Source organism: Chitinophaga sp. (assembly GCF_035538455.1).
Taxonomy (GTDB): domain Bacteria; phylum Bacteroidota; class Bacteroidia; order Chitinophagales; family Chitinophagaceae; genus Chitinophaga.
Genome location: NZ_DATLKJ010000082.1, coordinates 1 through 57671 on the forward strand (window position 1 = coordinate 1; position 57671 = coordinate 57671).

At 46.7% G+C, this 57671-nt stretch carries 41 protein-coding genes (1 of these 41 running past the window's edge); 23 read left to right on the forward strand and 18 right to left on the reverse strand.

Going from position 1 to position 57671, the window contains the following annotated elements:
* Positions 1 to 339 precede the first annotated feature (339 nt).
* A complete protein-coding gene (locus VM802_RS09180) occupies positions 340 to 867 on the reverse strand; it encodes an ABC transporter ATP-binding protein (protein WP_325529549.1) in 528 nt (175 codons plus the stop codon).
* Between the two features lie 199 nt (positions 868 to 1066).
* On the opposite strand from VM802_RS09180, the gene VM802_RS09185 reads away from it, so the two are divergent.
* From VM802_RS09185 to VM802_RS09230, 10 genes are all read left to right on the forward strand, one after another.
* Positions 1067 to 2065, forward strand: coding sequence for a sensor histidine kinase (locus VM802_RS09185; protein ID WP_325529551.1), 999 nt, complete (start codon positions 1067 to 1069; stop codon positions 2063 to 2065).
* Positions 2058 to 2777 (forward strand): LytR/AlgR family response regulator transcription factor, encoded by a 720-nt coding sequence (locus tag VM802_RS09190; protein ID WP_325529553.1) that lies wholly within the window; start codon positions 2058 to 2060, stop codon positions 2775 to 2777. The genes VM802_RS09185 and VM802_RS09190 overlap by 8 nt, the downstream gene beginning before the upstream one ends.
* Before the next feature lie 475 nt (positions 2778 to 3252).
* Positions 3253 to 3987 carry a M57 family metalloprotease gene (locus VM802_RS09195; protein WP_325529555.1) on the forward strand — a complete coding sequence of 245 codons (735 nt, stop codon included), beginning with the start codon at positions 3253 to 3255 and terminating at the stop codon, positions 3985 to 3987.
* A gap of 641 nt (positions 3988 to 4628) precedes the next feature.
* Positions 4629 to 5363, forward strand: coding sequence for a M57 family metalloprotease (locus VM802_RS09200; protein ID WP_325529557.1), 735 nt, complete (start codon positions 4629 to 4631; stop codon positions 5361 to 5363).
* Positions 5364 to 5584: 221 nt separating this feature from the next.
* Positions 5585 to 6322, forward strand: coding sequence for a M57 family metalloprotease (locus VM802_RS09205; protein ID WP_325529559.1), 738 nt, complete (start codon positions 5585 to 5587; stop codon positions 6320 to 6322).
* Positions 6323 to 6793: 471 nt separating this feature from the next.
* On the forward strand, positions 6794 to 7531 hold the full coding sequence (locus VM802_RS09210) for a M57 family metalloprotease (RefSeq protein ID WP_325529561.1): 738 nt from the start codon (positions 6794 to 6796) through the stop codon (positions 7529 to 7531).
* Between the two features lie 620 nt (positions 7532 to 8151).
* Complete coding sequence (locus tag VM802_RS09215) at positions 8152 to 8889, forward strand: M57 family metalloprotease (protein WP_325529563.1); 738 nt, start codon at positions 8152 to 8154, stop codon at positions 8887 to 8889.
* 253 nt (positions 8890 to 9142) lie between these two features.
* Positions 9143 to 9352: a class I lanthipeptide gene (locus VM802_RS09220; protein WP_325529565.1), complete on the forward strand. Its 210-nt coding sequence runs from the start codon at positions 9143 to 9145 to the stop codon at positions 9350 to 9352.
* Positions 9353 to 9477: 125 nt separating this feature from the next.
* Positions 9478 to 10206, forward strand: coding sequence for a transporter substrate-binding domain-containing protein (locus VM802_RS09225; protein ID WP_325529567.1), 729 nt, complete (start codon positions 9478 to 9480; stop codon positions 10204 to 10206).
* A 109-nt stretch (positions 10207 to 10315) separates the two neighbouring features.
* Positions 10316 to 10645, forward strand: a complete 330-nt coding sequence (locus tag VM802_RS09230; protein WP_524537093.1) for a cold-shock protein — start codon at positions 10316 to 10318, stop codon at positions 10643 to 10645.
* A 43-nt stretch (positions 10646 to 10688) separates the two neighbouring features.
* Here VM802_RS09230 and VM802_RS09235 read toward each other — a convergent pair whose 3' ends face one another.
* The 9 genes from VM802_RS09235 to VM802_RS09275 all read right to left on the reverse strand — a co-directional run bounded on the left by VM802_RS09235 (position 10689) and on the right by VM802_RS09275 (position 26144).
* Positions 10689 to 16559 (reverse strand): non-ribosomal peptide synthetase, encoded by a 5871-nt coding sequence (locus tag VM802_RS09235; RefSeq protein WP_325529569.1) that lies wholly within the window; start codon positions 16557 to 16559, stop codon positions 10689 to 10691.
* Positions 16560 to 16675: 116 nt separating this feature from the next.
* Positions 16676 to 17206 (reverse strand): FcoT family thioesterase, encoded by a 531-nt coding sequence (locus VM802_RS09240; protein WP_325529570.1) that lies wholly within the window; start codon positions 17204 to 17206, stop codon positions 16676 to 16678.
* A 5-nt stretch (positions 17207 to 17211) separates the two neighbouring features.
* Positions 17212 to 18099 (reverse strand): TauD/TfdA dioxygenase family protein, encoded by an 888-nt coding sequence (locus VM802_RS09245; protein ID WP_325529572.1) that lies wholly within the window; start codon positions 18097 to 18099, stop codon positions 17212 to 17214.
* A 192-nt stretch (positions 18100 to 18291) separates the two neighbouring features.
* Positions 18292 to 19860 carry a long-chain-fatty-acid--CoA ligase gene (locus tag VM802_RS09250; RefSeq protein WP_325529574.1) on the reverse strand — a complete coding sequence of 523 codons (1569 nt, stop codon included), beginning with the start codon at positions 19858 to 19860 and terminating at the stop codon, positions 18292 to 18294.
* Between the two features lie 294 nt (positions 19861 to 20154).
* On the reverse strand, positions 20155 to 20976 hold the full coding sequence (locus VM802_RS09255) for a DJ-1/PfpI family protein (protein ID WP_325529576.1): 822 nt from the start codon (positions 20974 to 20976) through the stop codon (positions 20155 to 20157).
* A gap of 44 nt (positions 20977 to 21020) precedes the next feature.
* Entirely contained in the window at positions 21021 to 23216 is a 2196-nt protein-coding gene (locus VM802_RS09260; RefSeq protein WP_325529578.1) for a TonB-dependent receptor, read from the reverse strand.
* A gap of 174 nt (positions 23217 to 23390) precedes the next feature.
* Positions 23391 to 23786 (reverse strand): hypothetical protein, encoded by a 396-nt coding sequence (locus VM802_RS09265; protein WP_325529580.1) that lies wholly within the window; start codon positions 23784 to 23786, stop codon positions 23391 to 23393.
* Positions 23787 to 23967: 181 nt separating this feature from the next.
* Complete coding sequence (locus VM802_RS09270) at positions 23968 to 25479, reverse strand: aminotransferase class V-fold PLP-dependent enzyme (protein WP_325529582.1); 1512 nt, start codon at positions 25477 to 25479, stop codon at positions 23968 to 23970.
* Positions 25480 to 25481: 2 nt separating this feature from the next.
* Entirely contained in the window at positions 25482 to 26144 is a 663-nt protein-coding gene (locus VM802_RS09275; RefSeq protein ID WP_325529584.1) for a DUF4395 domain-containing protein, read from the reverse strand.
* Positions 26145 to 26342: 198 nt separating this feature from the next.
* Here VM802_RS09275 and VM802_RS09280 point away from each other — a divergent pair, with 198 nt between their 5' ends.
* Together VM802_RS09280 and VM802_RS09285 are read left to right on the forward strand one after the other, a co-directional pair.
* Positions 26343 to 27380, forward strand: a complete 1038-nt coding sequence (locus tag VM802_RS09280; protein ID WP_325529586.1) for a sensor histidine kinase — start codon at positions 26343 to 26345, stop codon at positions 27378 to 27380.
* Positions 27373 to 28050: a LytR/AlgR family response regulator transcription factor gene (locus VM802_RS09285; protein WP_325529588.1), complete on the forward strand. Its 678-nt coding sequence runs from the start codon at positions 27373 to 27375 to the stop codon at positions 28048 to 28050. Before VM802_RS09280 ends, VM802_RS09285 begins: the two co-directional genes overlap by 8 nt.
* Positions 28051 to 28128: 78 nt before the next feature.
* On the opposite strand, the gene VM802_RS09290 is transcribed toward VM802_RS09285, so the two are convergent.
* The 3 genes from VM802_RS09290 to VM802_RS09300 form a co-directional block, all read right to left on the reverse strand.
* Positions 28129 to 30282 (reverse strand): Ig-like domain-containing protein, encoded by a 2154-nt coding sequence (locus VM802_RS09290; protein ID WP_325529590.1) that lies wholly within the window; start codon positions 30280 to 30282, stop codon positions 28129 to 28131.
* Positions 30283 to 30371: 89 nt separating this feature from the next.
* The gene (locus VM802_RS09295) at positions 30372 to 32519 is read right to left on the reverse strand and encodes an Ig-like domain-containing protein (RefSeq protein ID WP_325529592.1); all 2148 of its coding nucleotides are present in this window, start codon (positions 32517 to 32519) and stop codon (positions 30372 to 30374) included.
* Positions 32520 to 32739: 220 nt separating this feature from the next.
* The gene (locus tag VM802_RS09300) at positions 32740 to 34110 is read right to left on the reverse strand and encodes an OmpA family protein (RefSeq protein WP_325529594.1); all 1371 of its coding nucleotides are present in this window, start codon (positions 34108 to 34110) and stop codon (positions 32740 to 32742) included.
* A 339-nt stretch (positions 34111 to 34449) separates the two neighbouring features.
* Here VM802_RS09300 and VM802_RS09305 point away from each other — a divergent pair, with 339 nt between their 5' ends.
* The gene (locus VM802_RS09305) at positions 34450 to 34857 is read left to right on the forward strand and encodes an SRPBCC family protein (protein WP_325529596.1); all 408 of its coding nucleotides are present in this window, start codon (positions 34450 to 34452) and stop codon (positions 34855 to 34857) included.
* Between the two features lie 67 nt (positions 34858 to 34924).
* On the opposite strand, the gene VM802_RS09310 is transcribed toward VM802_RS09305, so the two are convergent.
* The 3 genes from VM802_RS09310 to VM802_RS09320 form a co-directional block, all read right to left on the reverse strand.
* Positions 34925 to 35314 (reverse strand): RidA family protein, encoded by a 390-nt coding sequence (locus VM802_RS09310; RefSeq protein ID WP_325529598.1) that lies wholly within the window; start codon positions 35312 to 35314, stop codon positions 34925 to 34927.
* Positions 35315 to 35417: 103 nt separating this feature from the next.
* Positions 35418 to 35987, reverse strand: coding sequence for a Crp/Fnr family transcriptional regulator (locus tag VM802_RS09315; protein WP_325529600.1), 570 nt, complete (start codon positions 35985 to 35987; stop codon positions 35418 to 35420).
* A 71-nt stretch (positions 35988 to 36058) separates the two neighbouring features.
* Positions 36059 to 37024, reverse strand: coding sequence for an MBL fold metallo-hydrolase (locus VM802_RS09320; RefSeq protein ID WP_325529602.1), 966 nt, complete (start codon positions 37022 to 37024; stop codon positions 36059 to 36061).
* Between the two features lie 192 nt (positions 37025 to 37216).
* On the opposite strand from VM802_RS09320, the gene VM802_RS09325 reads away from it, so the two are divergent.
* The gene (locus VM802_RS09325) at positions 37217 to 37579 is read left to right on the forward strand and encodes a winged helix-turn-helix transcriptional regulator (RefSeq protein ID WP_325529604.1); all 363 of its coding nucleotides are present in this window, start codon (positions 37217 to 37219) and stop codon (positions 37577 to 37579) included.
* Between the two features lie 81 nt (positions 37580 to 37660).
* Here VM802_RS09325 and VM802_RS09330 read toward each other — a convergent pair whose 3' ends face one another.
* Positions 37661 to 38806, reverse strand: coding sequence for an FAD-dependent monooxygenase (locus VM802_RS09330; RefSeq protein WP_325529606.1), 1146 nt, complete (start codon positions 38804 to 38806; stop codon positions 37661 to 37663).
* A 360-nt stretch (positions 38807 to 39166) separates the two neighbouring features.
* On the opposite strand from VM802_RS09330, the gene VM802_RS09335 reads away from it, so the two are divergent.
* The 5 genes from VM802_RS09335 to VM802_RS09355 are packed head-to-tail and all read left to right on the forward strand — an operon-like array spanning position 39167 to position 52365.
* The gene (locus tag VM802_RS09335; protein WP_325529608.1) at positions 39167 to 40327 is read left to right on the forward strand and encodes a Gfo/Idh/MocA family protein; all 1161 of its coding nucleotides are present in this window, start codon (positions 39167 to 39169) and stop codon (positions 40325 to 40327) included.
* A 32-nt stretch (positions 40328 to 40359) separates the two neighbouring features.
* The gene (locus tag VM802_RS09340) at positions 40360 to 40950 is read left to right on the forward strand and encodes a phage tail protein (protein WP_325529611.1); all 591 of its coding nucleotides are present in this window, start codon (positions 40360 to 40362) and stop codon (positions 40948 to 40950) included.
* 23 nt (positions 40951 to 40973) lie between these two features.
* Positions 40974 to 42137, forward strand: a complete 1164-nt coding sequence (locus VM802_RS09345; RefSeq protein ID WP_325529613.1) for an ABC transporter substrate-binding protein — start codon at positions 40974 to 40976, stop codon at positions 42135 to 42137.
* Between the two features lie 9 nt (positions 42138 to 42146).
* On the forward strand, positions 42147 to 51401 hold the full coding sequence (locus tag VM802_RS09350) for an Ig-like domain-containing protein (protein WP_325529615.1): 9255 nt from the start codon (positions 42147 to 42149) through the stop codon (positions 51399 to 51401).
* A gap of 19 nt (positions 51402 to 51420) precedes the next feature.
* Positions 51421 to 52365, forward strand: coding sequence for a PorP/SprF family type IX secretion system membrane protein (locus VM802_RS09355; protein WP_325529617.1), 945 nt, complete (start codon positions 51421 to 51423; stop codon positions 52363 to 52365).
* 164 nt (positions 52366 to 52529) lie between these two features.
* Here VM802_RS09355 and VM802_RS09360 read toward each other — a convergent pair whose 3' ends face one another.
* On the reverse strand, positions 52530 to 53288 hold the full coding sequence (locus tag VM802_RS09360) for a DUF2314 domain-containing protein (RefSeq protein WP_325529619.1): 759 nt from the start codon (positions 53286 to 53288) through the stop codon (positions 52530 to 52532).
* A gap of 274 nt (positions 53289 to 53562) precedes the next feature.
* On the opposite strand from VM802_RS09360, the gene VM802_RS09365 reads away from it, so the two are divergent.
* The 4 genes from VM802_RS09365 to VM802_RS09380 all read left to right on the forward strand — a co-directional run.
* The gene (locus tag VM802_RS09365) at positions 53563 to 54069 is read left to right on the forward strand and encodes a GNAT family N-acetyltransferase (protein ID WP_325529621.1); all 507 of its coding nucleotides are present in this window, start codon (positions 53563 to 53565) and stop codon (positions 54067 to 54069) included.
* A gap of 384 nt (positions 54070 to 54453) precedes the next feature.
* A complete protein-coding gene (locus VM802_RS09370) occupies positions 54454 to 55575 on the forward strand; it encodes a M57 family metalloprotease (RefSeq protein ID WP_325529623.1) in 1122 nt (373 codons plus the stop codon).
* Between the two features lie 89 nt (positions 55576 to 55664).
* Complete coding sequence (locus VM802_RS09375; protein WP_325529625.1) at positions 55665 to 55835, forward strand: class I lanthipeptide; 171 nt, start codon at positions 55665 to 55667, stop codon at positions 55833 to 55835.
* A 192-nt stretch (positions 55836 to 56027) separates the two neighbouring features.
* Positions 56028 to 57671, forward strand: the 5' portion of a protein-coding gene (locus VM802_RS09380) for an alkaline phosphatase D family protein (RefSeq protein ID WP_325529627.1). It continues 108 nt past the right edge of the window; 1644 of the gene's 1752 nt are visible here — the first part of the coding sequence; its start codon is at positions 56028 to 56030; its stop codon lies beyond the right edge, outside the window.

The window sequence follows — 57671 nt, forward strand, 5'->3', positions numbered from 1 at the left end:
TTTGTTGCCTACAGTCAGGCGGAGATAGATGGCGGGTTTGTTGTTTTTGCGGCGGCTTCGGTTCAGCCAGAGTAAAATAGAAAAACTTAAATGACCTTTCCTCATAAAACACCTGTTTTAAGTTAACTAATTTTGTTTCAACTTCACTTATCCTGACATCACTTAACATTAGTCAAACACAATACAGATAAGCACTTCAGGCCAGTAGTGGTTAGCACAATATAGTGATTTAAATGCTAACCGTGATGCTCACTTTCCTATCTTTACTTCTATGTACAAAACTTTACCGATAAAAACAGAAAAGCCTTGTAGATATTGATTCTACAAGGCTTTAATTACTTAAGAGTTTCTATTTTTACTCTTGGTGGTGATCCCGTTGGGATCAAGCCCGTTAACCGGTTCATCGAGTATCAGTAACTCCGGGTTGCCAAGCAATGCGATGGCCAGCCCCAGTCTTTGTTTCATACCCAGGGAGTATTCGCCTGCTCTTTTGGCGGCGTCTTTCTCTGAAAGACCCGACAGCAATAGGGTACGTCTGGCCTCTTTCCGGGGCAGATTACGCAGCATAGCAACATTGTAAACGTTATCCATCCCGCTCAGGTGCAGGTACAAGGAAGGCGTCTCTATCAACGCCCCGATGCGGGAAAGTATCCCCAGCCTGTTGGTGTGCAGTGTGTGACCAAAAAGGTGGATGCTGCTTTTCTCATGTGGGAGCAGGCCAAGCAGCAACCTTATCATAGTGGTCTTGCCTGCGCCATTGGCTCCCAGGAAGCCATAGATACTGCCTTTGGGTACCTGCAGGGAAACATTCTGCAGTACGGAATGGCGCTGATAACTGAAAGACAACCGGTCTGTATGTATCACCATTTTAAACAATTTTAGTGCAAGGTGTTCTTGCCCGGTTGGTTCTTCAAATCAATTCAATCAACAGGAATAATGTCCTGATCAACACTGTGTCAGACGCTGCTAGCCGGTTCGTTGAGAAAAAATGCCTGTTTGTAGAGAAATGCCGGCGGTTGTTGATTAGCAATGGTACGCCTGATGTTTTTATCCCTATTTTTATAATATGAAGAAGTACCTGCCGTTTGTCCTGCATTTTTTATTCTGGATGATGCCAGTAGGCATGATGATCTACTTTTCTGACTTTAGCAGGAAAACCAACATTTATGCAGTGATCTATTTTATTATGCAGATCGGCTGGTTTTATGTTAATCTCCTGGTCTTACTGCCGCGGCTCATGAAACGAAAGAAGATCTGGCTGCTGTTGTTATCCTACATACTCGTCTTTGCACTGGATGCGCTTCTCAGTAATGGTATCAGCTATTTGCTCGGTACCCGCGCACAAATACGCCTGCTGTCGGCCTTTTTTACGTCGCTATTTGTGACCGGGTTCTTCCTGGTGTTCAGCGGATGCTACTATATTTTGAAAAGATGGTTAAGGAGCGAAGCAGAAAGAAAATCCTGGGAGAACGAAAAACTGAAAGCAGAACTCGATTTTCTTAAATCACAAATCAATCCTCATTTTTTATTCAATACACTCAATAACATTTATTCCCTTACCTATACACAGTCGCCGCAGGCCCCGGAAGCGGTAATGCTGTTGTCAGAGATCATGCGCTATATGCTATACGACAGCAGCAGCACGGAAGTACCGCTGGAGAAGGAAGTGGCGCATATCAGGGAGATGATCAGCCTGCATGCGCTGAGGGTAACCGGTAAATTTGCCGTAACTTTCGAAGTAACAGGAGAGGTGACAGAGATGATGATCGCCCCCCTGATACTGGTACCCTTCGTAGAGAATGTTTTCAAACACGGTGTAGTGAATGATCGGGAAGATCCGGTGAAGATATGGCTGCACATGGAGAAAAATGGTATACATTTTTATCTGCGCAACAGAACCGATAAAGGAAACGGACATGATACACGGCCGGGAGGCATCGGAATTAAGAACGTGACGCGCCGGCTGGAACTCCTTTACGGGAAGAGGCAATCGCTATATATCAACAGGCAGCAGGATCATTTCGAAGTGAACCTCTACGTACAATTAAAAAAAAAGAATGAATAGATTCTCCTGCATAATAGTCGATGATGAACCACTGGCAAGACAGCTGGTAGAAGCCTATATCGGAAAAGTACCTTTCCTCGAATTAAAGGGCTCATTCGCCGGCGCCATGGATGCGTTGCTGTTTATGAAGCAGCATCCCGTCCACCTGCTGTTCCTGGATATTCAGATGCCCGACATCAATGGGTTACAACTGTTGAAAAGCCTGCAGCTGGACATAAAAACCATCATCATCACGGCATATGCTGAATACGCCGTAGAAGGGTTTGACCTGGATGTTACCGACTACCTGCTGAAACCCGTGCGCTTCGAACGATTTCTGAAAGCAGTAAATAAATTCCATACGCAAGAAACGGTGGAGAAACCAACAGCTAAAGAAGAACCCAATCCATCTGACAACGTAATTTTTGTAAAGGCAGATTACAAAACAGTAAAGATAAACATACCGGACATCACCTATATAGAAAGCCTGCGGGAGTACATCGCCATACACACGCGCAACAGCAAAACCCTGACATTACAAAGCATGAAACGTATGGAAGAAATACTACCCAAAGACAGGTTCATTCGTATCCATAAATCGTATCTCGTAGCCATCACGCAGATTGATACCGTGATGAAGAACATGCTCCGGATTAACGGAGTGGATCTCCCTATCGGGGAAACTTATCGAGCTGCTTTCCTGGCAATGCTTAATCAGAGGAAGATTAGCTAGGAACGCCTGAGCAATGCTATCACGTACAGTAGTACATATCAGATAATACTTTTACTTTTTAATTCAAAAAAATTCTTTTTTTGAATAGCTTATTGTAATATTGTAGCAGCAGACTGAGATCTAAACATAAACAAAGTGTCCACGCACTGAGAGCCCTTAAGAATAATGAAAATCTGATCGAGCACGTACAGCAAAACAATCTTGTAAATCTATGTTAATGTGAACATTCCCTATAGTATTTAGTCTTATCGGCTGATAAGCATGTCGCACCCGTTCCTTGTGAATAAAGAGTTGCACCGTTATTGGATTCCAAACCAATAAAATCCACCAGCGCACATAAGATGTACAGCGATAGTAATCAGCCTTAAACTTTAAAATATATCAGTAGTGAAGCGAAATAGCAATATTTCCGCTACTGTGCATGTCATCCTGTATATTCCGATTGTTATTTACAATTACCAAAATCAAATTATCAATGAAGAAGAACCTCCAAACACTCGCTTCTATTGTACTGTCTGTAGTACTTTTGGCTTCATGCGGCAAAAGTACGGATGCACCTGTAGCTCCTGAAAAAAAGGATAATGCAGAGAAAGTGCTCACTTTCATTCAGCATCTGGGCTTTTCCCGGAGCAGCATCGTTGATAACGGTGATGCATATATCGTCGATGAGGATATTCGCTTTCCTAAAAATATGGAAGTTCCTGCAGGCAAACCTACCACAGAGCAAAAATGGACAGGGAACAAAGTGTCTGCTGCCAACGCTTCGAATATTCGTATCAAAGTAGATCCCAGCATGACTTCGATGATGTCTGAAATCAATTCTGCTGTTAATCAGTGGAACAACATCGGGGGCGATATAGATCTATATTTTAGCATAGTTGACGATGATTCATATGACATATTAATCAAGGATAGTGATCTGGGTACAACGTGTGGCCTGGGTACTTACCCTTCCGGTGGCAACGCTGGTAATCTCATCCAGATCAACAAAGCACGAATTGCTGGTAACAGCTTTGCAGAACGTCAACGTACGATTACACATGAAATGGGGCATAACATTTCCTTCACGCACACAAATCAACCCGGCGGTTCGCTGATCCCTGGCACACCTGGTACGGATGCAAATTCTCTTATGAATGGAGGTGAATGCGGTGTTGGTGCTACTGTATTATCAAACTATGATAAGATAGCTGCACGGTGGTTGTATTAAAAACTGTCGTCGGGTAACTTGTCGGCAAATGACAAGCAACCATAGTATTATATCCACATTATGAATTGATCGGAATAACAGGTATCCGCTCCGGCTTTCCGGAGCGGATTTTTAGTTTTCCGGCCCCCCGCATATAAGCCTGTTTTTTTACTGACTCCTGATCCATAACGCATAGTGGTATTCATACGCAGCAATACGTGCATTCGTTAGTACTTCAAATAATATTTGTACTTTTTTATTCTAAAAAATTCTTTTTTTTGAATAGCTTATTGTAATATTGTAACAGCAGACTGAAATCTAAACATAAACGAAGTGTCCACGCACTGAGAGCCTAAATAACAATGAAAATCTGATCGAGCACGTGTAGCAAATTAATCTTGTAAATCTATGTTAATGTGAACAATGCCTATGGCATTTAGTCTTATCGGCTGATAAGTATGTCACACGCATTCCTTGTGAATGGAGAGTTGCGCCGTTATTGGATTCCAAACCAATAAAATCCACCGCAGCACATGGGATAGCAATCAGCTTTAAACTTTAAAATATCTCAGTAGTGAAGCGAAATAGCGATATTTCCGCTACTGTACATGTCATCCTGTATATTCCGATTGTTATTTACAATTACCAAAATCAAACTATCAATGAAGAAGAATCTTCAAACACTCGCTTCTATTGTACTGTCAGCACTACTTTTGGCTTCATGCGGCAAAAGTATGGATGCACCTGCAACTCCTGAAAAAAAGGATAATGCAGACAAGGTGCTCACTTTCATTCATAGTCTAGGATTTTCCCAGAACAGCATCGTTGATAACGGTAACGCATATATCGTTGACGAAGATATCTGCTTTCCTAAAGATATGGAAGTCCCTGAGGGCAAACCTTCCACTGAGCAAAAATGGATAGGTAACAAACTGACTGCTGCTAATGCTATGAATATACGCATCAAAGTAGATCCCAGTATGGCTTCTATGATGCCTGAAATCAATTCAGCCATCAACCAGTGGAACAACATCGGGGGGGACATAGCTTTACACTTCAGCATAGTGACAGGTTCACCCTATGACATATTAATCAAGGATAGTGATCTGGGTACAACCTGCGGCTTGGGTGCTTACCCTTCCGGTGGTAAAGCTGGTAATCTCATCCAGATCCACAAAGCACATATTGCTGGTTACGATTTTGCACATCGTCAGCGTACTATCACGCATGAAATGGGGCATACCATTTCCTTCACACATACAAATGAGGCCGGCGGCCAGCTGATTCCCGGCACACCCGTTACTGAGGCAAGTTCACTTATGAATGGACATGAGTGCGGTGTTGGTGTTACTGTATTATCAGACTATGATAAGATAGCCGCACGGTGGTTATATTAAGAACCGTCATAACGCACTTGCTTCGTGAATGGAAAGTTGCACTGTTATTGGATTCCACATACGTAAAATCCACCGGAGCACATAAGATGTACATGCGATAGCAACCAGCTTTAGACTTTAAAGTATCTCAGTAGTGAAGCGAAATAGCCATATTTCCACTATTGGACATGTCATCCTGTATATTCCGATTGTCATTTACAATTACCAAAATCAAATTATCTATGAAGAAGTATCTTCAAACATTCGCCTCTATTGTATTGTCTGCACTACTTTTGGCTTCATGCGGCAAAAGTGCGGATGCACCTGCTGCTCCTGAAAAAAAGGATAATGCAGAGAAAGTGCTCACTTTCATTCAGAACCTGGGCTTTTCCCAGAGCAGCATCGTTGATAACGGTGACGCATATATCGTTGACAACGATATCCGCTTTCCTAAAGATATGGAAGTTCCTGAGGGTAAACCTTCTACAGAGCAAAAATGGACAGGAAACAAAGTGTCTGCTGCCAACGCTTTGAATATTCGTATCAAGGTAGATCCCAGCATGACTTCAATGATGCCTGAAATCAATTCTGCTGTTAACCAGTGGAACAACATTGGCGGTGATATAGCTTTACACTTCAGTGTAGTTACCGGTTCATCCTATGACATATTAATCAAGGATGCCGATCTTGGTGCAACTACCTGCGGACGGGGTACTTACCCTTCTGGTGGTAAGGCTGGTAATCTCATCCAAATCCACAAAGCACATATTGCTGGTAACAGTTTTGCACAACGTCAGCGCACTATTACGCATGAAATGGGGCATAACATTTCATTCACGCACACAAACCAGGCCGGTGGTTCGCTGATCCCCGGCACACCTGCTACTGACGCAAATTCTTTGATGAATGGAGGGCAGTGCAATAGCGGTGCAACTGTATTATCAAACTATGACAAGATAGCCGCACGGTGGTTATATTAAGAACTGTCATGACCACCATCCGGTAACTTGTCTGCAAAAGACAAGCAACCACAGTATTATATCCACTATGAAATGATCGGAATATAACAGGTATCCGCTCCGGCTTGCCGGAGCGGATTTTTATTTTCCCTGCGCATAAGCAGCTTGCTAATAATAACTAACAGCTATCAGTGCTATTCATGCGCAGTGACGCCAAATAATATTTATACTTTTTCATTCAAAAAATTTTTCTTTGAATAGCTTATTGTATTATTGCATCAATAGACCCAATTCTGTACACGAAAGAAAAGTACACTGCCTAAGAGCCTTAATAATAGCGAAAATCCGATCGAACGCGTACGACAAAATAATTTATAAGTCCACTGAATGCCAACAACTTATAGCACCTGATCCTGTCAATTGATGGGAATATCACGCATGTTATCCTGTATATTCTGATCGTTGTCTATAATTACCAAAATCAAATTACCAATGAAAAAGAACCTTAAAACACTCACTTCTATTGTACTGTCAGCATTACTTTTGGCTTCATGCAGCAAAAGCGCTGATGCACCTGTAGCTCCTGAAAAAAAGGATAATGCAGACAAAGTGCTCACTTACATTCAGAGTCTGGGATTTTCTCAGAACAACATCGTTGATAACGGCGATGCATATATCGTTGATGAGGACATCCGCTTCCCTAAAGACATGGAGGTTCCTGTTGGTAAACCTACTGCAGAACAGCGGTGGACAGGTAGCAAACTGACTGCTGCCAACGCGCTGAATATTCGCATTAAGGTAGACCCCAGCATGACTTCCATGATGCCAGAAATAAATTCTGCCATTAACCAATGGAACACTATCGGGGGGGCAATAGCTTTACATATCACTATAGTTACCGGTACATCCTATGACATATTAATCAAGGATACCAATCTTGGTGCAGGTATCTGTGGTCAGGGCACTTTCCCCTCCGGTGGTAAAGCTGGTAATCTTATCCAGATCAACAAATCATACATTGCTGGTAACAGTTTTGCACAGCGTCAGCGTACTATTACGCATGAAATTGGGCATAACATTTCCATTATGCACACAAATCAAACCGGTGGTCTGCTGATCATGGGCACACCTCCTAGTGATCCTCTTTCTATTATGAATGCAGGTCAGTGCGGTAGTGGCGCTACCGTATTATCAAACTTTGACAAAGTAGCCGCACAGTGGTTATATTAAGAAATCTTATGGCCATTATCCGGTAACTTGGTTGCAAAAGACTAGCGACCATAGTATTAATATCCACATTATGAAATGATCGGAATATAACAGGTATCCGCTCCGGTAAGCAGGAGCGGATTTTTATTTTCACGTCGCCTGGTGGTGCTATTCATGCGCAGTATATCCGTATTGGTTAGGTTACCAGATAATATCTATACTTTTTCATTCAAAAAAATTTATTTTTGAATAGCTTATTGTATTATTGCAACAGTAGACCAAAATCTGTACACAAAAGAAAAGTTCACTCCATAAGAACATTAAGAATACTGAAAATCCGATTGAGCGCATACGACAAAATAAATTTATAAGTCCATATTAATGTTAACAATACTTGTAGCACTTGATCTTATCAGCTAATGGAAATATCACGCATGCTCTTTCTCCACGGAGAGCTGTGCTGCTATTGGATTCTATATGAATCAAACCCACCGGAGCATATAAGATATATATGTGAGAGCAACTGGTTTTAAACTTAAAAATATATCAGTAGTGAAGCGAAATAGCAATATCTCCGCTACTGTACATGTTATCCTGTATATTCTGATCGTTATCCACAATCACCCAAAATCAAATTACCAATGAAGAAGAACCTTAAATCACTCGCTTCCATTGTACTGTCAGCACTACTTTTGGCTTCATGTAGCAAAAGCGCTGATGCACCTGTAGCTCCTGAAAAAAAGGATAATGCAGACAAAGTGCTCACTTACATTCAGAGTCTGGGATTTTCTCAGAACAACATCGTTGATAACGGCGATGCATATATCGTTGACGAGGATATCCGCTTCCCTAAAGATATGGAAGTTCCTGGTGGTAAAGCTACTGTAGAGCAGCAATGGACAGGTAGCAAACTGACCGCTGCCAATGCTCTGAATATTCGTATTAAAGTAGATCCCAGCATGACCTCAATGATGCCTGAAATCAATTCCGCCATTAACCAGTGGAATACCATCGGGGGCGCCATTGCTTTACACATCACCATAGTTACCGGTTCATCCTATGACATATTAATCAAGGATACCAATCTTGGCGCAGGTATCTGCGGCCAGGGTACTTTCCCTTCCGGTGGTAAAGCTGGTAACCTGATCCAGATCAACAAATCATATATTACTCCTAACAGCTTTGCACAACGTCAGCGTACTATTACGCATGAAATTGGGCATAACATTTCCATCATGCATACAAACCAAACCGGTGGTATGCAGATCCCCGGCACACCTATTACTGACGCAAATTCTCTGATGAATGCAGGTCAGTGCAATAGCGGTGCAACTGTATTATCAAACTTTGACAAGATTGCCGCACAATGGTTATATTAAGACCAGCCCGGTAACTTGTCGGCAATTGACAAACAACCATAGTATTACATCCGCATTCTGAGATGATCTGAATATAACAGGTATCCGCTCCGGCCCGCCGGAGCGGATTTTTATTTTCCCGGACTGGAAAACTTGGCGGTCCGGCAACCCCCGGCATAGTAGCGGGTTGCCGCTAATCCATTGGGCTGGCTAACTGGTTTTGTTTAAATTCAGTTACCTGTACGTCTTTTGTTAATCTAAATAAGCCTCACTTATGAAAAAGAAAAACATCCAATTGCACCAAAAACTACTGCTCGGTAAAACAACCATCGCAGACCTTACTATCCGCAATCTGCAGCTGCTCAATGGCGGCGCCGGTGTTGTAACCAGATCCTGTGAACCAGCCACGGTACAGATCACTGTTTGTATAGATATCACCAGCCCCGGACCCACAGCTCCCTGCCAGCAGTACCAATGTCCGTAAGACTTAGACTGACCGTACAACAAGCCAATGAAAAGTGCATCCCTCATGTTGAGGACCTCTTTTCATTGGCAAATAACTTTTTTTTCTTCCTGCTGATTGGTTATTTTTCTGCAAAGAAATTTAATATGAGAAAGCAGTGGCTGATAGTTATTCATCTTCTCTTCTTGCAGACAGGCATGTTATTAAGCTGTAAAGGGCCAAATCAGGTGGCGCAGGGAAACGTATTGTATGTAGGTACTCCCGGTGATTATCCCCCCTTAACTTCTTACGATACGGCCACAAAAAAATTCAGCGGACGGGACATTGACCTGGCCATTGTATTAGGAAAGTATCTTCACCGGAATGTTGTGTTCATAAAAACAAGCTGGCCAACACTCCAGGCAGATCTGTCTGCTGGTAAATTTGATATAGCTATAGGCGGTATCTCTGTCAACACCGAAAGACAAAAACATTTCCTGTTTTCAGATCATATCATTGAAGATCGAAAGGTAGCCCTTATGAGAACAGGCGATAGCGCAAAATTTACTGATCTGCAACACATAGATGTAAAGGGCGTCAGAATTATTGAGAACAGGGGTGGAACAAACGAGAAATTTGCAAGGGAACATATCCGGCAGGCAACTATCATCATTAATGAAGATAATCAACAGGTATTTGGTCTGCTGAAAGACAGCATAGCCGATGTCATGTTCACCGATGAAACAGAGGCGGTATACCGGCAGCAACTAATGCCGGGGCTGTTTGTAAAACGGCTGAATGATAGCATCAGCCCCGTTTTTTATAAAGCCATTATGCTGCCAGAATCTTCAATAGAATTACAGACAAAGATCAATCGTTGGTTGAAGAGTCGTTAGCCAGCCTGATAAACTATGAAGCCCCTGCGGGTGGAGCCCGCCAAAACTAAAGTGCTGTAATACTCGTAAATCCTGGTATACGTTTTACTCACCCTCGAAAATTCGATATATGAAAAAGTATATTTTCATGCTGAGTATTATGGCTGCAGCGATGTTAATGGCTCATCCTTCAAATGCGCTGAGTATAAAAACTCCGCTTGGCAAAGCCGTGCAAGATCCACAGGGTAAGCATGCTGTATATACAGGCACGGTTAAATGGTATAACGCAGATAAGGGCTACGGCTTCATTTCACGTGATGATGGCGGACCGGATGTTTTTGTGCACCACAGTCAGATAGTGGGGCATGGCTACCGCATCCTCTATGAAGGGCAGCGGGTATCATTTGAGATCACAATGGGCCCTAAAGGACTACAGGCACACCATGTGCAAGCACTATAGGTGAAGCCGCATAAATCACAGGATTTATGCGGCTTTATAGAGTTTACAACTGCCTGATCCAATCAAAGGAATAGGGTGCATGGATGATTGTCAGATGATCCCCGTCAGAATGAATGATACGTGTATGCTCAAAATAGTCATCCCAAGGTCTTGCATTAGGCATTAAATAAGATTTCTTATTGGCTTCGATAATAGTAACAGCGTAGGGCAATTTCTCGCTCATCGCATAATCAACAGAGATGGACCGGTCCATGAATTTCATCAGATTCATAAAGATGTTTTTATTGGCGCGCATCTCACTCTCATAAATCAACTTCACGATCAGCTCTTTCCATTGGCGTTTCGGTTTAAAAAATACGTCGTTGAGCTGCTTATAGAAAGGCTGTGGCTTGATACCGAAATAGGCTACTATCGCATCACAGAAAAGATGTACACTGTCTTTGGTGATACTGTTCAATGCAATGGTGGTAGAACAATCGATCAATACAACCCGGTTAATCTTTATCATTGATCCCCTGATCTGGCGCAACATTTCATATACCACCGCTCCGCCGTAGCTATGCGTGTATATATTGATGGCTTTGTTACCAGGTGCTGTGCTGTTGATCAGTGCGATGTTATGAATGGCCATCTCTTCCACGGAGTCAAGCGGCTCTTCTCCCATGAATCCTTTCATCTGTAACCCGTAGACAGGCTCTTCACCAGGCAGGTGAGTGGCCAGATCATAGTAGCCATCTGCGAGTCCCGGCATACCCGGTATAATAAAGGAGAGCTCGCCGTCATTACCACCCGGACGAAGTTTTACAATGTACGGATTAGGCTCCAGGTCATTTTCATCTTTAGGGCGACTGAGAATATACCTGCACAATGCTTCAATACTGGGGTACCGGATAATATCATTCACCTGGATCTCGATATGCCTGAACCGGGCCATCGTTTTTCCTATCATCTGTATGGAAGAGAGTGAATGCCCCCCCAGTTCAAAGAAATTATCGTATATCCCGATGGGCCTGATGTTCAATATCTCTTCCCAGATTCTGACCAGCGCAGCTTCGAGTTCGGTACGCGGAGCCATATAATCAGCCTGCCTGATAATATCAGCCTTCCAGGATTGCAATAGCTTCCTGTTCACCTTACCGTTGGCAGTCAGCGGCAATTCGTCTACCGGAATAAAGGCGGCAGGAATCATGTAGTCGGGTAATTGTTGCTGCAGAAACGCACGCAGCAGATTTTCTTTCACCGCCGCTGCCGATACGTAATAGGCAATCAGCTTATTCCCTTGCGGATACGATCTTACAATAACGGCAGCCTGCGCAACATGCTCGTGCGAGGTCAGCAGATTCTCTATTTCCCCCGGTTCTATCCGGAACCCCCTCATCTTTATCTGGTTGTCGGACCTCCCGATGTAAGCTACCTGACCATCAGGCCGCCAGCGTACAACATCGCCTGTCCTGTACAGTTTACCTTTCCCGAATGGGTTGGATATAAATTTCTCTGCCGTCAGCTCCGGTTGGCCAAGGTAACCATCAGCAAGGCCATAACCGGCAATATACAGCTCTCCGGGTAGGCCGGCAGGTAACAGGTTCATATCCTTTCCCAGCACATAAAACTGCGTATTGCTGACAGGTACCCCGATGGTAATTTCCCGCGCTCCGGTGAGTTCCGCAATGGCGGCATTTACAGTGTATTCCGTAGGCCCGTAGGCGTTATATATCCGCACACCTGTCAGTTGCGCTGATTTCAGAACAGCTTCCTGTATAGCTTCCCCGCCGAAGGCAATGAGTCTGACACAGGTGAATAATGTCTGCTGCTGATCGGCACTCAGTTCACGAATGACGTTAAAATACAGAGGGGGTATATTGACAATGGATACTTTGTTTTCTGTTACTGTACGATGGAAATAGTCGGCCTGTAGATCCTCGTCGCGCCTGATTACCACAGCGGCTCCGCATATCAGATAGGGGAAGATCTCTTCCACCGACATGTCAAAGCTCAAGGAAGCAAATTGAAGTATACGGTCCCCCGCTGTTATCTCATATTGCCTGATCATATGTAGGGAGAGGTTCACAAGCGCCCCGTGAGAAATCATTACTCCCTTTGGCTTACCGGTACTTCCGGAGGTATAAATAACATAGGCCAGGTGATGAGGGCGCACAGCCGTTTGAAAGAGCGGCATGGCGGGTTTCGCCTCCTGTAGTATTTCATTCACTGTGATCAGGCGGGTACCTGTTTCATCGGCTATCCTTTCCAGCTTCCCTGCTATTGACGGAGAAGTAAGCAGTAGCTGTACATCGCCTTCTTTCAGTATATGCATGATCCTGCCATCCGCAGTTGTATTGGACGCGTCTAAAGGCAGGTAGGCGCCTCCTGCATACAGTATCCCTAAAAGCGCAATAATCATTTGCGGCGACCGCTCAATACATACTGCCACCAAAGTATCAGCCGTTACGCCCTGCTGTTGCAGGTAATGCGCCAATTGCCTGCTTTGGGTGTCCATCTCTCTGTAAGTAAGTGCAACGCCATCGAAAATAAGCGCAACATTATCTGGAGTAACAGAAGCCTGATGAGCGACCAGTTCATGTATACATTTATCTTCCGGGTAGATGGCTGTGGTATTATTGAAAGCCTTCAACAGCATTTCCTTTTCATCATCAGGAAGTATATGATACTCCTTTATCTGTCTGGCATGATTAGCCATAATCGCATCAAGGAGGCGGTTAAAGTAATCTGCATGCCGTTTTATGGTGGTGTCATCGAAGAGGGTACGCTTGTACTTCAGTTTCAGTTGCAGCTCCGTTCTCAGGTCGTATACCTCGAAGGTATAGTTGTCCTCCGTTTCCTGGTAAACGTCATACACCATTTCAATCTCTTGCAGGAGGGTAGCATGATCGATCAGCCCATCGAATATGTTCTGGTAAGTAAAGGAAACCGGCAGTGGTGTCTCCCGCGGACTTGTTAGTCCGAGTACCGGCAATAGTTTGGAGAAAGGGTAGAAGCCGTGGTCCATGCCATCGTTGAACTGTTTCCGGATTTCCTTTACTAATGTATCAAAGTGCTTCTCAGCATTTATATAGCTGCGGGTAACCACCAGGTTGATATAGCATCCTACGCTGTTCTCGTGGGATGGCTTGGGTCTGCCTTCCACAGGTGTTGTAACGGCAATATCTTCGTCCAGTGTAATTTTGTACAGAAATACTTTGAAGATAGCCAGCAGCAGAACAGACAGGTTTACATTGAGTGTGGCTGCTATTCCTTTGAATGCCTGTAACCGGTGCCCTTGCAACGAAAGATGCTCGCAACCCATCCCTGATGATGGGAGCCCCGGCAGTGGCAGTCGGTCATAGGGGAGGTTGATAGTTGGAGAAATATCTGCCAGGTATGCTTTCCACCAGATAAAATCATCATCCGCCTGTCGTCCGTTCAGATAATGCTTTTCCCATTCAATAAAGTCCCTGAAAGCAAGATCCTGCGCTGTTGTATGGACCGGCTGGCCCGTAATTGCCTGCCTGTAGGCATTCCAGAAGGAGCGGGTGAACGTTATCGCTGAGATGCCGTCAATCACAATATGGTGAACAATGAAGAGCACATGCACATCCGCTGTATCATCTGTGGAGATAACATACAGCCGTATCAGCGGGTCTGTTCCCAGGTTAAATGGCTGCCGCAGTAATGAGAAGCATACATCCGTTGTTGTCTGCTCTTTCAGGACCCGCTGGTGATGTATCCTGAGATAATTCTCAACCGGCATTGTCTCCTGTACGATTTCTTCCGTTTCTTCCTCCTGGATAAAGTTCGCCCTGAGCGCAGGATATTGCAGTAAGACCCGCTCAAATGCCTGTAACAGACAAGCCTCCTGCAGTGGGACTTTCATACTGAACAGCATGGGCACATTGAAGCTGGTGGATTCGGGAGATGTCTGGTTGATATACCATAATCCTTTCTGTACTTCAGATGCGGGATAACGGGCAGGGCTTCCTGATGACGCTGTTACCGGAGACACTATAACCGGCTGCTGTTCTCCCTCTTCACGGGCCAGCAGCTGCAGGAAGGCATTAAAGCTATCGACGCCCAGTACCTGTCCTATTCTGACGTGGATGCCCATTGCCTCATTGATCCGTCTTACCAGCTGCACCATCTTTATGGAATCGAAACCGTAATGAACAGGAGACAGGGATCTGTCTACCTGCGACAGCTCCATATGAAATACCTCCTGCATAATGTTACTTACCAGATCTTCCTGTTGTGCTGTCAGAGCCACCGGTTGAGCCGCCGGTGTCTGCGCTGTATTTTTTTCAGTAACGGATGGCAACGCATCCTGCCATTCCCTTTTATATTCTTCCAGGATAACATGCGCGTTCACGCCACCAATAGCATAGCTGTTCAGCGCCATCCTTCTTGGATGAATACCGTTGGGCCAGGGAGACGGATCTTTTCGTAAAATCAGAAAATGACGCTCACCTATTTCTGTATTCACCGTGTCAAGACCTGCAATACCAGGAATAATGCGGTGCGCTATCGCTTGCAGCGCTTTGATAACAGATGCCATACCCGCTGCAATCTCCGGGTGACCTACAGTGGGTTTGACACTGCTGATATGCCATTTCCTGGAAACGTCAGAACTCAGCAGATGATATGAATCGCTGATGGCCTCCAGCTCAAGTGCATCAGCGAGGTGATTGGCAATACCATGTGCTTCAATATAATCGATGGTGCCAGCATCCACCTGCGCCTTACTGTAGCAGGCACTGATAGTATCACGGATACCTTTGACATTGGGCGCTTCCAGTGAATAGCCTTTACCGCCATGATGCACAAAGCTGCCCCTGATAAACGCAAGTATGTGGTTGTTATCTTCTTCTGCCCGTGCAGCGGACTTAATAATAATAACACCAGCGCCTTCGCTCCGTACGAATCCGTTTGCATCGCCGCTGAAACTGCGGGTATGATTATCGGCGCTTAGCAGACCATCGTATAGCCCTGCCTGCGCCGCATAATTGAACTCTTTGGCGGAGATGAGGTTAATGCCACCAATGACGGCCTGATCGCATTCTCCGGCAAGAATGCTTTGTATACCACGGTGAAGTGCCACATATACGCTTGTGCAAAAGGTGTTGACCACTTCGCTCGGACCTTGCAGGTTCAGCCGGAAAGATATTTTATTGGGTAACGGCACCTGGTATGCGGCATCCGGATCAAAACGGAACCCGCATGCCGCCTGCTCTTCATCATTGTATAGCTGCTGTGCGGCGATGAATACGCCGGTTTTTCTTGCAGTAAGATCTTGAAGCGTAAGCCCGTAACGTACCATAGCATCAGCGAGCAATTTGTATAACAGCTGTTGATGTAGATCCATCACTGCAAAAGCCCCGGCAGTTATTCCAATGAGATCCAGGTGAGATGAGTAAAAAGGCGGTTCAAGTCTGCCATAGTGATACCCTGTCTGTTCTTCCGGAAGTGAAAATGAATTGAAAGTGCCAGATACTACTTTATCCCATAGAGCGTCGGCATTGGCAGCTCCGGGAAATACCCCCTCCATACCTATAACAGCAATGCCCGCTGAGACGGACTGTACAGATTGCTCCTCCAATGAAGGCATTACAGCTGCTGTTGTCTGAACACCAGGCAGCAACACTTCATGCAGCAGATAGTGCACCAGCAAGTCAAGCCGCGGGTAATCGAACAACAAACTTGTCCTCAGCTTACATCCAAGGTCCGATTCCAGTAAGGATTTAAACTCTATTGCCTGTAATGATCCGGTGCCTAGTTCTGCGAATACTTCCGTTTCAGAGATCTCTTCGGGAGAGTCTATCTCCAGAAAGCCGGCGAGTAACCGGCGTACATGGCCGCTTAACAGCGCTTCCCTTTTTTCAGGAACGCTTTGATGAAGTATGAAGGAGATATTGGTCTCTGTCATGTTGATTTATATTGAACAAGTAACCGTGCATTGTTTGGAAAGCCCCGCCCACTCAACCACAGATCTGAGAATGGTCCGGACTTTCCAATGCAACGCACGCATAAAAACCTGGCCTGCTACGGATGGAGGACAGCGAGCGTAATCTCGCCATCTGACTTCCCGCTATGCTCATCACTAAAAGAACACCAGGTATTGATAAAGATGCACTTAGATTTTACGGTAGCGGAACTGATACCGAATGTACCCTTGAATGAGCGGGGATTCAGCTGACTGGCATACCTGGATGAGAGCCTGGAGATCAGCACATGCGACAACTGCTTCTCAAAGAAAAGCGGAAGGTCGTATGCTGCCAGCTCAGGAATAAGCCCATACCTGATAGTATGGCCAAGAAACGTATAGGCCATCTGGTTATAACAGATGTTGAATTCAACTGCGTTGAAATGACCTGTATCATCAATGTAACAGGATTCATCAATGGCACAGTTGCCGGTGAGGGTAAGGCCTTCGGCGCCGCGTTCCGGCTCATAAAGGAAGAATGCTTCCTTCAGATAACGGCAATGATCGCGGTAAGGAATCAGTATCCTGTTCAGAAAACTGCCTTCAATAATTACCGGTTCCGGTTTCGGGATGATATTTTCTGTAGACATAAGTATTATTTTTCAAGCCCAACATAAAAAGGATGATTATCGTATATGCCTATCCGGTAGCTTTTGCTCATTTCTCCTTTTGGAACAGAAGAGGCTTTATGTATCAGGAAGCGGTTATCCCAGATAAGCAGGTCGCCTTCTTCCCAGCTGTGCGTGTGGATATTCTCTTCTTTTTCCACGAAATCAAACAACGCCCTCAGTACCGTTTCATTTTCCTCATGGGTTAATCCAACCAGTTTAGTGGTAAAGCCACTGTTTATATAGAGGATCTTCTCATGGGTAACCGGATGCTCGATAACAGTCGGGTGTTCCACCGGAGGCGCTTCCTGGCCGAAACGTTCCAGGATTTCCAGGATGGACTTGTCTATGTCAGACTCCTGTACCTTATAACGAAGCCTTGCATCCTGTACAGACTTTGTGTTATCAACATAAGCTTTCAGGTCAGCAGGCAGATTCCTGTATACCTTGCTCATGTCGATGTAGTAAGTCTCCCTGACTGATTTCGGGAAGATCTGAGGCAACAACGATGTAAAGGAAAGCGGCTTTTCTTCAAAGGCGCAGTCGGTATGCCAGTAGCGCCCCGTACCGGATACGCCTATTTTTTTGTTGTCTTCCAGTACATTGGAAGAGACAAAGATCTCCGGATGCTCCGGATGATGATAATTGGTCTGGAAGTAGATCTGCGGCCTTCCCAGTTTTTTGGTGAACGCTACATATTCTTCCGGAGTGAGTGATTGTCCGCGGATAACGATTAGTTTGTTGCGGTAGATCAGTTGAAGAATTTCCTCCAGTTCTGGTGCATCAGCCGGTAATGTTCTTAAGTCAAGGCCAATAATTTCAGCACCGATTTCTCCTGCTGGAGCGTCATTGAAGATTGCTTTTTTTGTTTCCATTGTTAAATATTAACGTGATGTTGAAAAATGTGTTGATTTGGTCCGTGGCAATAGGCTTTCTGCCATTCTTTTTGAGTGAAAGAAGAACAGGCTATTTTATCGTGTACAGTCTGCGGTGGCTTCCGGGCATACCTTTCCCATTCGCTGTGATAGAAACAGCGCATATATATTATCGGATGCAACCTGTGACAATCAGTTGACGCGCCTTTCCCTTCCTTCCCAGAAAGGGGCTCTCAGAATCCTTTTGAGTAGTTTGCCGCTTGGAGTTTTAGGTAGCGAATCCACTACTGCGATGCTTCTGGGTAATTTATAATCTGCAATCCTTGTACGCAGAAAGTTGATGAGTTCTCTTTGTTTCACTGCTGAGTTTTGGTGAAGTACAACAAACGCCTTTACCACTTCGCCCCATTGGTCATCTGGAACGCCTATCACTGCTGCTTCTGCAATAGCTTCATGTTCATACAGCGCCGCTTCGATTTCAGCGGGGTAGATATTTTCTCCCGCGCAAATAATCATGTCTTTAATGCGGTCACACACATATACATATCCTGCTTCATCCAGGTATCCTGCATCTCCTGTATGTATATACCCATCTACCAGTGTTTCGCGGGTAGCCTGTTCCCGCTTCCAGTAGCCCGTCATATTGGAGGGGGAGTTGATGCAGATCTCTCCAATCGTATTTGCCGGAAGCACATTCCCTTTCGTGTCTATGATCTTTACATGGACCCCCGGGAATGGCCTGCCCGCAGCTTTCAGGATATGGCTGTCTTCCTGTGTATGGTCTTCAGGACGTAGGCATACTGCCATGTTTCCCGTTTCTGTCAATCCATATATCTGATAAAAGCTGCAGCCAAATGCACGCATTACTTTGTGCATCAGCTCCGGTGCTATCGGCGATCCGCCATATACACAGCCCTGAAGTGAAGAAAAGTCAGCCGCCGCGAATGAAGGCTCTGACAACATCAGTTGCATCATAGCTGGTACCAGCACCATTTTGGAAATCCGGTGTTCTTGTATCAACGACAATGCCTTCCAGGCAACAAACGTGTCCATTATGATACATCGCCCGCCAGCAATAAACCCCTGAATCGCCCACCAGAGACCGCCTATATGGAATGATGGCAAAGGCAGTAAAAAATTATCTGCTGCGTTCAACGACATCCATTGATCCCCCTGTGCAGACATGCCCTGTAATAACCGGAAAAAGCTGTAATGAGCCAGCTGAACGCCTTTGGGATGACCAGTTGTACCGCTGGTGTACATTTGCACCACCACATCGTTGGAGCCGTATTCCAGTTCCGGTGCAGTTCCCAGCTGTCGGTCCCTCCATGATGTATATGTTTCCCAGGTAGCATGTGAACCTGAAATGATAATAATCTTGCGCAGACGTTCCAACTCCCCGCTGATCTGTTCAATCACAGGAATAAACTCTTCTCCGACAAATAATACAACAGACTCGCTGTCATTTAAAATGAAAAGAAGTTCCTGTGTTGCCAACCGCCAGTTTATAGGAATGGCGACCGTTTTCGCTTTTGTGCTGCCAAAAAATATTTCATAAGTGTATTCACTGTCCTTTGCCAATATCGCGATTCGCGCCTGGGCATGGCAATCATTGCCAAGCAAGCCGTTGGCGACTCTGTTGGAATAAAGGTTCAGTTCACTGCAGGTGAGCGCTTGCGCTTCATAAATAAATGAAACAGCATCGCCATTGTACCGGGCATGTTGGAACACAACATCCGGCAACGTTTGACATAGTTGCATAGAAAAAAAAACTTTGATGCGCTGCAGACTACGGGTTATTGTAGCATGCACGCTGATAGTACAACGGAAATAGGTTGGATAATTTTAATAGGTCATATGTGGCTTGGTGTAAAGAAAAGACTCGCAAATTGTTTCAGTTTCCGCGAAGAGAAGAATGGTGTTTTATAGTGGTTAAAAATGGATAATACTGCTAAAATAAATCCTGTGACTGCATTCATGTTACATGTGTACCTCATCAGACTGAAATTAAAATACCTGTGTCGCTGTAATTAGCTGCTGTAGCATGTTAGGTGACTATAAACTTTTTTTCTTTTCTATGCTGTCGAGTAAAGGTTGAAGCCCCATGTCGTACATGGTCACCATCATATCCACGATCTGTTTATCCGAGTTGGTTGGCTGTCCTCCGGTTATAGGAGGCTTGGGATTGTATTCCAGGTCAAGCATAGCGGCCTGCAGATATTCCTCTCCCCGTATTTCTTTGATGATGGCAAGACTCATATCCATGCCTGCAGAAACACCCGCCGATGTCCAGTATTTACCATCCCTGACATACCTTCTGTTTTGCGTATGAGCGCCATAACCTTCCAATATATGCTGGGCTTTGTAATACCAGTGGGTCGTTGCATTTTTCCCTTTTAACAAACCTGCTGCTCCAAGAAGCCATGCGCCTGTGCACACACTGGCTGTAATTTTTGACCTGCTGTCAATCTTTCTTATCCAGTTTAATAATGTGGTGTCTTGCGTCAACAGATAGGTACTGGTGTATCCCCCCGGAATTACCAGCATGTCCAGCTGATCTACTTCCGCAATGGTGGTATCTACCTGTACCTGCATCTGGTAATTCTTTACTAACCCTTTTTTCAGCCCTACGAAGAATACCCTGGTACCCATCAGTTCTGATAGTACAGCCATCGGCCCCATGGCATCCAGTGGAAAGTAATCATCATACAGGAGGATACCTATCGTTTTGATATTCATTTTAGGCGCCTTCATGATCCGCTTCATCAATTCATTATGTGATGCCGCCGGATGGCTTTTATTGTTGAAGGAATGTTGACAGGACAACTGCGCGAACATACAACATGACAATACCACGGGAAGAAAAATGTTTTTCACCGGATCTGGATTTAAGTAGTTAAACAGGAGACTTTGAAATGTACTCAGAATTTTCCTGTAATGGTTACGCCAAAAGACCTGGGACTCCCCAGCAGCGTGCTTTTAGAAAAAGAAGAAAAGGGTGTTGCGTAAGCAATATAGTGCTGATCCGTCAGGTTCTGTACCCACCACATCAGCTCCATATTTTCTGCGCTGATTCCCGTTCTTATACTGATAAGACTGTAAGAAGGCTGCCTGATCGTATTGGTAATATCGAAATACTGATCGCCTGTGTTCCGCCATTCACCCCGCATGCTGGCATTTATGCCCCTGGCCAGCGGTACTGTATACTGCGCTCCCAGATATAGCGTAGTAATAGGTGCCATGATAGTACGTTTGCCTGAAATATGCTGCCCATCCAGCGTAAAGTTTCCGTATCTGGCGTTGTTAGCCCCCAGGCTCATATCCAACTGGAGGCGCCTTACCGGGAGAGCGGTAATTTCCAGTTCTGCACCGATGGATCGTACGCGCCCCAGATTGCTGATAACAGAAGAAACGCCGTCAGGGCTATAATAGAGCTGCAGGCCACGCCAATTCATATAAAATGCTGCCGCTGCTACAGACCATTTCCTGTCTGCGGAAAGAAGTTTGTATCCCAGTTCATAATTGTCAGAATACTCCGGATCGTAAGACGTTGCACCAGATAAAGTGGTGAACATATTAAGTCCGCCGGCTCTGAAACCCCGGGTATAAGAGAGGTAAATATGTTGTTGCGCACTTATCTCATAACTCACTGCCACTTTGGGTGATAGGGCTGTAAACGCCTTCTCCTTGTGGCTTTCCGGTAACGTATATACGCTGCCTGTATTCTTGACAATACTGAATGCAACAATATCCCCCGTTCTTTTTTCATAATCATATCTCAATCCCGCCGTAAGCTTCAACCGGTTACTGAAATGATAGTCAGCCTGACCAAAGAACGCAATGCCTGTGTTACGCTCATCTGCCTGGTATACCGATGTTCTGGGAAAATAACTTTCAGCCAGCGAATCAGCAATGCCAAAAAGGGGCGCCGCTTCCCGCAGGTAAGTGCTGGCAGTGCGCTGATCGTTCAACTGCATAAACAGGTATGCGCCCGTAGTCCATTGCAACCGGCTTTCACTGCCGCTGGAAGCAACCCTGAACTCCTGACTGATGATCCGTTGCGGGATGACATCGCCAGGCCGGCTATGAAAGCTGGATGCAAAGCCAATGTCACGCGGCGATTGATCAATAAAGTCAATATTGTCATACGACAGACCGACATATTGAAATGCAGTAGTACCCGATATTTTAACCCGCGGCAAGTGGTAGTTGAAAGACAACGACTGATTCAGTAACTGCCTTTTACTTTTACCCAGCCTGTTGACGCGAAACACAAAAGGATCATCCATCGCCGTCTGCGGATCAGGCACTGTAAGGAAATAAGCGCTTGCAAACGGAGAAGCATCCAGCTGCCCTTTGATGTTGAACGTAATGTCAAAATGTTTATCAGACAGGTAACGCAGGAAAATATTGCCGTAGAAGGAGCGTTCATCGCCAATGCGTACGCCATCAGCTGCTGTGCCCTGCAATTTGCTGCCAGACAGGTCATTCCTGTAGTACCCATGTTTCTCCTGTAGCTGCCCGGAGAAACCAACGAACAGCCTGTCTTTCAGCAACGGCGTTTTTATACCCGCACCATATCGTTGCAGGCCATTATTGCCTATGCTTACCTCTGCAAATCCACTGGTGTTATTGCCAGGTTGCCTGGTAATGATGTTCAGCACGCCTCCCATGGCATTACGGCCATAGAGCGTTCCCTGTGGGCCACGCAGCACTTCAATCCTCTCAACATCCATTAGCTGGATACCGTTTGCCGTAATATTCATTGCATTGACACCATCTATGTACGTTGCCACAGACGGATTGCCACTGAATACGCTGATTCCACGAAGAGCGATCACCTGTTGGTATCCTGCACCAATATCACCATACTGATAATTGGGTATTACCCCGGTAAGCCCCGACAAGCCCCAGGTACGCGTTTCCTGTATTTTCTTCGAAGACAGATAAGAAACAGATATATCTGCAGACAGAAGCTTTTCTTCCTTCTTACCGGCAGTGATAATCACCTCCTCCAGTAGTTGCGGGTTACCAATGCCAGTATCTTTTCTGCTTTGCGAAAAGACAAACAACATCCACCCGCTCAGCGCAATGGTGCAAAATATTTTTGCATACATCTTTGCGGAAGCAGTTTTAATATTTCATCAAAAAAATAACGCCCGTACTATTCCGGCCATGTTGCCGGAGTAGCAATACAATACCTGATATAATCATAAAGATTATACGCTTCCTGACCTGTTTGTCAGTACAGGCAATGGTTTCCAGTCCGTTAATGTTAATAGCAAAAATTCTTAGCAGCAAACAGGAATTTCCGGTGGCTTGAGGATGCTAAGGGCATGCGATGGGAAGGTCGCGGCATCATTGGCCGGCGCCTCATAATTTGATATGCGGATTACTGAAACTGCAATGGTGAGTTGCCTTACCGGCTCTACAAAAAGCGGAGATTCATTCTTTTCATTGATAGAAGAGGCATTTTTCTTTTGCTGATCTGTTGCTTTCTTAAGTTGCTTGTTTAGATAGCAATGCCCGTTACAATGAAGAGAAGGCTTGTTACGATTGACGCAAAGGTTCTTCGCAATATAGCCCTGTTGGAGATTGAAGTTCAGAAATACCAAAGGCACTGTAAGCGTATCTTTAAGGATACAGCAAACCAGTACAGTGATAATTATATTTCTGAACAGGGCCATGTTATAAAGTTAGGTAAATTACGATTATACTTTCTATTAAGGTCCGTTTTTCTATAATTTTATCCGCAATTGTAAAACATTACCTGCAGTAACCGGCCTTACATGCCCTGACGTATTATCTCCTGTAACGAAGAAAGGATGCCGTTTTGAGACATCCTTTCTCTGAAGCTGGTGGCAGGCACTACCAACGGCTCGCATCAAACCAACTCATTACCTGCTGATCGTCCTGCACTTCTCTCCCGGTAAAGTAGTATTCATTGGAATGCTTGTCATAGTAATAATCCTTTCCCCATTCCTTTATATGAGCAATAGTTACTTCAATGGCATCCATGATGAAGTTGATTTCGTCATTGGTCATCGTCGGATGAATAGATAATCTCACCCAGCCAGGCTTACATGACAGATCTCCGATAAGGATGGCATCCAGTATCCCGTAAGACCAGGCCTTATCTACATGGAGCAGCTGATGTCCGTATGTGCCGGCACAGGAGCATCCACCTCTCAGCTGAATACCAAACTTATCGTTGAGCAACCTGACAATCAGGTTGTAGTGAACGCCGGTTACTATAAAAGATACAACACCCAGGCGCTTTGTTACCTCAGGCTCCAACACCTGCACCTGAGGGATGGCAGACAGCCTGGAGAAGATAATAGCCAGCAATGCCTCCTCCCGCTGTAGTATGTTAGTCACCCCCATTTCTTCTTTCAGCCGGATACACATGGCGGCCTTTATTCCCTGCAGAAAGGGCGGTGTTCCGCCGTCTTCACGTTGTTCAATATCCGTGATATATTCACGCACCTGCCAGGGGTTACTGTAATGGACAGTGCCTCCTCCCGGATGATCGGGAACGGTATTCCTGTAAAGCGCCTTATTAAAGATCAATACGCCTGGCGTACCCGGACCTCCTAGCAACTTATGCGATGAGAAGTAAATGGCATCCAGGTGAGCATCAGCGTCACCCGGATGCATATTAATGTGACAGTAGGGGGCGGAACAGGCAAAGTCCACAAAGCATAGACCGTTGTATCGATGAATGAGCTTCGCCATCTCATGATAAGGTGTCTGAATACCGGTAACGTTGGAGCAGGCTGTTACGGCAGCTATTTTCACCGGATGATATTTATACTGGTCCAGCAGCGCGCGGTAGTGCTGCATATCCACATTCCCCTGCTCGTTGCATCCGATGATCTCTACTGTGGCATGAGTTTCCAGCCAGCTGAGATGATTACTGTGGTGCTCCATATGTGTTACAAATACAACCGGCCTCAATACTTCGTGGCGAAAGGAGAGGTGCATATAATCGGCAACACGTTCCGGTATCCTCAGCCCTGATATCCGTTGCAGCTTGTTGACGGCGCTCGTCATACCACTGCCGCAAAAGAGCAATGCATCATCCTTGCCGGCATTGACATGCGTCTTAATAATGCTTTTGGCTGTTTCGTAGGCATCAGACATAAAGGTGCCCGTAACAGTAGTGTGGGTATGCGTATTACCTACAAAGGGAAGTACCTGCTGCCGGATACATTTTTCAATAGGTCCGTAGGCGCGGCCGCTGGCAGTCCAGTCGGCGTATACGATTCGTTTTCTTCCAAAGGGGGATTTGAAGAATTGCTGCTGACCAACAATATTGTTGCGGTAAACAGAAAAGTAGCCTTCCAATCCGCTTCCACGTAACAAAGGGAACTGTAGCATTGTTATCTGTGTTTAGCCGTGTTGGAGGATCTGAACAGATCATGGGGTGCCTTGCTGAACTGCTCCTGTAGAAATGGTGGGGCCATAAAAAGAATGGTAATGAGTAACCCTAATATAACGAGCTGTACTACTGATACCTTCTGAATCGCCTGCCTGTTGTTAGTATAACATATTTCGCCGGGACAATGTTGTACTTTCTTTTTAAAGAACAGAGAATAGAACAGGCAACCCAGACAGATGCCAAACGATGCCTCAAAGAAGAGGAACAGCAGGCATATCAGGCATACGCTACCCGTAATAGGACTGTAGGCATTTTCAATCACCAGGAAGTAAAACATAGTGGCAGACAATATAATCCCGATGCTCCACGCAAAACGCTTCTGCGGGGCGCCCACATATTCGGGTGTCTGCCTGCGGACGATCAGACGTCCAAGGATCAGCATAGGCGAGAACCTGGGATTGATGAAGACCCGTATCAGCAGGTCGAGCAGGAAAACAGGGATGACATATTTGATCATTATAAAATTGCCATCAAAGAGGATAAACATAAATGAAGTATAGGTGGCCAGAAAGAGAATTCCTGCGGCGGCCCTGATCTCCCGTTCATTCAATACCGGAATATCATAGCCTTCAACTTTTTCACCGAATTGTATAATGTTGTTCATGGTTTATTTAATATTGAGTGTAAGGATTAGGATCTTTTGATTTGCCGGCAGCATAAAATTAATGGATCGGAATGGTTGCATTTTCGGCGCGTCAACAAACGACGGAAAATGGTCAACAAACGACGGAGTTGCGTCTGGGAGAAGGATTGATTAGGTTATGGAAAAATATTTATCGACATTTATCCCAGCAAATACCAAATGAAGAAACTATCTGACATCAAGAAGTGCCAGTTATACCTGTGGTTAGTCCCTGTTTTTTTCGTAATAAATGTGCTGGGCCATTTATCAGAAAGTAAAGGTGACTTCCTGCCGGGAGTTGTAAACGAAGCCTGGCTCGTTGTTTATTTATCATTGGCGAACTACCGGTTACTGGAGCACTCCCTCCCAAAACTGAGTTGGAAAAAACCCGTCAGCGGTTTTTTTACATTACTGCTATTCTTTTTTATTTATTCCCTGGGCTTCTTTATCTGGCGATCTTTTGGCGTAACGTTACATATCTACACGCCCTTGGGGGAGCCGAAACCTATGAACGAAAGAATTGGCGATCTCACCGGTTACAGTATAGGTGCTGTTATATTTTTTGCCATCGTTCGGCATGTTGTCAAACATATAGAGCTGAAACAGGCTGCCCAGCAATTGCGTATTGCCAATCAGCAGGCGGAGCTGAACTACCTGAAATCACAGACCAACCCTCACTTCTTATTCAATACCCTGAACAATATCTACTCGCTGGCCAGGGATAAGTCGGACCTGGCGCCGGAATCCATTCTCCGCTTATCCAAGATACTGCGGTATATGCTGTATGAAACCAGCGGCCCATATATTGCCGTTGAACAGGACCTGAAAATCATCGACGATTATATTGCCCTGGAGAAGCTGCGCTACGATGATTCCCTGCGCATCAATTTCAACCATGACCTGGAAGACATGAAGCAGTCATTACCCCCTTTACTGCTGATACCACTGGTGGAAAATGCCTTCAAACACGGCGTATCAGAAACGCTGGACAGACCATATGTAGATATTCATCTTTCCATAAAGAACAGGCAGCTGTTCTTTATGGTGAAGAACTCCACCGGCGATCCTGTGAGCGATAACAAAACAAAGGCAAGCATCGGCCTGTCCAACCTGCGGCGACAGCTGGAGCTCCTGTACACCGATTACAACCTGGATGTACAACAAGGCGATTATGTGTTTACGGCTACGCTAAAAATAAATCTCGCAAGTCATGCCTAAGATAAAGTGTATTATTATTGAGGATGAACCACTGGCTGCAAAGGTGTTGATCGACTATATATCCGCCGTTCCCTTCCTGGAGCTGCAAAAAACTTTCAAAGATGCGATCCTGGCCTCAGAGTTCTTGCTGCAGCAGGATACAGATCTTATCTTCCTCGACATTCATCTGCCCAAACTGAAAGGCATGGCCTTCCTGAAAACGCTGGCCGATCCGCCTGCCGTCATTGTTACAACGGCCTATCATCAGTACGCAGTGGAAGGTTTCAATTTAAATGTAACGGATTACCTGCTGAAGCCATTTGAATTTGAACGCTTCCTCACAGCCGTAAATAAAGTAAAGGCAGACCAGAAGAAGTCCTCCGGTGAAACACGGGACTTCATCTTCGTAAATGTGCAGAAGAAAAAGGTCCGCATCCTGTTTGCAGAAATACTATACATCGAAAGCCAGCGGGAGTATATCAGGATCGTTACCACAAAGAATGAGTATATGTCCAAGATGAGCACCAATGAGATGGAAGAGATGTTGCCTGCTGATGCTTTTAAGCGTATACACCGGTCTTTCATTGTATCAGTCAGCAAGATTGAATCTTATACAGCTGAAATGGTGGAGCTGCACGGTACAACTATACCCATAGGAAGAGGGTATAAAGATGTAATAGATGAGCTGTAATGACTATTGATGCAGATAATATTTGAAAGCCAGGAACGTTCATTCCTGGCTTTCTTCATCAGATTATTGCGGGTATTGTTATCGATACAGGATTATATTGCCGTTGAATACCTTCTTTCCTTTGGTGATGACCTGGATCTGATAATATCCACCAGGCAATTGCGGCCGGATCTCCAGCGTGTTACGATCAATCATCGTCCTTTGCATTTCCCTGCCGTTCAGGTCACAGATAATGAGCAGGCTGCCACTGAAGTCAGTACTATTGCCAAACGAAACACGGTGCGTAGCAGGGTTGGGATAGATAATAAGTTTTTCGGTTGCACCGTGCGCAGTTGGTTGTGGTAGCCATGTCTGCTGTGCAGCAGGGCAGTTAACAACGTTTACTTTCACCGGCTTTCGCTGTGGGAATATACAATAACCACCCGCTGTTACATAATATGTGGTGTTCACGCCAGGGCTGACCTTGTAATTCTTGCCCGTATATAATAAGTTTCCTCCACTGGGCGCATCATACCAGTAAATAATAGCGGAGGTAAATCCCGGAACATACGCACTAAGTGTTGTATCGGTACCATTACAAATGGTTACACTATCGAAGTTGGTAGTAGGCAGTGCTGCAACGCTGCCCTGTATATAAATTCCGCTGACAGTGTCGGACCTGCAGCCACTGACAGGATCTACAGCCTGCACAGCAAGCGTCACAGTAGTAGAGAAGAAGGTGGTCAGTCCGGGCACATTGATCGAATCTCTGTTGATGATCAGGAAAGAAGTATCAGCCACAATAGTGCCGAAAAAGCGGTCCGTTTTTCTTACCCGGTAGTTGAAGCCATTCTGATGATTGGTGATCTTAATGACGGGACTTCCGCAAACAACACCCTGCGGAATGTTATATTGAGGGTTCGGCAGTTTCTTCACAATTACCGTAACAGCTTTGCGTATAGGGAATTCACAATCGAACCCGGCAGATACGTAATAGCTGGTGGTGACAGCCGGACTTGTTTTAAATGTCTTGCCAGTGAACAGTAAATTCCCACCAGTAGGGGCATCATACCAGCGGAAGATGACAATATTCACGATGGGGTTGGAGGCCGTGAAGCTGGCAGTGTCTCCCTTACAGATAGTAATAGTGTCTGCATTTACGTCCGGTAGTCTCGCCGATGCTCCATAAACGATGTTGCTGTTAATTACGTCTGATTTGCATCCTGTTATTGGATTTACGGCCTGTACACCAATCGTTGCTGTTCCTCCGCCACCAAATATTACCGGCGGTGTAGTAATAACGTTATTATTAACAACTGTATAGGATGTATCGTAAGCCGGCGTTTCAAAAGGCACGAAATGAATATTCACTTTATAATTGATGCCGTTGCTGTGATTGGATACAGACAGCAGCGCACTGCCGCAGACATATCCTTGCGGTACTGAATACACCGGATTAGCAGGCCTGGGATTAACCTGTACTGTGATGGGCTTACGGGAACTCACACATCCTCCGGATGCGGCTTCTGCATAATAGGTGGTAGTGGTGGCGGGGCTGACTTGATAGCTGCTGCCGGTAGCCAACAGTGTACCACCACTGCTGGCATTGTACCATTTGATAGTGGCGCCCGGAGGAGGCGTTGCTTGGAGGATAGTGGTGTCTCCCTGACACAGGGCTACACTGTTGGGTGCCACTGGAGCAGAAATAGCAGATTTCCTGTAGGCATAATACAGCTGAAAGCTGTTAAGTAATCCCAGTAAACTACTGCTCAAAGTAACTTTTACGCGGTCAAATTGTTGCTGGGGTTTTAATGTGATTTCCCCTCTGTTGCTTACCTGCAACAGACGCAGAATATTTCCGGTAATGGATTGTACGTCATTATTGGCAGCGCTGCCATTATAGGTCTGTACGGTGATACCTCCCAGTAGATTTACGGAAAGGAGTGCATTCCCACTCCCAATTCCGATAATCAATGAATCACATCCCGTAATACTTGTCGCAGGAAATATCAACGTCTGTTGGACACTAACTCCCAGGAGGCCCGCGGTAATATTGAATGTGGAGTAGTCAGACAGATTGGTGTTATTCACCGCATTATTTGGGTCAGATACGCCACAGAACAGGCAAATGCCCGTAACGCCGTTTGTCTGACTGGTCGCATATTGTTGTCCAGACAGCTTACCCGGGAGACATAACAAAAGTATAAACATTAATACAGTTGTGCTGATAGGATTGTATGGTTTATTTATCATAGGGGTATATTTTATACGCTGAAAATTATAGCATGGAATCGCGCTCCAACGCCATTCCATGATTAGGTAAAGTAATGACCTGATGTACATCATGGCTGCACTAGTACTTTTCCAATATAGCTTTCTTTTGGTGTGATAATAACCTGGATGAAGTATATCCCCGCTTGCATGGCCGGGAGATACATCCCATTCTTCTGCAGGATTTCTCTTCGTACTTCCCTACCCGTCATATCCCTGATAATGGCCAGGCCCCCACGAAGGTCTTTATCGGTAATAAACCTGACTTCTCCGCTGGTGGGATTAGGATAGAGCTGCAGCGTCTGTATTTTTAAGCCTGCGGGTAACGTCTCTGATGAGGTGGCCTTTGTCAGGCAGATGTTCACGATTACCTTTACCGGCTTGCGTTGCGGATAATCGCACAGGTAGGCTGACGTTACGTAATAGGTGGTGGTAGCCGGGGGACTGACTGTATAGAAATTCCCTACATGCAGCAGATTACCATTAGCCGAAGCATCATACCATTTAATGACAGGCACGCTGGTCCCGGGAACAAACGCATGCAGGGTAGCGCTGTCTCCCCGGCAGATCGGGATGCTGTCTGCATCCACATTAGGCAGTGCAGAGGAAGAGCCGATTATAAATACCTGATGTACGGTATCTGATTTACAGTTTGTAACAGGATTTACTGCCTGCACATAGACATCACCTTGCATCAGAAGCGTTTGTGGCTGCATGCTCGTTGTAATAGTATCTTTGTTAACCACGATGTAGGATGTATCCTGGAGCAATTGTCCCATAGAGTTGGTGTATTTAACCCGCACCTTGTAATTAATTCCGGCACTATGGTTCAACACAGGGAACTGATGTACGATGCCGCAGGTGTATCCCGGAGGCACCACATAATCCGGGGAAGGAAGCTTCGTTACAATAACCTTCACCGGCCTGCGTTGTGGGAATTCGCAGGGAACTGCTGCTGTAACATAGTAAGTGGTTGTCTGCCTCGGATTGACTATAAAGTAATTACCACTGTATAGCAGATTACCTCCGGATGGAGCGTCGTACCAACGGATAGTGGGGAGATTGGATCTGGGAATATAACCATGCAATATAGTGCTGTTATCATAGCAGATTGTTACACTGTCCGCATCAACAGTGGGTAACTCCGCTGTTGCACCGAACAGGAATGACCGGCGCACACTGTCTGATTTACAGCCAAAAATATTTACTGCCTGTACATACACGTCTACCGGTTGGGAAGAATATGCGCTATAATTGATGACGCTGAATGTATTAGTGTTCAGCACACTGAAAGAAGTATCCCTGGTAACACCTAAATAATCATAATACTTCACTCTTACATTGTAATGAACATCAGATGTATAGTTGGAGATTATAATTACCTGATTGCCGCAGATAAAGCCCTGAGGCACTGTGTACATCGGGTTGGCCGGTTTGGGATTGACCTTCACCGTTACAGATTTACGGGGGCTCACACATCCTCCGGATGCAGCTTCTGCATAATAGGTGGTAGTGGCGGCCGGACTTACAGTGTAACTGCTGCCGGTAGCCAACAGTGTGCCACCACTACTGGCATTGTACCATTTGATAGTAGCGCCTGGAGAAGGCGTTGCATTGATGACTGCCGTGTCTCCCTGACACAGGGCTACACTGTCAGGTGCTACAGGCACAGGAACGGCGGACTTTCTGTAAGCGTAATACAGCTGAAAAGAATTAAGCAGTCCAAGCAGGCTGCTGCTCAAAGTCACCTTTACGCGGTCAAATTGCTGCTGGGGTTTTAATGTAATTTCCCCTCTGTTGCTTACCTGCAACAGTCGCAGAATATTTCCCGTTATGGATTGTACGTCATTATTAGCAGTGCTGCCATTATAGGTCTGTACAGTGATACCTCCCAGCAGATTAACGGAAAGGAGTGCGTTCCCACTGCCAATGCCGATAATCAGCGAGTCGCATCCGGTAACACTTGCTGCGGGAAATATCAACGTCTGCTGTACAGTAACACCCAGTAAGCCTGCCGTGATATTGAAAGTGGAGAAGTCAGACAGATTGGTGTTATTCACCGGATTGTTGGGGTCAGATACGCCGCAGAGCAAACAAATGCCCGTAACGCCATTTGTTTGAGTGGTAGCGTATACCTGCGCACTTAACCGTGGAAAACAGGAAAGCATGCATAGGAGAAGCCATAATAAACACTTGTAGGGGTAAAGTTTCATTGTCATGATATGGGTTTTAAACGAGGGAAAGGAGTCGGGTATTTAAAATGATGAATAGTCAGGAATTATCAGCTCAATAAAATTACCATCATATCATGCAGCCAGCGTTCATAGGAGAGGAGGGCAGATTAATTATGCATTAACGGAAACAATCCGGAGGAGAATTTCACGCAAAAAAAAAACTGCCCCACAAGAGGCAGCTTTTTGTTGTAGTATCAGGCTTCGTTTAGTATAAAGTGAATTCTACACGTCTGTTCTGCTGACGGCCAGCAGCAGTTTTATTGCTCGCGATCGGCTGCGTAGAGCCGTAACCGGTAGCCTCGATCCTGGAAGGGTTAGCTCCTTTGGAAACCAGGTATGCTTTGATAGCTTCCGCACGTTCTTTTGACAGGCGCATATTGGTAGTAGCAGAACCGGTGTTATCGGTATGGCCGGCCAGTTTCAGGCTGAAGTTCTTTTCCACCAGCAGCGAAGCAACTTTATCCAGGCTAGGGAGAGAGTTCGCTCTGATCGTAGCTTTGCCAAGATCGAATTCGAGGTTGTCGATCGCATCTTTCACTACTTTCTTATCTGCATCAGTGATTACAATCTTTTCTTTCACTACCTGAACAGGTGTAGGCAGCGGGCATCCGGCGCCGTCAACCTTAGTGCCGGCAGGAGTATTCGGACATTTGTCAAGATAGTCAGGAACACCGTCGTTGTCAGAATCCGTTTTCATGCTGTTCAGTTCCTGCTGCATCTGAGAGATAGCAGCCTGGTTACGGGCATCGCTCTCTGCGAGTGAGTTCTTCAGCGCCGCGTTTTTATCCCACAGATCCATCGCAACCTGCGCCGCAGGGTTTACAACAGCCAGCTGGGGTTTCTTCTTGTTACCCAGCGCAAACTCAACACCCAGGCGGGCGGTAGAGAACTTATCTTTGCTGCCGTTGTTCACGCCATCAAATACTTTACTGTTTACAAAGTTCATCGTATAGCCCAGATCGATGTTCACACCGCGCGCTACTACGAACTTGGCCCCAACACCCACTGGAATAAAAAGTTCCTGATGTGTAGCCTTACCAGCTGAATTCAATACCGCAGTTTTGCCGGAAGCTGTCTCTACTGTAGGTTTGAAAGCCATGGTACCAGCACCTGCAGAGAGGTAAGGTATCACGTAGCTCTGCTTGTTGATCCAGTTAATAGCACCCAGACTCAACACACCGCTTAAGGAAGCAGACCACTCAATATCTGTCTTGAATTCTTTGATACCATCAACCAGCGACTGAGACGCTTTGGTGGAACCCTTTACCTGCCCGCGCATGAAGTCTGCCTGCAGACCGAAATTGTGGAATATCTGTTTCTTTATATATCCGCCATACACAAGACCAACATGATTGAAGTCGAAGTTATTGAAATAGTAAGGACCGCCAAATGGACCAAATGCTGCGGACCCCCCGCCCCATACACCAACAGACCAGGTACGGTAATCTTTCACGCCGTTGAAAGGAGTTACACGGTCAACTTTATGGGTACTATCCTGTGCAAACGCAGTGCCACTTAAAGCCAGTACAGAAGAAGCAATCACCAGAGACTTTCCACATTTTGTAAACATGCTCATAAAAAATGAATTGGGTTAAATTATAATAATCATCGCGTGTCACGACACATGTTGCTAAACAATTATTGGTACCGTTGTTAGAACGTGTGCCTGCTTGCAAAGTTTGTGCCAGGATGTGTATGGGTGATTGTAAGTATTTGTTTTTCAGTTAGATAGGCGCTTTCTTTTGCGTGATGTTACGTTGTTGTATATACGAGAATAGGATCATGTTTCTTGCAGCAGCCGCTGAAAAAATTGTCCGGATCCACCCTGTATAATGTCCAAACAATACCCGGACAGAGCAATGCCTGGATAATACTTTTGTCAGTAAATATCATTTTAAAAACAAAAATTAATGTCATGGCGGATATCAGACTTAATCTGGTGATAAAAGTAAGCCCGGAAAAAGTGTACGACGCAATTACTACCCGGAAAGGGATTGAATCATGGTGGTGTAAACAAACAACTGCCAAACCGGAAAAAGGATTCGTGAATGTATTTGTCTTCGGACAATTCCGCAACGAAATGAAGATAACCGAATTATCTCATAAGCGGGTGGCGTGGGATTGTATTAACTCTATCGAGGAATGGACAGGAACCAAAGTATCTTTTGACCTCGAAGAAAGAGACGGCAATACGCTGCTGCGCTTTACACATGGAGACTGGAAATCCGCTACAGACCTGTTCGCCAGCTGTAACTATGATTGGGCAAAGTTTCTGAGGAGCCTGAAGTCTTTCTGTGAAACAGGAGAGGGAGAGCCTCGCTAAAAAACTGAATGCATACAAACGGATACCAACCCGGTATCCGTTTATATGCATTACTTATTCATTGGCATTACTTCACTACGGTAGCTTCCAGCTCCACCTTCAACGTCTCAAAAAGACCGTTCACTTCCAGCATGGTAAGGGCCTGCTGAATACCATGTTTCGCAACCCAGTTCCCCAGAAGATCAAAATGTGTGAAAAGCTCAGCAGACGAAGTCGTATAAAGATTCAGCCGCACAATGTTTTTGCATGCATACCCGGCAGCGCTGATTACCTGTTCCAGGTTTTGCATAGCCTGGATCAGCTGTGTCTTCATATCTGCATCGCTGGATCGTCCATCAGGATCAATGGCCGCCTGGCCTGAGCAATAAAGCGTACCTGTCACTTGCGTTACTTCAACAGCTTGCACGTAACTGCGCGCATCCTGCCATTGCCAGGGATTGATGATTCTCTTTTCCATCTGTCAGTTTTTAAGACCGTGCCGGCACAGCGGTTGTTAAAAATTGTATACTGCAAAGATGAAACCAGCGCGCATTTTTTTAGTGTGATAAACCTCACAAATATCACGAAGAGGACCAGAGCCTGCTGAGCGTTTCCCGGGATACCCCCAGGTAAGAAGCCAGCAGCGTCTTAGGCGCCCGCTGAAATAAGGTTGGGTACCGGTTAAGCAGTTGCTCGTATCGTTCCTTCGCATTGGACGTAAGAAAAGATAATATCCGTTGCTGCGATGCTATATGGCCTGCATTCGCTTTCTGAAGAAAAAAATGTTCCATCTTCTGCAGCCCCGCACATACCTGCTGATAATCTTCCAGCGAAAGACAAAGCACTTCCGTATCTTCAATACATTGTAAAGACATGACAGCCTTCGTCTGTCTGAAAAAAGCCAGGAAATCACTTTCCCACCAGTCTTCCATCGCAAAGGCAACAATATGCTCCTTTCCTGATTCGTCTTCATGTACCAGCTTTAAAAGCCCGGACACCACAAAGTAAGTATACTTCACCCGTTCGCCTTTCCGGATAAGGAATGCACGCTTTCTGAACTTTTTAACGATAAAGTGGGAACGGACAAATGCAAACTCTTCATCTGTCAGCGGTACTATTTTTTCTATATGCTGCCTTAGTGTTTCCTGCATCTTTCGAACGATAAATGAAATGCAAAGGTAGTGCTATTATGTCCGCCCTCATCATCTTTTGCTGCTGACGGCTATTGCCCTGCGCCTGATGTGCTGTAGTTAATAGGTATCCATTCAAAGCTTTTCCCTTTCTGTCTCAAATGCCCGATACCGGGAAAGGATATATGATCCACCGCCAGCCAGTACCCTTCCTGCACAGCTTCGTGAAATGCCTTCAAACGGGCTGCGGCAGCTGCTTTAGGGTCTACGTCGAATTGAATGGTCACGCCGGGGTCCGCAAACTGAACAGCGCTGACATGCATAATATCTCCCCAGAACATGATCTTTTGCCCTTTACTTTCCACCGCGTAGAAGGTATGGCCAGGCGTATGCCCCGGTGTAGCAACCGGTTTGACACCCGGAAACAACTCGCTGCCATAGTCAAACAACTTTACCTTGCCGGCTTTAACATATGGCGCCACCTTCATTCTCGCCTCCAGGAAATATTTCTTTTTATCAGCAGGCGCTTTTTTCATCTCTTCGTCACTCAGCCAATACGCAGCTTCCCGTTTGCTGATATAAACCGTGGCATTCGGAAATACCATACGGTCGCCATCCATTAGCCCACCCGTATGATCTGTATGGATATGCGTGATAAGAATGACTTTAATCTGCTCCGGGGTATATCCGGCCGACCGGATGCTCTCCGGTAAATGCCCGAGCGTTGGCCCCAGTAACTCAGCAGTACCGGCATCTACCATCATCAGCTGTGTGCCGGTGTTGATCAGGTAGGCATTAACTGAAGCCTCCGTAGGGAGCGACTGGTAATTGTACGCCAGCAGGGAATCGAGTTGTCCCGGTTTGATATTGGTGAGCAATTTATCAACGGGAAGCGGCACAGTGCCATCAGAAAGTGCAGAGATCTCATAATCCCCCAGTGTCATCCGGTAGTAACCGGGTTGCGCCGGCTGCTGTCTGGCTACATGTTGTGCTGATCCATTGAAATAGGTGGTTGTTGTCAGCAGAAAGGCGCATAAGCATGATATCGATTTTCTCATTTGTTGAATGTTTTATATAATAGACGATTTTGTCTGTTGATGCCGGCAACAACAGTACTGGCTTTCCGGCTGCAAAGTTGGCGTGTACGCGTATACCGGACAAGTACGCATTAATTTATCCATATGGGATAATTTTCGCCCATAGGTACATTTAAGTAGCATAGTGTAACTTTGACAGCAAATTTGTGGAAGATGTATGAGAGAAAAATTCCGGTAGAAAAGAACTGTGGGATGGTTATTATCATGGAGATCATCGGTGGCAAATGGAAACCTTGCCTGATCCATAATATTTCCAGGGGTATCAGGCGTCCGGGAGAACTGCAACGGTGTAATCCCGCTGCCACACGACGCGTATTAAGCCAGCAGCTGAAAGAACTGGAACAACATGGTGTCATCTATAAGGTTGTTTATGCAGCTGTTCCGCCAAAAATTGAATATTATCTCACAGATAAAGGTAAGTCGTTGTTGCCTGTCATTAACACAATGGAGGAATGGGGTACACGTTTCCTGGACAATACTGCAGAAATAGAACAGGGAACGCTGTCTGTTGGTTAGCCTTCCCTGTTTTGCATAAATGTATACCGGCTACACTTGTATAGCGACCGGATGATAAATGCAATGTTTAATAAAAGCAATTTATAAGCCGGCATTATACAGAAACTCCAGCTGGCGCTTTGTCATCCCGGCTGGCATACGGCGTACCATGAAGTTTCGTAAAGCAACAGCGCAGCTGCCTTTCCAGTTAGTCAGCTGTGCCAGCTGCCAGGATGTATGCACTATTTTATGCGTGCGGGCTAACCGCCTGGATGTGTATTCCTGGAATGCAGATGGATAACTGCTGGTGTGAGACAGGCATTCAGCCAGTACGTATGCATCTTCAATAGCCTGGCTGGCGCCTTGCCCGAGGTTGGGAGTCGTGGCATGCGCAGCATCACCCAGCAATACGATGCGTCCTTTGTGCCAGTTACTGATAGGAGAGAGGTCGTACAACGCTGACCGGATCAGTAGCGCCGGATCAATACGTGCAACAACTTGTTGCATATAACCGCTGAAGCCGGAAAGCTCACGACGGATAAGTGCCAGTGCCTCGTCGGAGGAGAAGACCGCTGCTTCCGGTAGTTTCTTGGTAAACCAGAAATATACCTGGTTGCCGCCAACATGCATAAATGATGCCCTTACGCCATTACCGCGGCCCCATACTTCTGCCGTCGTAACCTGTTCCTCCGGCGGCAGCTCCATCGTAACGGTCGTGCGCCAGCATATCTGCCCCGAATAACGATAGCCGTTGCTGCCTATATAGTTCTCGCGCACAACAGACCGTATACCATCTGCTGCAATGAGAATATCACCCTCCGCTTCGCTGCCATCTTCAAACCTGGCAACAATACCATTCGCACTTTCTGTTACAGCAATACATTGCTTTCCGGTTTGTACTGGCTGCTGCAAATGCTCCAGTAGCGCGGCTTGCAACGTAGCGCGGTGTATGGGCAGGCTGCGGTTGCCATAGCTGTGCTCCAGCATGTTGTTGTCTATCTGCTGTAAAATATTGCCTTTGTAATCTTTTATATACAACTGCTTAAGATACCCGCCGCGCGCTTCCAGGTAGCGGGCCAGTCCCAGCCGTTCATATACTTTCATGGCATTGGCCCCCAGCAATATGCCGGCGCCTACCGCCTTATACTCAGGGGCCGCTTCGAATATTTCATATGTCCAACCTCTCTGCCGGAGGGCAATAGCTGTCGTAAGTCCACCGATACCGCCTCCTGTTATGATCGCTTTCATGATGATGATTTTAGGCCAAATGTACAAATTTGTTTTGATAAATTAGGTCAGGTGGCCTATTTTGTTTTCAGGACAAAAGAACGAAAAGAAGTAAAGGATATTCTTAAGTTAACAATGAACTATTTTAAAGACCGAACATATTTTGGGTACTATTAAATAGCCATACAAAACTTTAAAATTCTTTTGCGTCTTTGCTTCCTTTGTTTCTCTGCGAGAAAAAGGGGGGTATTTTACCCGGTGCATTTTGATTCTTACAAAGAATAAATATCTTTGCGACCTGTAAGAGATAATTTTAGCCAGAATCTATAGAAATCCCTTCCCGATTTTGTCCATCAAATAGCCCGTTTAAATCAGCATGTGATGCATATATCCGACAGAAGGCGTTTTCTGCGGAGTGCGGCTATCCTATTGCCTGCATTCGCAACAAAACCTTCATCCCTTTACAACTATGATGCGTCCCGTGTCCGGCTGGCATTTGCAGGTTGCGGCAATTGGGGACGATCCTACTTATCACTGGCCTTAAGACGAAACGATCTTGAAACAGCAGCTATCTATGACAACAGCAGTCGGGCATTACAACAGGGAGCACGCCTGTGCCGGGCCGCAGGCAAGCGGATACCGGAACTGACAGGTGCTAACTGGAAGGGATACACGAAAATACTGGAGCGTGATGATATAGACGCAGTAGTAATAGCTGCTCCCTGGAAGGAGCATTACCGGATGGCGGAAGCCGCACTGATGGCAGGAAAACATGTCGCCTGCGGTGCGGTGATGGGCACTACAATGGAAGAGCACCTGCGTTTGGTTCATTTGAGCAGAAAGACAAAGCGTTGTTATTTTACACTGGATGAGCAAAACTATCAGCGCCCGCTGATGGCAGCCTCCCAAATGGCACAGGCAGGCGTGCTGGGCGAAGTGCTTCATATCACCGCCGGCCCGTCCTATCTTCATCTGACCCCGGAACACGAAGAAGAGACAACCCCTTATCCGCAGTATCCGGTTATGACAGCAATGAAGATGCTGGATATGGACAATAGCGCTCTTTCCATGCAGGTGATGCCGGTAACGCAGGAATACATCGCCTGTAAAAGGCATCCCCAAAGTGGTAACTATTATCACGTTTTGCAGGAAGATACATTGAATATGATCTGCCTCACAGCGCAAAGTGGTCAGACACTTTGGTTACAGCATAGCACGGGAAACAACAGGCCCTTGTCTGCAGACTTCCGTATCACAGGGAGTAAAGGCCGCTGGTTAAATGCCATTAATTCTGTTCAGTTGAACGGAATCTGGCAGAAAGACGTATCTTTACTTACACTGTATGATCATCCCCGCTGGCAGCAACCCCAGATAACTGCTCACGCGCTGGCGCTGGAAGATTTCATACAAACCCTCAAACATCCGCAGTATGCGGAAAAAGCGGTGTCCAGATCAGCAACAGCCAGTATCATCAACCTACTGGCAAAGGCAATGACAAACAGTACAGACAAAATCATTTTACCAGACTTTAACACACTTTAATTATTTACTGACCTCTCATTAATCTCTACACTATGGATCCTTTATTAGCAACAATCTTGCTCTTTGGCGGTAACTTTAATCCCAGAGGATGGGCATTCTGTTACGGAAGTATCATTTCCATCGCACAAAACACAGCCCTGTTTTCATTACTGGGTACCACGTACGGCGGTAATGGCCAGACTACATTCGCATTACCTGATCTCCGCGGGCGCGCAGCTATCGGCTGGGGAAATGCGCCAGGCATTGGCAACTACGACATTGGACAAGTAGGGGGTACTATCAGTACAACTCTCACGATCAACAACATGCCTGCCCACATCCACACTGCCGACATCTCCCAACTCACTGTAAGCCCTTCCGCTTCGTCTGCACTCGCAACCACTAACGTACCGGCAAATGGTCAGGTACCTGCGCAGCTGCCGACAATCGGTTCTGGCCCTGGCGCTACGGTAATAAATGCCTATGGCACTAAAGACAATACAGTAACGCTCGGAAGCGGCGTGGTAGGTGGTTCCGTGACAATAAACCCTACAGGCGGCACGCAACCATTCAGCATCCAGAACCCTTATCTGGCGCTCTCTTATATTATTGCCATGGAAGGCGTTTTTCCCTCAAGAGGCTAATCCGGTTATTTCTGGAATAAAGCATGAAACAATCTTTAACCGTTGGGGTACTGACGCCCTACTCTGGCATTTATCCGTATTACGCCAGTTATCTTACAACAGGATGGCTGCTGGGAATGGGGCTCGACCCCGCTCGCCAGCAGACCATCCGGTTTGTATCAGAGTACACGCACATGGGAAGCGCTAATGCAACGGAAACGGCTGCACGAAAACTGCTCTTCTTCGATCGGGTGGATATTCTGTCCGGGCTTATCAGCTATAAATCCGTACACAATATTATCCCGCTGATGGAAAAGAGACCAGGGACTGCTTTCTTCTTCGACATGGGAGAGTATGTACCCCATTTCCCCAACCTGAGTCCGCATGTTTTCTATTTGTCACTCCAGCTGTGGCAGTCCCAGTACGCCCTCGGCGCATGGGCTTTCCGGCATTTTGGTGACGGCGGGCATATAATCATGCCGGTATACGAGGCTGGTTATCATTTAGACAATACCTTCCAGCAAGGCGCCAGTGATGCTGGCGGAAACACGCTGCACATCACCGTGCTGCCACATCACCCCGGTGAAGAAAGTTCCGTAAACTTCAGCGATCTGTTTGCCCGTCTGCATGCAGAAGCGCCGCCTTATGTACATGCTATTTTCTGCGGTGCAATGGGCTCCCGTTTCCTCCAGCAATGGATTGCTGCCGGGATGCATAAAAAAATTCCACTGGTGGTGAATGAAACGATGGTATATGATGATATACTCGAAGACGTAAAACATATCGACATAGAGTTGTACTCCTCTGTGATGTGGATGAGAGACGATGAACGAAAAGAGAACAACTTCTTCGTAAAACAGTTTGAAAATATTGCCAGGCAGCCGGCTAACATCTATGCAATGATGGGATATGAGGCTGGCCTTATATGGAAGGAACTGCTGCCACTGGCCATGAAAGATGATTGGAGCACCGTAAAGCAATTGCTGCGGGAACGCACCATTACAGGACCCCGCGGTGAAGCCAGTTTTTATCCCCAGGCTGGTTTTGCGTTACCATCAACCAACATCATCAAAGTAAAAATATCAGGACAACAAATCAAAAAAATCATTCTTGATCAGGGCAAAGGAATGTTGTATAACGCCGCTCAGTTTGACAACATACACAATGAATCCGTTTCCGGGTGGCAGAATCCATTCCTCTGCATTTAAAATAAACTCATGAGTAACCCTATCATCGGGCGTTCCAGGTGGTGCTGGCTGTTGCTGACAATGTTGTTGTTCAGCCTCCGGTCAGTTGCCCAGTACACCACTACAGTACTTGAAAGTGGCGGCCGTTACACCAGCGTGGCCCGCGACGCAAGCAATAACCTGTATGTGATCCGTCTTAACGCGGCCAAAGACAAATACGATGTAGTTAAATACATCAACGCCAACCCGGCTAACAAAGTGACCATCTATGCGGGACTTCCATTTGCAGGAAGTCCTACACATGCTTATCCCAACGGCATTGCAATCAATTCCCATGGCGATGTATTTGTGATCGGCGCGCTCAATGATAGCAACGGAAAGATCATTAAACTGACCTATAATGGTGGTAATTCCTATTCACCAAATGTTGTACAGTCGGGTAAATATTATACGGCTATTACTATCGATAATTCAGACAACGTGCTAGTCATGGAATGGGACGCTGCCGCCAGTTTGTACATACTAAAGCGCTACCCGGCCGGAACTGAACAAAATGCAGGAACTACCGTATACAGCGGCCTTAGCATTCCCAGTTCAAATATCTCTTATCCGTATGGTATTGCAGTTGATAATTTCAATAACATTTATATCCTCGACTTCCAGGGGCATGCCGGCGGTGGTCAGGTGATAAAATTAGGAGGTACCCCCACCTATTACTATACCGGCAGGTTTTTTACCGGTATTACCTTTGATGCAGCCAATAACGCATACCTGACAGAGGTATTCAATGGCACCACACAGGGACGTGTCGTAAAGGTGAAAGATTTTTCACAGCCTCCGCAGATAATAAACAATACGCTAAGCGCCTCGCTTTGGTTGTACCCCTGGGGGATAGCGGTGGACGATAACGGTTCGAAGGTATATGTAGCATCCCCGGTTTCCGCATCAGATGGTGACCTGTTACAGATTTCACCACCATCACTGACTGTTACGGGGGTAACGTGCATGGATGCCAATCCCACGCAGTCCAATACCCTGCATTATAAAGTGACTTTCAGTGGTACCCCTGATGCAGACCCAACTGCCGCTGCATTCTCCCTTAATACTACAGGCCTCACCGGCGCATCGGTATTCGCTGTCGTGAATAGCGGTGCCTTCTATACGGTCACAGTTAACACCGGCACCGGCGACGGTACCCTGCGCCTGGATGTCACTGGTAACGGCATGATCAACCCGCTGACCAATGCCCCCTATAACGGTGAAGTATATACAATAGATCACACGGCGCCTACTGGTACGCTGAACATCAACAGCGGAGCACTGTTTACCAATAACACTGCTGTTACCCTCAACATTACCGCCAGCGATGCTGACGCCACCCTGAAGATGTCATTCTCCAATGATAACACCACCTTCAATACTCCGGTTACGGTAGCCCCCACCTCACCCTGGACACTGACCGCAGGCGACGGCCTTAAAACCGTTTACATGCGCCTCACCGACAGGGCCGGTAACACAGGCACCATACAACAAACCATCACACTGGATCAGACCGCGCCTATTCCTTCCTATACAGCCAAGCCCGCCGCTGTATCTTCCATCAGTAATGGTATCTTCGGCTTTACTGCTAATGAACCGTCTACATTCGATATCAGGCTGGACGGAGGAGCAACTATAACAAACGTAACCAGTCCATATACATTTAACAACCTTACCAATGCTTCCCATACCGTGGAAGTAAGAGCGAAGGACCAGGCAGGCAACTATTCCGGATGGCTACCTTACACCTGGACGGTAGATGCGCCGCTGTCAGTGACTTCCGTAAATGTGCCTGCTAATGCTTCTTACAGAACAGGTACGAACCTCGACTTTACCGTCAACTACCCGGCCCCTGTAACCGTAACGGGTACGCCATCTTTACCATTGACCATAGGCGCAACAGTCGTGCAGGCAAACTATGTTTCCGGCAGCGGAACTACAGCGCTCCTGTTCCGTTATACGGTACTGGCAGGACAGGAAGACCCTGATGGTGTTGCGGTTGGCGCAGCACTGCAACTCAATGCCGGTACAATTAAATCGGCCAGTGGTACTGATGCCCTGCTGACGCTCAATAACGTGGCGCCAACAACCAATGTACTGGTGCATACTGCCATACCTACCGTGGTATTAAGCACCACCGCTACTTCTCCGCTGAATCACGCATTTACGGTGACAGCCGTATTCAGTGAAAGCGTAACAGGATTTACCGTCGGAGATCTCATCTCCATCAATGCAACAGCTTCTGGTCTCACAACAACAGATAATATCACTTATACCTTTACAGAAACGCCGGCTGTAGATGGAACGATCACCATCCGGGTACTGGCAGGTGGTGTCCAGAATGTGGCCGGCTCCGTTAATTTAGCTTCCAATACCCTCACGATAGATTACGATCATACTGCTCCTTCCGTATCGCGCGTAGACGTTCCTGTTGATGGCTATTACAAAGCCAGTCAGACAATGAACTTTATTGTGAAATACAACGAGGCCGTAACAGTAACCGGTATACCATCCCTGCCTGTAATAATCGGCAGCAGTACAGTACAAGCTACCTATACCGGTGGCAGCGGCAGCACAGATCTCACATTCAGCTACACCGTGCAGAACGGGGATATGGATATGAACGGCATCACATTAGGTAGTGCACTGGCGCTCAATGGCGGAACAATCCGCGATGCAGCCACTAACGATGCTGCACTTACATTGAGCAACGTTGGTAATACCAGCAATGTGAAAGTGAATACGGCACGGCCAACTGTAACAGTAAGTAGTACAGCGGTTTCACCGGTGAATAACACGGTTAGTGCGAAGATCGTTTTCAGCGAAGCTGTTACAGGATTCACACAGGGAGATATTACCGTAAGCAATTGTACACTCGCCAACTTACAGACAGCAGATAACATTACATATACAATAGATGTCACGCCTTTGGTCGATGGAACCATGACGGTACAGGTACCCGCTGCTGTAGCAGTGAACATTGCCGGTAACGATAACCAGGCTTCCAATACACTCAGCATCACAGCAGATCTTACACCTCCGGTAACTGTTTCTGTAGATGTTCCGCCTAATGGTCAGCATAATAGTAATGAGTCACTCAACTTTACCGTCCACTTCTCCGAAGCGGTAACGGTAACCGGTACGCCATTTTTACCGTTAACTATCGGCAGCAGCAATGTCCAGGCATCTTATGTTTTCGGTAGCGGTAGCAATGCACTGGTATTCCGCTACGACATTCAGGTCGGTGATATGGATCTCGATGGCATTGTATTGGGCAACGCAATAACATTGAATGGTGGCAGCATCCGTGATGCGGCCGGTAACAATACGGCTACAGCACTCAACAATGCAGCGCCTACCACCGGTGTGCTCGTAAATACGGCTACACCAGGCGTTACCCTTTCCACCACCGCAGTATCGCCAATAAACCAGCCGTTTACGGTAACTGCTGTATTCTCTGAGATAGTAACAGGTCTGACAGCATCCGGATTCAATATCGTAAACGGTACAGCTTCCAATCTCGCAACCACAGATAATATCACTTATACGATACTGGTTACTCCTGCTGTTGATGGTACGGTAACCGTAACCCTCCCGGCCAATGCAGCGCAGAACCTGGCTGTTACCGGCAACTCAGCCTCTAACACGCTCACACTGACATACGATCATACGGCTCCTGTAGTGAGCAGTGTGGGCGTTCCATCCAACGGGGTGTATAAAGCAGGCATCCAGCTCGACTTCACCGTTCAGTTTAGCGAAGCGGTGAATGTAGTCGGTGCACCATCGTTGCCTGTAACTATAGGCAGTAGCACCGTGCAGGCTGTCTATACCGGCGGCACGGGAACGGCTACACTCCAGTTCCGTTACACCGTGCAGAACGGCGATAACGACGCCAATGGCATCAGCCTGGGTACTGCGTTGCAAACGAACGGAGGCTCCATCAAAGACGCTGCCGGTAACAATGCAGTACTGACGCTCAATGGCATGCCGTCAACCGCTGGCGTTATTATTAATACTGCAACACCTTCAGTAGTATTGAGCACCACCGCCGTTTCCCCGCTGAACCACGCCTTTACGGTTACTGCGGTCTTCAGTGAAAAAGTAACAGGGCTTACGGCAGGAAGTATCAATGTCACCAATGGAGCTGCTTCCGGTCTCCTCACCGCTGACAACATCACTTATACCTTTACAGTAACGCCTTCGGCAGATGGTAGTGTCAACATCACCCTGCCGGCAGGTAGTGCCCAGAATAATGCAGGTACAACTAACACGGCCTCCAATACCCTTACCGTAGATTATGACCATACTGCGCCTGCGGTATCGGGTGTTAGCGTTCCGCCTAATGGCTATTATAGATTGGGCGACGCGTTGAGCTTTACCGTGAAATACAATGAACCGGTAACGGTAACCGGTACGCCTTCCTTGCCTGTAACCATCGGCAGCAGCGTAGTACAAGCCGCTTACACCGGTGGCAGCGGCAGCACTGACCTCACATTCAGCTACACCGTACAGAATGGAGATATGGATATGGACGGCATCACACTGGGTAATGCACTGGTACTGAACGGCGGAACCATTAAGGATAATGCGGATAACAACGCCCTGCTTACGCTGAACAATGTCGCTAATACCAGCGCCGTGAAAGTGAATACTGCACGGCCAACCGTAACAGTAACTACTACTGCGGTTTCACCGGTGACGGGTACCTTCAATGTGAAGATCACCTTCAGTGAAGCGGTAACAGGATTTGTATTGGGTGATATTACCCCAACCAATGCCACCGCCGCTAATTTGCAGACAGCTGATAATATTACATTTACGGTAGACATTACGCCTTCGGCGGATGGAGCTGTGACCTTACAGATACCTGCTGCTGCAGCGGTGAACATCGCAGGAAACGACAACCAGGCTTCCAATACGCTCAGCATCACTGCAGATATTACTGCGCCGGTAACCACCTCCGTGGCTGTTCCTGCCAACGGCTATTATAAAAATGGTGATGTACTTAACTTCACCGTTTCCTTCTCCGAAGCAGTAACGGTAACAGGTACACCGGCTATACCATTGACCATCGGTAGCAGCAATGTACAGGCAACATATGCTTCCGGCAGCGGCGCCAACAACCTGGTATTCCGCTACAACATCCAACCCGGCGACATGGACCTGGACGGTATCGCCGTAGGCAATGCACTGGCATTGAATGGCGGCGCTATCCGTGATGCAGCCGGCAACAACACTGTAACAACGTTGAATAATGTATCGCCTACCACCAGTGTCTTCGTGAATACCGCTACGCCTAATGTAACATTGACTACCAGCGCAGCGTCTCCGCTGAACCAGCCGTTCACGGTAACAGCCGTGTTCTCAGAGCTGGTAACGGGTCTTACAGCAGGCAGCTTCAACATCACAAACTGTACGGCATCCAATCTCGCAACAACAGATAACATCACTTATACTATACTGGTTACCCCATCAGCCGATGGTACCGTAACCGTAGGCCTGCCTGCTGGTAGTGCCCGGAATAATGCGGGTACAGACAACACCGTCTCCAATACCCTGACGCTCACATACGACCATACTGCTCCTGTAGTAAACAGTGTGGGAGTGCCATCCAATGGAGGCTACAAAGCAGGTACACAGCTCGACTTCACCGTTCAGTTTAGTGAAGCGGTGAATGTAACCGGTGCGCCATCGTTGCCAATAATAATAGGCAGCAGCATCGTACAGGCAGTTTATACCAGTGGTACGGGAACGGCTACACTCCATTTCCGTTACACCGTGCAGAATGGCGATAACGATGCCGATGGCATCAGCCTGGGTGCCGCATTGCAGCTGAACGGAGGCGCCATCAAAGATGCTGCCGGTAACAACGCAGTACTGACACTGAATGGAGCGCCATCTACAAGCGGCATAATCATCAATACCGCAACACCTTCAGTGGTATTGACGACCACCGCTGTTTCTCCGCTGAATCACGCCTTTACGGTGACAGCCGTGTTCAGTGAAAAAGTAGCCGGATTGTCAGCAGGAGGTATCAACGCTGCCAACGCAACAGTTTCCGCGCTCCTCACTACGGATAACATCACTTATACCTTTACTGTAACGCCTTCGGCAGATGGTAATGTCAACATCACCTTGCCTGCCGGTAGTGCACAGAATACTGCTGGTACCGTCAATACAGCTTCCAATATACTTACCGTGGCATATGACCACACGGCGCCATCCGTAGTACGTGTAGACGTTCCTGCTAATGGCTACTATAGTGTGGGTCAGACCCTGACCTTTACAGTAAAATACAGTGAAGCAGTAACGGTAACAGGAACACCATCACTGCCTGTAACGATCGGCAGCAGCGTAGTACAAGCTGCTTATACCGGTGGCAGCGGTGGCACAGATCTCACATTCAGCTACGCAGTGCAGAACGGTGACATGGATATGGACGGCATCACACCGGGTAGTGCGCTGGCGCTGAATGGCGGAACTATCAGGGATGCTGCCGGTAACAATGCCGTACTTACGCTGAACAACGTTGGCAATACCAGCGGCGTGAATGTGAATACTTTGCAGCCTACTGTGGTAGTAAGCACCACAGCGGTGTCACCTGTGAACGGGGCATTCGCCGTGAAGGTCACCTTCAGCGAAGCGGTAACAGGATTTACATTGGGAGATATTAACCTCGCCAATGGAACCGTCGCCAGTCTCCAGACATCCGATAACATTACATATACCGTAACTGCTACACCTTCGGCAGATGGAACAGTAACCATACAGGTACCTGCTGCGGCAGCGGTGAACATCGGTGGCAACAACAACCTGGCATCCAATATCCTCAGCATCACTGCTGATCTTACTGCGCCGGTAACCACCTCCGTAGATGTTCCTGCCAACGGTTATTATAAAGGCGGTCAGGTACTTAACTTCACTGTTCACTTCTCCGAAGCAGTAACAGTAACAGGTACGCCAGCTGTCCCATTGACCATCGGCAGCAGCAATGTCCAGGCGTCTTACGTTTCTGGTAGCGGTAGCAACGCACTGGTATTCCGTTACGCCATCCAGGCCGGAGATATGGACCTCGACGGCATTGCAGTGGGCAGCGCACTGGCATTAAACGGTGGCAGCATCCGTGATGCGGCCGGCAATAATACAGTGGCAACGCTGAACAATGTAGCAGCTACTACCGGTGTATTCGTGAATACAGCTACGCCTGGGGTAACATTATCTACCAGCGCAGCATCTCCGCTGAACCAGCCGTTCACCGTAACTGCTGTGTTTACAGAGAAGGTAACAGGTCTTACTGTGGCCGGCTTCAACATCACAAACGGTACGGCATCCGGTCTTACTACAACAGATAACATCACCTACACCATACAGGTTACACCAGCAGCCGATGGCACGGTGGCAGTGAGCCTGCCGGCTAACGTAACACAGAACACCGCCGCTACTGGTAACACAGCTTCCAATACCCTTACGCTCACATACGACCATACTGCTCCGGTTGTGACCAACGTGGGAGTTCCATCCAATGGGGCTTATAAGGCTGGCGCGCAGCTCGACTTCACCGTACAGTTCAGCGAACCGGTGAATGTTACCGGTACGCCATCATTGCCTGTAACAATAGGCAGCAGCACCGTGCAGGCAGTATACGCCAGCGGCACGGGAACGGCTACACTCCATTTCAGTTACACCGTGCAGAACGGCGACAACGACGCTGATGGTATCACCCTGGGTACTGCATTACAACTGAACGGAGGCGCCATCAAAGACGCTGCTGGCAATAATGCTGTACTGACCCTGAATGGTGTGCCGTCAACCAATGGCATCATCATCAATACAAAACGTCCATCCGTTTCAATCACTACTGGCGCTGCAAACCGCATTAATACGCCGTTCGGCATTACGTTGACGTGCAGCGAAGCGGTAACCGGCCTGAACGCCGCCGCCATCAGTGTAAACAATGGCGCCGCAACTAATCTCCAGACAACGGACAATATCACTTACACGGCATTGATCACCCCAGGTGCAGACGGTACTGTAACCGTTCAGCTGCCAGCCGGAGTAGCAGTAAACAACGCGGGCAACAGTAACACGGCCTCCAACACAATCAGTCTTACATATGATGCGACGCCGCCTGTAATCACCGCCGGACAGTCATTCGATGTGTTCGACAACGCTACAGTGGGTACGCTTGTTGGAAAAATTACAGCCACCGATGTGTATGGTACAATACAGAACTGGGCACTGGTAAGCGACGACTCAAACGGAGCGCTCGCCCTGGACGCTGCTGGTAATATCACCGTGAAGAACAGCACCGTACTTAAAGGACTTGCGGGTACTTCAGTGACGCTTACGGTAACAACCAGTGATGGCCTCAACACTACTGTTGCCATTCCGGTTACTGTCAGAATCAATGTGTTCTTCGTTAACAAGCAACCAGTACTTGATCCGGTCACAGACGCATATCTCTGTGCTACCACAACGGCGCAAACGATACGCCTCACTGGTGCATCACCGGTAGAAACGAATCAGACTTATACGCTCAGCGTAAAAGCCGATCAGCCATACTTTGATGTACTCACCGTAGATGCAGCTGCCGGTACCTTGCGCTATCAGCTGAAATCCGGTGTCACCAGCGGTGTTGCAGCAATAACCGTTACCATTAAAGATAACGGCGGTACTGACAATGGCGGTAAAGATACCTTCAGCCGCACCTTCTACCTGACCATCAACAGTCTGCCAGTGATCACAATCAGCAGCGATAAGGGCCTGAACATTTCCAAAGGCGATATCGTCACCCTGACAGCAGAAGGCGCTTCCTCTTATACCTGGGATGCTGCCGCCGGTATCATCGGCGACCGTCAGCAGCCGGTACTGAAAGTAAGGCCAATGGTCAACACCCCTTACCAGGTAACAGGCCTGAATGCAGCCGGCTGTACTGCCGTTGCGAAAGTGACCATCACCGTAATGGAGGACTTTAAAGTAGATGCAACCAACCTGCTCACACCTAATGGCGACGGCAGAAACGACAAGTGGGTGATCCGCAATATCGACAGCTATCCTGATAACGAAGTGAGGATATTTGACCGGAGCGGCCGGTTGATATATCAGCGCCGTAACTATAACAACGAATGGGACGGTACCCTCAACGGGCATCCGCTGGCGGAAGGAACCTACTACTACACGCTTACCGTGAGCGGTTCTTCCAAAGTATGGAAAGGCTATATTACTATCATCCGTGACAATTACTAGTTCCTAAATCATGAATAAGATGTGCTATCAAAATGATTCAGAGAAGAAAGTGAAAAAATATCTTACAGGGGGATTCAGTTTACTGCTGCTGTTAATGGCAGCAGTAAACAGCGCCTCTGCGCAGTCAGCCAGTAACGCGCCGGCACTGCTGGAGCCTTCGGGAACGCAATATTTTCAGAACCGCTACCTGGCTAACCCGTCAATGGCGGGCATCGACACAGGGCTGCATCTCAATGCCGCGTACCGCCGTCAATGGAAAGGAATGGACGGCGCGCCGGAAACAAAGTTCTTTTCTGCCGACGGTGCACTTGGTAAGAGAGTAGGAGCAGGGCTGAATGTTTTTAACGACGTGGCCGGCCTCATCAACAGAACCCGTGTAGCGCTTACCTACGCCTACCACCTGCCCCTGGGACAACGTGGTCAACAACTGCATTTCGGACTTTCACTCGCGCTGAACGTACAACGCCTGGACCTGACTCACCTCAACGGAGATCCCAATGACCCGTCTGTAGGTGCATTCAATCGCCGCGACGATTACTTCGAAGGAGAATACGGTATGGCCTATACGTCAGGCGGATTGATGCTGCAAGCCTCCCTGCCAAATGTAAGAGGATTGTTTACTGGAGACAACAAAGCGGTGAATGGCGGTACCATCTTCTTCTCTGCCGCTGAATACCGCTTCCAGTTCGATGGAGCGCTCGGAAGTATTACACCCAAAGCCTGCTACAGAGCAGTAAAAGGGTATAACGATATCTTCGACATTGGCGTGAATGCCGGATTCCTGGACAACGTACTCCAGGTAATGTCCATATACCACACCTCCGGCAGCGTCACCGCCGGGATCGGCGTCGATATAAAGAAGACCGTGATGATACAGGCATTGTATACTTCGCAGACAACCGGGTTCAAAAACAACACAGACGGAACCTATGAAATAGGTGCAACCGTGAACCTGTTCAGGTAACTGCATACTGATTCCAGATATAAACACGAAAAGCTGCGATCATCGCAGCTTTTCGTGTTTTATAAAATAGCCATCCCTGCAAAATTCATTTTGTTTGTTGTTATATATGACATCTCTGGCCTATGAATGCATTAACGCAACTGACCCCCATATAACCATCACCATTAACGCTGCAACAGTGGGATAATATGCTCCCAGCTAAGTTGTTGCGCATAATCCAAAGCAGTCTTACCGCTGTTGGTCTGTGCGCTGGTATCAACACCGGAGCTGAGCAGCGCTTCCACCATCGACCTGTTACCTGCAATGGTCTCACGATGCAGGATTGTATGCCCTGCTTCGTCTTTAGCGTTAACTTCATCAGGATTCTCCTTGAGAAAACCCAGGAAGCTGTCTTTCATATTCAGGCTCATAGGATGCTCGGTAAGATGGGCGGGTGTCTCTTTTTGTCCGCGTACCACCTGAATATCGTTGTAATCACCGAAATCCAGGCCCCATGCTTCATCATGTTCCCGGCGTTCTTCCTCGCTCATACCTGCACGCAATAGTTGCACAGTGAAGCCGCCGTAAGTTTTGCCGTCAAGGGCAAACATCCAGTCGCACAAGCGGTTTAAAGACGCCGTGATATGGTCGCCGTTCTGCACATTGCGTAACTTGTCAGGGGTATTGATCAGCATACCATGTATCATTTCACCATCAAAATTTATTTCACTCACCCACATGTATTCAACGATCGGCTTGCCAGGTGTCGCTGTCTCTTCCAGGAACGCTATCTTGATACAGGCCAGATCCAGAGCCGGTACAATCCTGCGGTATTCCCAGGAAAGCTCCCGCCAGAAATATTTAAAGGTATCCTGCGCCTCTTGAAAGGCCCGTAACATGTCGGGATTATCACCTGCTGCATAAATTACAGATTGCTCGTTCATCTTGCTGACGTTTTAAATCGGTGGCTAAGTTAACAAGTGAAGTGATAACATGATCATTGTAAGTAAATTAAATCCCTATATTAGAGACTGACATATCAACCGTAAAGAATAGCAGTACATTTACCGTTTCATGATAAGAATATTAATGCCGCTTATAATCCTATCAGCGACAATAAATATAAACCAGGGTCTTTATATAGACCAATTTATTTAAAGCAGGCAGTCCATTTTTTATTGCGTTTTAAGCCTAATTTTACGCTTTAAATTACAGGCCATGCGTGTTATTTATCAGAGCGATAGTATTATTATCCGTGAGTTCCAGCCGGAAGATCAGGCGCTGTTTTCCCGTCTTTTTGAGAATGCCGGCGTAACCCGTTACCTGCCTCCCCGCACACCGCAGGAATATGTAGAGCTGTTCCATAAAGCGCTGGCCGACTACCATAAGAGCGTATTCAGCCGCTGGGGAATCTTTCGTGCCGCTGACGATGATTTTATAGGGATATGCGTGGTGAGGGAATTTGCAGATGTACCAGGACAAGTAGAAATAGGATATGTACTCAGCGAAGCGTACTGGGGAAAAGGTGTAGCCGTAGAAACCAGCAAAGCGCTCATAAAATACTGCTTTGAGCATACGGATACCAGTGAAGTAGTGGCAGTTACTGACCTTGATAATATCGGTTCCCGGAAAGTATTGCTGAAAGCAGGATTCACGCAGCTGAATAATTTGATGCGGGAAGAACAGCCGCTTGCTTATTTTATGATCCGGCGGGAGGAAGTATGATGTTTACCAGGATTATTTTGTGCTTCAGATAACTTTTATTATTTTCATGATGTTAGTTGATCCGATGTAAGATTGATTTTTTCAACCAAAACCTAACAATCATTTTTCACACGTAGTATTTGTTAATTTATTCCAGTTCCCCGATAACGTGATCCTGTAACCTCCCTGACCAGGGCTTTAATGTAATTGGTCTTATTGTGATTGGTGATGCCTGTATTAGCCGGCTCCGGGCTTTCCTATGCCCGGTAGTTCGGGTGACTCCGTAGAACCCGTATTCATCTTTATCTGATAACCATCTCAATTCATCACTATGCGTCTACGTTCCCCGCCGTTATTAAACATCTTGGCCATTAACAATATTCCTGACTGTTTAAATCATTTTCTATGTTAAAACGTTCCTATCTATTTTACATAATACTCCTGATTACACTCGGTATCGGTTGTGCTAAAAATAACGATGTAAAGAATGATAATACCAATACTGAAAAAAATCAGGACAATCCTGTATTAGCCAGGATACTGAAAGAAGGCTTCAGCCGCAACGACATTGTGGAAATGAAAGACCGCTATGTAGTGCAGGGCGATATTATTTTCTACAAACAGGAGCCTGGACAGAAAAACGGCCCCACCACAGAACAGGCCCGCTCTCCCTACCTGGTTGCTCCTGCATACCGTAATATCAATGTGTACCTGAATGCAGGCTCATTCAGTTCCGTTAACCTGAACAGTATAGTAGATAATGTAATCGCTTCTTACAATGCAGTAGGATCTGGTATTCATCTCAACCGCGTGTATGCTGCCGGACAGGCCAATATCGAGATTGTTCAGAATAGCAGCCTGCAGCTGGGTATATGCGGCCAGGCAGGTTTCCCTTTCTCAAATGGGCAACCTTTCAATAATGTTTTTATTTCTGAATATACACTCAACTATTATCATCTTACAAGTACTGCACAGCTGACCTTGCTGGTAGCACATGAACTGGGGCATTGCCTGGGCCTGCGCCATACCAACTGGCAATCACAGGGTGAAGGATCTGCTATTCCTATTCCCAGCACACCTGGTACAGATGGTGCTTCTGTGATGAATGGTGCAACCTGTGGCAACAACTGGGGTGGCTTCTCTTACTATGACCAGATTGCCCTCAAAGCGCTTTACCCGGTAACACTGGGCGGCCCTGATCACCTGAACGTCAATGAATCCCTGCAAACCAATCAGCTGCTCCGCTCGCAGGACGGCCGCTTTATACTCGTGATGCAGGGCGATGGTAACCTCGTGATTTATTACTATAACGTAGCCTTGTGGAGTAGCAATACCACAACTGGTGTTCCCGGTGTGGCAGTGAATCAGGGTGATGGCAACTTTGTTGTTTATCAGAATGGCGTGGCACGCTGGAGTAGTAATACCACTACAGGCGTACCGGGTATCGTAGTCATGCAGAACGATGGAAACCTCGTTGTTTATCAGAACGGCGTAGCGCGTTGGAGTTCTAATACCGCCGGTTATTAGCAAATACCCTTTGCGATCTTCGCTTTCTTTGCTCCTTTGCGGGAAATACCACAACTACTTTTTTTAGTTTACCCTTAAACCCACTTTTTATGAAAAAGAAACAAGTTAGTCTTGCTAAAAAGCTGACGCTGAAAAAAATACCCGTTGCTAAATTAAGCACCAAACAACAGGAAGATCTGAAGGGAGGCATCTGCGTATTTACAGATGAAGAATCCAGCTGTCCCACTTACTGCGGTGCGCAGACCAGGTGTTTCTGCTAATGATCTGGTTATTTAATGATGTAGTTATGTGATTATTTAAGTACGGTAGTGAATCATTTACAGTACTTAAATAATCACATAACCACATAACTAAATAATAAAATAAAAAGGATCACTAATCATCCTTAACATTCATATAATACCCCTTAACATTCTTTCGTCATGAAAGAATGTATTTTAAATTTAAAAAACATGAAAAACCCGAATCAACCGAGGAGAAAGTTCCTTCGGGACTCCTTTTTGTTAGCCAGCGGCATCTTCCTCGCCCCCAATTTTATCAGCTGCAAAAAAGACCCGCTTGTCTATGGAGCACTGGAAACAGACGGTTTCCACATTGCGCAGTTTGATCACGGCGTAGCCAGTTTCGACCCTACCTCCTCACAGATTATCATCTGGACCCGTTATTCCACTACAAGGCCATCAGATCTGATCAAATGGCAACTGGCATTCGATGCGCAGTTCAACAACATTGTCCGTCAGGGGGAAGTGTCTACTGACGCCAGCAGGGATTATACCGTGGCGATAGAAGTACAGGACCTGCCCGCCGGAAAGAAATTCTATTACCGGTTCTTACATTCAGGAGATATGAACATGTCTGAAACCGGTGAGACGATTACCATCGCTACAGATCCGTCGCAACTGAAGCTGGCAGTATGCAGCTGCGCACATTATGCTGCGGGCCTGTTCAATGTATACAGCGCTATGGCGGCTTCTGATGCAGACATTATCATACACCTGGGCGACTATATTTACGAATATGGAAATGGTGAATATGGTACCAACGATCAGACCATAACACTGGGCCGCACACTCGCCCCGGCACATGAGCTGCTGACACTGGAAGACTACCGCACACGTTACCGCCAGTATCGCACAGATAAGAAACTGCAGCTCGCACATCGCCTGAAACCATTCATCTGTATATGGGATGATCATGAAGTAGCTAATGACGCATACACAGATGGCGCACAGAACCACAATCCCGGAGAAGGCAGCTACCAGGTAAGAAAACAAGCCGCTTTACAGGCTTACAATGAATACCTGCCTTTCATGTCGAACGACAGCCTCAAAATTTATCGCAACTTCTCCTATGGCAGCCTGTTGAACCTGAATATGCTGGATACACGCATCATAGGAAGACAGAAACAACTGAAGTATGGTGATTTCATGTATACGCCTGCCGGCAGTACCACTGAGGAACTGAACACCCCCGCCTTCCTCACGGCATGGCAGGATGCTTCCCGCACTATACTGGGCGCCACGCAGCGCGATTGGGTAGTAAGCCGCGTAAACGCCTCTACAGCGCGTTGGCAGGTACTGGCACAACAAGTGATCATGGCTAAGATGGTAATACCCGAAGGCATGATGAAGATCCTGATACCCATCCTCACCGCCGTTGATAAAGGAGAAATCAAATCAATTCCGGCCAAAGACCTCGCTGCTGCGCGCGAGAAACTCCCGAAAATGGCAGCCGTGGCGGCACGCAGACAGAGTAACCCTGCTACAGAAAGCGCTGCCGATGTACTGTTACCTTACAACCTCGATGCATGGGATGGATACCCCGCTGAACGTGATTACCTGTTCAACGCCTTCAACAAGAAAGTAGTCGTATTGTCGGGCGATTCGCACAATGCATGGTACAACCTCCTGAAAGATAAAAACGGCACAGAGAAAGGGAAGGAGCTGGCCGCATCTTCTGTAACCTCTCCCGGATTTGAATCGTACCTGAAATTTATCTTTGAATCCTGTCCGGCTTTACTGGGTACCTTTGAAACGCTCGTCAAAGACCTGATCCCGGATGTAAGCTACCTGAATGCTTCGCAGCGTGGCTTCGTG

What these genes read in the sequence shown, in the direction of transcription:
- VM802_RS09180 (WP_325529549.1), bottom strand. Translation starts at nt 867, where the DNA reads ATGGTGATACATACAGACCGGTTGTCTTTCAGTTATCAGCGCCATTCC.
- VM802_RS09185 (WP_325529551.1), top strand. Translation starts at nt 1,067, where the DNA reads ATGAAGAAGTACCTGCCGTTTGTCCTGCATTTTTTATTCTGGATGATG.
- VM802_RS09190 (WP_325529553.1), top strand. Translation starts at nt 2,058, where the DNA reads ATGAATAGATTCTCCTGCATAATAGTCGATGATGAACCACTGGCAAGA.
- VM802_RS09195 (WP_325529555.1), top strand. Translation starts at nt 3,253, where the DNA reads ATGAAGAAGAACCTCCAAACACTCGCTTCTATTGTACTGTCTGTAGTA.
- VM802_RS09200 (WP_325529557.1), top strand. Translation starts at nt 4,629, where the DNA reads ATGAAGAAGAATCTTCAAACACTCGCTTCTATTGTACTGTCAGCACTA.
- VM802_RS09205 (WP_325529559.1), top strand. Translation starts at nt 5,585, where the DNA reads ATGAAGAAGTATCTTCAAACATTCGCCTCTATTGTATTGTCTGCACTA.
- VM802_RS09210 (WP_325529561.1), top strand. Translation starts at nt 6,794, where the DNA reads ATGAAAAAGAACCTTAAAACACTCACTTCTATTGTACTGTCAGCATTA.
- VM802_RS09215 (WP_325529563.1), top strand. Translation starts at nt 8,152, where the DNA reads ATGAAGAAGAACCTTAAATCACTCGCTTCCATTGTACTGTCAGCACTA.
- VM802_RS09220 (WP_325529565.1), top strand. Translation starts at nt 9,143, where the DNA reads ATGAAAAAGAAAAACATCCAATTGCACCAAAAACTACTGCTCGGTAAA.
- VM802_RS09225 (WP_325529567.1), top strand. Translation starts at nt 9,478, where the DNA reads ATGAGAAAGCAGTGGCTGATAGTTATTCATCTTCTCTTCTTGCAGACA.
- VM802_RS09230 (WP_524537093.1), top strand. Translation starts at nt 10,316, where the DNA reads ATGAAAAAGTATATTTTCATGCTGAGTATTATGGCTGCAGCGATGTTA.
- VM802_RS09235 (WP_325529569.1), bottom strand. Translation starts at nt 16,559, where the DNA reads ATGACAGAGACCAATATCTCCTTCATACTTCATCAAAGCGTTCCTGAA.
- VM802_RS09240 (WP_325529570.1), bottom strand. Translation starts at nt 17,206, where the DNA reads ATGTCTACAGAAAATATCATCCCGAAACCGGAACCGGTAATTATTGAA.
- VM802_RS09245 (WP_325529572.1), bottom strand. Translation starts at nt 18,099, where the DNA reads ATGGAAACAAAAAAAGCAATCTTCAATGACGCTCCAGCAGGAGAAATC.
- VM802_RS09250 (WP_325529574.1), bottom strand. Translation starts at nt 19,860, where the DNA reads ATGCAACTATGTCAAACGTTGCCGGATGTTGTGTTCCAACATGCCCGG.
- VM802_RS09260 (WP_325529578.1), bottom strand. Translation starts at nt 23,216, where the DNA reads ATGTATGCAAAAATATTTTGCACCATTGCGCTGAGCGGGTGGATGTTG.
- VM802_RS09265 (WP_325529580.1), bottom strand. Translation starts at nt 23,786, where the DNA reads ATGGCCCTGTTCAGAAATATAATTATCACTGTACTGGTTTGCTGTATC.
- VM802_RS09270 (WP_325529582.1), bottom strand. Translation starts at nt 25,479, where the DNA reads ATGCTACAGTTCCCTTTGTTACGTGGAAGCGGATTGGAAGGCTACTTT.
- VM802_RS09275 (WP_325529584.1), bottom strand. Translation starts at nt 26,144, where the DNA reads ATGAACAACATTATACAATTCGGTGAAAAAGTTGAAGGCTATGATATT.
- VM802_RS09280 (WP_325529586.1), top strand. Translation starts at nt 26,343, where the DNA reads ATGAAGAAACTATCTGACATCAAGAAGTGCCAGTTATACCTGTGGTTA.
- VM802_RS09285 (WP_325529588.1), top strand. Translation starts at nt 27,373, where the DNA reads ATGCCTAAGATAAAGTGTATTATTATTGAGGATGAACCACTGGCTGCA.
- VM802_RS09290 (WP_325529590.1), bottom strand. Translation starts at nt 30,282, where the DNA reads ATGATAAATAAACCATACAATCCTATCAGCACAACTGTATTAATGTTT.
- VM802_RS09295 (WP_325529592.1), bottom strand. Translation starts at nt 32,519, where the DNA reads ATGACAATGAAACTTTACCCCTACAAGTGTTTATTATGGCTTCTCCTA.
- VM802_RS09300 (WP_325529594.1), bottom strand. Translation starts at nt 34,110, where the DNA reads ATGAGCATGTTTACAAAATGTGGAAAGTCTCTGGTGATTGCTTCTTCT.
- VM802_RS09305 (WP_325529596.1), top strand. Translation starts at nt 34,450, where the DNA reads ATGGCGGATATCAGACTTAATCTGGTGATAAAAGTAAGCCCGGAAAAA.
- VM802_RS09310 (WP_325529598.1), bottom strand. Translation starts at nt 35,314, where the DNA reads ATGGAAAAGAGAATCATCAATCCCTGGCAATGGCAGGATGCGCGCAGT.
- VM802_RS09315 (WP_325529600.1), bottom strand. Translation starts at nt 35,987, where the DNA reads ATGCAGGAAACACTAAGGCAGCATATAGAAAAAATAGTACCGCTGACA.
- VM802_RS09320 (WP_325529602.1), bottom strand. Translation starts at nt 37,024, where the DNA reads ATGAGAAAATCGATATCATGCTTATGCGCCTTTCTGCTGACAACAACC.
- VM802_RS09325 (WP_325529604.1), top strand. Translation starts at nt 37,217, where the DNA reads ATGTATGAGAGAAAAATTCCGGTAGAAAAGAACTGTGGGATGGTTATT.
- VM802_RS09330 (WP_325529606.1), bottom strand. Translation starts at nt 38,806, where the DNA reads ATGAAAGCGATCATAACAGGAGGCGGTATCGGTGGACTTACGACAGCT.
- VM802_RS09335 (WP_325529608.1), top strand. Translation starts at nt 39,167, where the DNA reads ATGCATATATCCGACAGAAGGCGTTTTCTGCGGAGTGCGGCTATCCTA.
- VM802_RS09340 (WP_325529611.1), top strand. Translation starts at nt 40,360, where the DNA reads ATGGATCCTTTATTAGCAACAATCTTGCTCTTTGGCGGTAACTTTAAT.
- VM802_RS09345 (WP_325529613.1), top strand. Translation starts at nt 40,974, where the DNA reads ATGAAACAATCTTTAACCGTTGGGGTACTGACGCCCTACTCTGGCATT.
- VM802_RS09350 (WP_325529615.1), top strand. Translation starts at nt 42,147, where the DNA reads ATGAGTAACCCTATCATCGGGCGTTCCAGGTGGTGCTGGCTGTTGCTG.
- VM802_RS09355 (WP_325529617.1), top strand. Translation starts at nt 51,421, where the DNA reads ATGTGCTATCAAAATGATTCAGAGAAGAAAGTGAAAAAATATCTTACA.
- VM802_RS09360 (WP_325529619.1), bottom strand. Translation starts at nt 53,288, where the DNA reads ATGAACGAGCAATCTGTAATTTATGCAGCAGGTGATAATCCCGACATG.
- VM802_RS09365 (WP_325529621.1), top strand. Translation starts at nt 53,563, where the DNA reads ATGCGTGTTATTTATCAGAGCGATAGTATTATTATCCGTGAGTTCCAG.
- VM802_RS09370 (WP_325529623.1), top strand. Translation starts at nt 54,454, where the DNA reads ATGTTAAAACGTTCCTATCTATTTTACATAATACTCCTGATTACACTC.
- VM802_RS09375 (WP_325529625.1), top strand. Translation starts at nt 55,665, where the DNA reads ATGAAAAAGAAACAAGTTAGTCTTGCTAAAAAGCTGACGCTGAAAAAA.